This window comes from Lysinibacillus composti (assembly GCF_016908465.1).
Classification (GTDB): Bacteria; Bacillota; Bacilli; order Bacillales_A; family Planococcaceae; genus Ureibacillus; species Ureibacillus composti_A.
In genome coordinates, this window is the sequence record NZ_JAFBDY010000009.1 from 57,672 (window position 1) to 115,342 (window position 57,671).

The following is a 57,671-nucleotide window of genomic DNA, read 5'->3' on the forward strand; positions in this document are numbered from 1 at the left end:
GCTGATGCGGTAGTAGACATTTCGGCATTAGTTGAAAAACAAATGATTAACATTGAAACGACTGCTCGACAGTCACAGGAAGTTGCAGCCATTGCGCAAGAAACATCAGCGGGAGCTCAAGAAGTTCGAGGTTCTACTGAAGAACAAGCCTTTGCAATTGAACAGGTTGAAAAATTATCTCGGGATTTAAAGCGCCAATCAGAAGAGTTATATAAAATGATCCAACAGTTTGACCGTTCAAACTAACCTGACCCTCGAATGCTAAATTAGCCTTCGAGGTTTTTTAATATGCTATATTATAAGAGAACGTGGTACCCACTTAATTCAGTATTCTGAATATAATGAATGACAGTAATAGAAATCACTAAATTCCGAACTATTATGGTTTTATCGTTAATTTTTAGGTATTTTTCGATTGAAACATGAACAATGCGATGTGATTTATTTCAAATATTCGTCTCTTTTGTGATTAAAATTATATTTTTCTTTGCAAAATACGTGTTTTTCTTGTGTGATAAGTGGTAAACTGTTGTTAACAACATGAAGTAGGAGGGAAAATAGTGAAAATTGCTATTTCTTCAGATCACGGTGGGAATAATTTAAGAAAAGAAATCATGGCGCTACTAGATGAGCTAAATATAAGCTATGAAGATTTTGGTCCTACATCTTCAGATTCCGTGGATTACCCTGATTATGCAAAACCAGTTGCAGAAGGTGTTGCAAGTGGAAATTTTGATCGTGGTATTTTAATTTGTGGTACAGGCATTGGCATGTCGATCGCAGCTAATAAAGTAAAAGGAATTCGTTGTGCATTAGTTCATGACGTTTTTAGTGCAAAAGCAACGCGTTGCCATAATGATTCAAATATTTTAGCAATGGGTGAACGTGTAATTGGTCCGGGGCTTGCAAGAGAAATTGTACAAGCTTGGTTAAATACAGACTTTGAAGGCGGCCGTCATACACGCCGTGTTGAAAAGATTTCTGAACTTGAAGGGTAAGTGTCTATATGAATTCTTTACAAGATATACAAAACCAATTGTCTCAGCTACTTAGCGAATTCGAGGAACAAGTTCAATTTTTCCCAAAACAACTTTTGGTTATTGGTTGCTCAACATCAGAAATTGCGGGATCTAAAATAGGGACTGCAGGAGCAATTGAAATTGCAGAAGTGCTTTACAAAGAGTTAAAAGAGTTTGCCAAAAAACATGAGCTTTATTTGGCATTTCAAGGCTGTGAACATATAAATCGTGCATTAACACTTGAATACGAGGCGGCATTACACTACTCTTTGGAACCAGTAACGGTAGTACCTGTGAAACATGCAGGTGGTTCAATGTCAGCATATGCATTTACACAAATGGAAACCCCAGTTGTTGTAGAGCATATCCGTGCACATGCAGGAATTGATTTTGGTCAAACACTTATTGGGATGCATTTAAAAGAAGTAGCAATCCCTGTACGTACATCAGTTCGTCAAATCGGTGATGCAATTGTAACGATTGCTAAAACACGACCGAAGCTAATTGGTGGAGAAAGAGCTGTTTATATAAGATAGTGGAGTAAACAGCCACTTCTTTAATAGTAGTTTTCAGAAAAGTTTGATATAAAACCGCAATATGGGTTTTTGTCATAGATAAATACTTAAAGATTTAGGGGGATATTTTACAATGGCTTATGAAAAACTAGCAGCACAAGATCAAGCAGTACTAGCGGGGATTTTAGAGGAGAAAAAACGTCAACAAGCTAATATCGAATTAATTGCATCAGAAAATATAGTATCTCAAGCAGTAATGGAAGCACAAGGTTCTGTTTTAACAAACAAGTATGCAGAAGGATATCCAGGTAAACGCTACTATGGCGGATGTGAGCATGTAGACGTAGTAGAAGATATCGCTCGTGATCGTGCGAAAGAGATTTTTGGTGCAGAATATGCGAACGTTCAACCGCACTCTGGTGCACAAGCTAACATGGCTGTATACTACACAATTCTTGAACCAGGTGATACTGTTTTAGGTATGAACCTTTCTCATGGTGGTCACTTAACTCACGGTTCACCAGTTAACTTCTCTGGTGTTCAATATAACTTCGTTGAATATGGCGTTACAAAAGATACAAATGTAATCGATTATGAAGATGTACGTGCAAAAGCTTTAGAACATAAACCGAAGTTAATTGTGGCTGGTGCTTCTGCATACCCACGTGAAATTGACTTCAAAAAATTCCGTGAAATCGCTGACGAAATCGGTGCATATTTCATGGTGGATATGGCACACATTGCTGGTCTTGTTGCTGCTGGTGAACATCCATCTCCAGTTCCATATGCTGACTTTGTAACTTCAACTACACATAAAACATTACGTGGTCCACGTGGTGGTTTAATTTTAGCTTCAAAAGAATGGGAAGCAAAATTAAATAAATCTGTATTCCCTGGAATTCAAGGTGGCCCATTAATGCACGTGATCGCTGCTAAAGCTGTAGCATTCGGCGAAGCATTACAACCTGAATTTAAAGAGTATGCTAAACAAATTAAAGCAAACGCTAAAGTACTAGCTGAAACATTAAGCAATGAAGGATTAGAAATCGTATCTGGTGGTACAGATAACCACTTATTATTAGTTAACGTAAAATCAGTTGGTTTAACTGGTAAAGTGGCAGAACATGTACTTGATGCAGTTGGAATTACAACAAACAAAAACACAATTCCTTACGATGAAGAAAAACCATTCGTAACTTCTGGTATCCGTCTTGGGACAGCTGCTGTAACGAGCCGTGGATTCAAAGAAGAAGACTTAAAAGAAGTTGGTTTAATTATTGCAAAACTTCTTAAAAACCCAGAAGACGAAGCAACAAAACAAGAAGCTTCAAACCGAGTAAAAGCTTTAACTGACAAATATCCAATTTACGAAGATTTAGTGACAAACTACTAAACCAATAGTTTAAGCAATTGTCGAGTAAAAAGTAATTTGATATAATCGAATTCAACATTAGCTCTGTCAATTAAATAAAGAGGTTGTCAATTCAACCTAAATTATGTTTTCTAGGGTTCCGTAACATTCGTTAGTCTGGACCGAGAGAAAACTCATGGAATGCATTACGCAAATGCGTAATTGCTAACCGTGCCACGGAAGGATAAAAGCCTGGGAGATACATTAATGTGTCTCTTAGGCTTTTTTTATGTTGAGAAATTATTTAGGAGGATAAAATAATTGAACACATATTGGATACAAGTCGTAATTGGTGCAGTGTTCGAAGTGTTTTGGGCCATAGGTTTAAAGCATGCCTATGACTTCTGGACATGGACTGGGACGTTCATCGCTATAATATTAAGCTTTTATTTTATGTTAAAGGCTAGTAGTAAACTACCTGTAGGGTCGGTTTATGCTGTCTTTGTAGGGTTAGGGACAGCAGGAACAGTAATAGTAGATTTCCTCTTTTTCGGAGAACCATTTAGTCTAGTAAAAGTTTTATTACTACTACTATTACTAGTAGGTGTAGTTGGTTTGAAATTATTGAGTGGGGAAAGTGAAGCCGAAAAGGTAGAGGAAGGTGAAACAAACTAATGGCATGGGGATATTTAATTATTGCTGGTTTATTTGAAATGTTTTCAGTAATCATGATTAACAAAATGTACGTAGATCGTAATTGGAAGCCTGCAGTCATGATGGTTTTAGGCTTTTGCATGAGTTTCTTCTTACTTTCCTTAGCGATGCAAAGCTTGTCAGTGGGAACTGCATATGCAATTTGGACAGGGATTGGTGCATCAGGAGGAGCAATCTTTGGCATGCTATTTTATAACGAGTCCAAAGACTGGAGAAGAATTGCCTGTATTGCCTTGATCATTAGCGCAACAATAGGATTAAAATTAGTTTCCTAAACCCTTTTTTGGACCACTCTTGATTAGTTTATTTAAGATCGCTAGGGTTTTTTGCCCCTCGGTACTCGTCACAGAAAAGAATTTTACTCCTGTGGTTTCTTAAAGTTAATAGTTTGTCTTAAAGTGGCTTTTCACGAATCCACATCACATTGTTAAAACTATTCGTAATTTTGTTTTATGTTGTCGAAATTTCTGCTATACTATTTTGGATACATTGGGCTTTACTGACGATTCTTTAATATGGATTGTCATTTTTCAAGGCAAAAGATTTAGTAACGGTTAGGAGAGAACCATTTTGAGTAAAGTTTATGTTTTTGACCACCCATTAATCCAACATAAGTTGACGTATATTCGTGATAAAAACACTGGTACAAAAGAATTTCGTGAGCTTGTAGATGAAGTAGCTACATTGATGGCGTTTGAAATTACACGAGACATGCCTCTTGTAGAAATTGATACTGAAACACCAATCCAAACAGCAAAAACAAAAGTGTTAGCTGGTAAAAAGTTAGCCATCGTTCCAATCTTACGTGCAGGTTTGGGAATGGTAGAAGGTGTATTAAAACTAATTCCTGCCGCAAAAGTAGGACATGTTGGTTTATATCGTGATCCTGAAACGTTAAAACCGATTGAATATTATGTGAAACTTCCTGCAGATGTGGAAGAACGCGATTTTATCTTAGTTGACCCAATGCTAGCTACTGGTGGATCAGCTGTAGAAGCTATCAACTCATTGAAAAAACGTGGTGCAAAACACATTAAATTTATGTGCTTAATTGCAGCTCCAGAAGGTGTTGAAGCAATTCAAGAGGCACATCCAGATGTAGATATCTATATCGCTGCACTTGATGAGAAATTAAACGACCACGGTTATATTATTCCAGGGCTAGGCGATGCAGGAGATCGTTTGTTCGGAACAAAATAATTATGTGTTAACTATATTGTTAGCCTCAATATAACTTTATATATTGAAGAATATTGAGGTTAACAAAACATTTAATAATGCCACTCTATTAAGGGGCAGCGATAATTATTTTTTATTATAGATAAGGAGTGAGATTTCCATTGAGTAAAAAGTGGAAAGTAATGACGATTTTCGGTACAAGACCTGAAGCAATTAAAATGGCTCCTCTTGTTCTTGAACTAAATAAGCATACAGATAAAATCGAGTCGATTGTTACTGTAACTGCACAACATCGTCAAATGCTTGACCAAGTTTTAGAAACTTTTGAAATTACCCCAAATTATGATTTAAATATAATGAAGGATCGTCAAACATTAATTGACGTTACAACTAATGCGCTTCAGGGACTAGATCGTGTTATGAAGGAAGCTAAACCGGATATCGTGCTTGTTCACGGAGATACTTCAACAACTTTTGTGGGAAGCTTAGCTGCTTTTTATAATCAAATAGCGATTGGCCATGTAGAAGCGGGACTAAGAACAGGTAATAAATATTCTCCGTATCCAGAAGAAATGAACCGTCAGCTTACAGGTGTAATGGCTGATTTACATTTTGCTCCAACAGAACAATCAAAACAAAATCTCCTAATAGAAAATAAAAAAGAAAATTCTATTTTTGTGACAGGAAATACTGCAATCGATGCATTAAAAACGACAGTTCAGGAACAATATAATCATCCGGTTTTAGAAAAAATAGGTGATGATCGGATGATTTTACTAACAGCTCATCGACGTGAAAATTTAGGTGAACCGATGCGTCATATGTTCCGAGCAATTAAACGATTGTTACAAGAACATGATGATGTACAAGTTGTATATCCTGTACACTTAAATCCGGCAGTTCGTGAAGTTGCAAACGAAATTCTAGGAAATGACCAAAGAATCCATTTAATTGAACCTCTGGAAGTATTTGATTTCCATAATTTTGCTGCCCGTTCTTATATGATTCTGACTGATTCTGGTGGCGTACAGGAAGAAGCTCCATCATTAGGGAAACCAGTTCTTGTGCTTCGAGATACAACAGAACGACCAGAAGGTATAGCTGCGGGAACTTTAAAACTCGCTGGAACGGAAGAAGAAACGATCTATCAATTAGCAAAAGAATTGTTAGAAGACGAACAAGCATACTTAAAAATGTCTCAAGCATCGAATCCATATGGAGATGGTCATGCATCAAGAAGAATCGTAGACGCGCTGATTAGTTTCTTTGAAAAAAGTAAATAATACTCATATATTTTCTTAGAAAAGCAATTTATGTCTATGAGGAAGAAAAAATAGTAAAAAACTAAGATTTCAATGTAAGAAAACCCACTTCACATATTTGTCAATATTTTGACAAGATTAGTGTAGTTGTGAAGTTTTTCACCTGAACCAATTGACATCAAAATGACCCTATTGTATGCTTACAAAGGGTAATAATGATAAGGGTTTCACATAGTATTATGTGCTCGAAACACTTGTTATATCAAGTTTCTACTAGATTGACAGTTCATACTTTTTGAGTGTCAATTTGCAACGTTTTTCAGACGTCTGATTACAAGAGCATGACAACGGTCGAATTTTGTATAAGAGAAAATTCTTACATATGCGAGGATTTTTTACTACTTCTTAGACTAAATGCTACTATATGAAAACCGTTTGTAGTGCATTCACTACACTTGATATTTCACTACATGGCAAAAGTATCTTTACTCGAAAAAACATCCAGGAGATTAAGACCAATGCTAGATTTGCATCAAATTTTTTCTATGCAGAAGAAAGCGTTATTTTTTTTGTTCGCTCTCTGTGCATTAGGATGGGGATTTACGCCCTATCAATCAATCTTTTTAGGGATTGGGTTGGGTGCTTTCTTTGGAACTTACAACTTTTGGATACTCGTTCGACGTATGGACAAGTTTGATTCTTCCATTAGTGAAGGGAAAAGAGTAGTATCCCTCGGTTCAGCTTTGCGTTTTGGATCAGGTGTTGCGGCAGTAGCTATTGCCATTACGTTGCCACAATATTTCCATTTAGTTAGCACAGTTATTGGGCTAATGATACCGTACGTCTTCCTCGTAATCGGGGCGATCGTATATTCAGTAAAAAACAAATAAGGTGCACTGGAAAGTGAGGTGAATGCAAGAATGAATCATGGAGCTCCAGAGCTTACGATTGGTTTCTTAACGTTTAACTTATCTACAGTCCTAATGCTTATCGTTTCAGCAGTTATTGTGTTTTTAATCGCATTTATTGCAACACGTAACTTAAAGTTAAAGCCAACTGGCATGCAAAACTTTATGGAATGGGTTATGGATTTCGTTAAAGGAATCATTAACAGTAATATGGACTGGAAAACAGGCGGTCGATTCCACGTATTAGGTCTTACACTTATTATGTTTATCGCTGTCTCAAACTTATTAGGTTTACCACTTGGGGGACTTACCATCAACCACGAGTTGTGGTGGAAATCACCAACAGCTGACCCTACTGTTACATTAACATTAGCGTCAATGGTAACCGTGCTTTCAACATACTATGGAATTAAATTACATGGTACAGGACACTATATTAAAGGGTTCTTCCAACCAATGTCGTTTATGTTCCCATTAAAGATTATTGAAGAGTTTGCAAACACATTAACATTAGGTTTGCGTCTTTACGGTAACATTTACGCGGGTGAGATTTTACTAGGCCTATTAGCTGGCTTAGCTGGCTCAAGTGTTTTAGGATTCTTTGGTGCAATCATTCCGATGATGGCATGGCAAGGATTCTCGATTTTCATTGGCTTTATCCAAGCCTTCATTTTCACTATGTTAACAATGGTTTACTTATCTCACAAAGTGAGTACAGACCATTAATAATAAAGCGTTTAGTGTATGACATTATTCAGCTTAAAAAACAAAAAAACAAACAATTCCAAGGAGGATTTTTTCAATGGGTTTATTAGCAGCAGCAATCGCAATCGGTTTAGGTGCACTTGGTGCAGGTATTGGTAACGGTCTTATTGTATCACGTACAGTAGAGGGGATCGCTCGTCAACCAGAAGCAAAAGGCGTTCTTCAAACTACAATGTTCATCGGGGTAGCGTTAGTAGAGGCCCTACCTATCATCGCTGTAGTAGTAGCATTTATCGTAATGAACCGATAATTGACTGGTTTAGTGTAAAAGTGGCGAAGAGTATTCCACAAAGAAGAAACTTCGCCATTCCTTTTGTATGAAATAGAAGTTTTTCTATATAAATGTTTTATTAAAAATGAATGTAATGAAATTCTTATTATAGATAAGATTTGATACTTAAGCTCTTGAAGGGAGTGAAACAATCGTGGGTTTAGATTATCTAGTACTAGGTGCTGAAGGTCTATCATTTAACGGTGGAGACGTTCTTGCGACTCTTGTGATATTCCTTATTTTAATGGCCGTATTAAAGAAAGTTGCTTGGGGTCCATTAATGGGCATTATGCAACAACGTGAAGAATTAGTAGCTAGCGAAATCGATGCGGCTGAAAAAGCTCGCAAAGAGTCAGCTAAAACTTTAGAAGAACAAAAAACTCTTTTAAAAGAAGCACGTACAGAAGCACAAGCAATTATTGAAGGTGCTAAAAAACAAGGCGAAGTTCAACGTGAGGAAATCATCACTGCTGCTCGTGCAGAAGCAACTCGTCTAAAAGATTCAGCTGTTCGAGAAATCGAAACTGAAAAAGAAAAAGCAATCGCTGCAGTACGTGAAGAAGTGGTTTCACTATCAGTTCTTGCTGCATCTAAAGTCCTTGAGAAAGAAATTTCTGAAGCAGACAATAGTGCATTAATTAAAGAAACGATTGCGAAGGCAGGCGAAGCGAAATGAGTCAATCGACTGTAGCTAAACGTTATGCAGGAGCATTGTTTCAATTAGCTTTAGAACAAAAAACTGTTGCTGAAGTGAACGCAGATCTTCAGGAGTTAGTGAAAGTATTTGAAACTACTCCAGAAATCCTATCATTATTAGCAACTCCTAAATTCTCAATTCAACGTAAAAAAGAAATCGTTGCTGAAATTTTCTCAAATGCAAATCCAGCGGTTGTTAACGTACTTCAATTACTTATTGATAAAAAGCGCGTAAACGAAGCTTTAAATTTAGCAAGCGAATTCGAAAAATTAGCAGCAGAAGCACAAGGCTTTTCTGCAGCAACTGTTTTCTCTACTCGTGAACTTACTGAACAAGAAAAAGAAGAAATTTCTACTTCATTCGGTAAACTAGTTGGGAAAGAAAAACTTAACATTACAAATGTAATCGAACCATCATTACTTGGTGGCGTTCGTGTTCAAATCGGTAACTACATTTTTGATAACACTATAGCAAACAAGCTAGAGAATCTTAAACGTACGTTAGTTGGTTAATCAAAAATAGAAATGTGAGAGGTGACATTCATGGGCATCAAAGCTGAAGAAATCAGCGTGCTGATCAAAAAGCAGATTGAAAACTACCAATCTGAATTAAACGTAAGCGAAGTTGGTACAGTAATCACAGTAGGTGACGGTATCGCTCGTGCTCATGGCCTCGACAACGTCATGTCTGGAGAATTATTAGAGTTCTCTAACGGTGTTATGGGTATGGCACAAAACCTAGAAGAAGGAAACGTTGGTATCATCATTTTAGGTTCATACTTAGGCATTAAAGAAGGCGATGAAGTACGTCGAACTGGCCGTATTATGCAAGTACCAGTTGGTGAAGAACTAATTGGTCGCGTTGTTAACCCACTTGGTCAACCAGTGGATGGACAAGGCCCAATCAATACTACAAAAACTCGTCCAATCGAAAGCCCAGCTTTCGGTGTAATGGCTCGTAAATCAGTACATGAACCATTACAAACTGGGATCAAAGCGATTGACGCTCTTGTACCAATCGGTCGTGGTCAACGTGAGTTAATCATTGGTGACCGTCAAGTTGGTAAAACTTCTGTAGCAATCGACACAATCCTTAACCAAGCAGACCAAGATATGATTTGTATCTACGTTGCAATTGGTCAAAAAGAATCTACAGTACGTGGAGTTGTAGAAACTCTTCGTAAGCATGGTGCTTTAGATTACTCAATCGTAGTAACTGCATCTGCTTCTCAACCAGCTCCATTATTATACTTAGCTCCTTACGCTGGTGTATCAATGGCTGAAGAGTTCATGTTACAAGGTAAACACGTATTAATCGTATATGATGATTTATCAAAACAAGCTGCTGCTTACCGTGAACTTTCATTATTATTACGTCGTCCTCCAGGTCGTGAAGCTTACCCTGGTGACGTATTCTACTTACACAGTCGTTTATTAGAGCGTGCTGCGAAGTTAAATGAAACTTACAAAAACGGTTCGATCACAGCACTTCCATTCGTTGAGACTCAAGCTGGGGATATCTCTGCATACATCCCAACTAACGTAATCTCAATCACTGATGGACAAATCTTCTTACAATCTGACCTATTCCACTCAGGTGTACGTCCAGCGATTAACGCCGGTTTATCAGTATCTCGTGTAGGTGGTTCAGCTCAAATTAAAGCAATGAAAAAAGTTGCGGGTACACTACGTCTTGACTTAGCTGCATTCCGTGAACTTGAATCATTTGCTCAATTCGGTTCAGATTTAGATAAAGCAACTCTTGCAAAACTTGAACGTGGTAAACGTACGGTTGAAGTTTTAAAACAAGACCTTAACAAACCAATTAAAGTTGAAAAGCAAGTTACTATTCTTTACGCACTTACTCGTGGTTTCTTAGATGATATCCCAGTACAAGATATCACTCGTTTTGAAGCTGAATTATATAGTTTCTTAGATGTTAACCACACAAACATTTTAGATCATATCCGTACTACTAAAGAACTTCCTTCTGATGATGATATGGCAACTGCAATTAACGCTTTCAAAAAGACTTTTGCTAAATCAGAATAAGTTTGAACTCGTTCGAATGTGATTAAAAATGAAAAGGTGGTGAAATACCAGTGGCAAATTTACGCGATATAAAAAATCGTATTAATTCTACGAAGAAAACGAAAGCAATGACGAAAGCAATGCAAATGGTTTCTGCTTCAAAGAAAAACCGAGCAGAAGCAAACGCTAAATCGTACGTTCCTTATATGGAAAAAGTACAAGACGTTGTAGCTGCAATCGCTTCAGGCGCATCTGATGCTACACATCCTATGTTAGTATCTCGTCCTGTTAAGAAAACAGCTTATATTGTAATCGGTTCTGACCGTGGTCTTGCTGGAGCTTATAACTCAAGTATTTTACGTGAATTAAGTCGTACTTTAAGCGAACGTCACAGTTCAAAAGACGAATATGTGATCTTAGCTATTGGACGTGTTCCTCGTGATTACTTCGTTAAACGTGGACATAACGTTATTGCTGACATTATTGGTTTACCTGACCAACCTAGTTTTGCAGACGTTAAACAAATCGCTCGAAAAGCTGTTGGTATGTTCGCTGATGGTACATATGATGAACTTTATATGTACTATAACCACTTTGTCAGTGTTATTTCACAAGAAGTTACTGAGAAAAAGGTATTACCAATTACAGATTTAGCACCAGCTAGTGAAGGGCTTTCGGCTTCTTATGAATTCGAGCCATCAGCTGAAGCAATTCTAGAAGTATTGCTACCACAATATGCAGAAAGCTTAATCTACGGTGCTCTATTAGATGGTAAAGCTAGTGAACATGCTGCTCGTATGACAGCGATGAAAGCTGCAACTGATAACGCTTCTGATCTTATCAGCAACTTATCACTTGTTTATAACCGTGCGCGTCAAGCGGCGATTACACAAGAAATTACTGAAATCGTTGGTGGAGCTGCAGCCTTAGAATAGGCTTAGCCACTTGCGTCGTATAAAAAAGAAAAGTGAAGCTCGTTCGCTTAGCCTCGACAAGCGTTGGAGAAACCTGACAAGTATGCTTGCATACGTAAGAAGGTTTTGAAACGACTCGAGAGGCTAACGTGCGGAGCTAGACAAAAGAAAAGCGAAGCACGTTATGCAGTTTTAGTTTATGAGTTTACCTTGTTGGGTGCACACACAAGGATCATCTTTGACTAAAGCTGCTAACCGCTCTTGCTTAAAAGAAGAAAGTGTGCGCATACATATACATATGCGTGAAACTAGGCACCAAACTCGATAGGAGGGTACACAGAAATGAACACAGGACATGTTATTCAAGTAATGGGTCCAGTTGTTGACGTAAAATTCAGCAACGGTCAATTACCAGCAATCTATAACGCTTTAACTGTTAAGATTGAACGTCCAAATGCAGAAGCAGAAACTTTAACTTTAGAAGTTGCTCTTCACTTAGGTGACGATTCTGTCCGCACAATTGCCATGTCATCTACTGACGGCTTACAACGTGGTGCAGAAGTTACAGACTTAGGAAATCCAATCTCTGTACCAGTTGGTGACGTAACATTAGGACGCGTATTCAACGTACTAGGAGACGTTATTGACTTAGGAGAAGAAATCCCAGCGGCAGCTCGTCGTGATGCAATTCACCGTCAAGCTCCAAAATTTGAAGAATTAACTACAGAGGTTCAAATCCTTGAAACAGGTATCAAAGTAGTTGACTTATTAGCTCCTTATATCAAAGGTGGTAAAGTAGGTCTATTCGGTGGTGCCGGTGTAGGTAAAACTGTATTAATTCAAGAATTAATTAACAACATCGCTCAAGGTCATGGTGGTATTTCGGTATTCGCGGGTGTAGGTGAACGTACTCGTGAAGGTAATGACTTATACTACGAAATGAGTGACTCTGGCGTTATCGCTAAAACTTCAATGGTATTCGGACAAATGAACGAGCCACCTGGAGCACGTATGCGCGTTGCTTTAACTGGTCTTACAATGGCTGAATACTTCCGTGATGAACAAGGTCAAGACGTACTTTTATTCATCGATAACATTTTCCGTTTCACTCAAGCAGGTTCTGAGGTATCAGCGTTATTAGGTCGTATGCCATCTGCCGTTGGTTACCAACCAACTCTTGCAACTGAAATGGGTAACTTACAAGAACGTATTACTTCTACAAACAAAGGTTCTGTTACATCTATCCAAGCGATTTATGTACCAGCCGATGACTATACTGACCCAGCTCCAGCAACAACTTTCGCTCACTTAGACGCAACTACTAACTTAGAGCGTAAATTATCTGAGATGGGTATCTACCCTGCGGTGGATCCACTTGCTTCAACTTCTCGTGCTTTATCACCTGAAATTGTTGGTGAAGAACACTATAACGTTGCTCGTCAAGTTCAAATGACTTTACAACGTTATAATGAATTACAAGATATCATCGCGATCCTAGGTATGGATGAGTTATCTGATGAAGATAAGCAAACTGTAGAACGTGCTCGTCGTATTCAATTCTTCTTATCTCAAAACTTCCACGTAGCGGAACAATTCACTGGCCAAAAAGGTTCATTTGTTCACGTTAAAGATACAGTACGTAGCTTTAAGGAAATTCTTGAAGGTAAATACGACCACTTACCAGAAGATGCTTTCCGTTTAGTAGGTAGCATTGAAGATGTAATTGAAAAAGCGAAAAGCATGGGCGTAGAGGTATAACACTAGGGACGAGGAGGAAAAAATATGAAGACAGTAACAGTCAATATTGTCACTCCCGACGGCCCAGTATACGATTCTGAAGTCGCAATGGTAATCGCTAAAACCGTTTCTGGTGAAATTGGGGTTCTCCCTGGCCATATTCCAATGGTTGCTCCTTTATCAATTGGAGCAGTTAAACTTAAAAAAGAAGACGGCTCACAAGAAGTTGTGGCTGTAAGCGGTGGTTTCATTGAAGTACGTCCAGATAAAATTTCAATTTTAGCTCCTTCTGCTGAAGAAGCTGCTTCAATTGATATTGCTCGTGCAAAAGAAGCATTAGCTCGTGCTGAACAACGTCTTCAAAAGAAACAAGATGACATCGATTTCAAACGTGCTGAACTAGCTTTAAAACGTGCGATTAATCGTATCAGCGTTCATGAGGGTAATTTTTAATTCAATTAATTAAAGCGGACAGTTTAGCTGTCCGCTTTTTTAACATGTATAAATACAATTCATTTCGTCTAGGTGTTGAATAGTATATGGAGGAATAAACATTTTGTAACGAGTATGTATTTTCTGTAACTTCATTTCACATCTTCGATACAAAAGATTGCAGTTAACAATTAAGGAATTAATGAAACCATTTTAAGTTTTGGAGGATTCATAATGGAAGTTTATCAAACATTCGGTATGCAAGCTATTCTTGGTATGGCATCTCATTTATTTTTTATTGCGATAACATTTTACGCGTTACAGGCAATTCGGGTTGAACAAATTTTTAAAAAAGGGAATACCTTTAGAATTCAATTAATTTATATTTTGCTTAGTATAGCTATTGGTGCAAGTGTATCAAACTTTTTCTTAGATTTTACGGTTTGGTCAGGACAATTGCCTTATTTATTTTCATAGTGTCAATTTTTCATGTCATAAAATACACTAGGTTGACATACAATTTTTAGGTTTGATCCCGAGATGATTTAATGGGGAATTATTTCCTAAGTAACATGATAGTTTGAATGATGAATTAAAAATTAAACGATTACATATGTACATTGCGAGACATGTTGTAAAAACAAAATTATTACCTATATTATGTTTCTAATATATTTGATTATATGCCTTGTCAGGACAAATGACGTCTTCATTTGTCGTTACAGCACATTTAATCTTAATTCCCTGGGAAATATTGTTGAAGTTTGTTGAAGTAGCTTTGTGCATATGCATATTAAAATAATATATATTTTAGTTACTTTTAGTAATTCACCATTATTGTTAGTTTTGCGTAATATAAGTATAGATTAATATGAAAAATTAAAGTAAAATAGTGATTTGGATGCTTGTTTAAGTATGCAAGAAACTGTACTATTAGCTTAGTTTGTGTGATTTTTAGAATTACTTTCATCCACTATATGTTTTTTGGACTATGACTTGAAATGCAGTGTCTAGAAGACTATTATTTATAAGTTGGGTAATTGATACAGGATATTTCTTTTTGTGAGGTTAACATATTTCTCATCTGAGTATATGTTATAAAATGCTAACCTTGTAGATAAGATTGTACACTTACTCTTCTAGAATTTGTTGAATGATGAAAGTAAAGCTCTCGGATCGTTATGCAATTTTGAATAGGTGAAAGGTAGTTTGTTGAGGATTGTTGCAATATGGTGCTCATCAAAGAATTACTATGCAAAAAAGAAAATGACCTTCTTTTACTGCTAGCAATTGATTAACAGCTAACCGACATTTATCGCCAAACTATTTTACTGTTATGACGTGATTTGCAACAATGCGAACATTGTGCGTTAATACGTAAAATATAAAATTCATATTCATAATATCGAGGGGTAATGAAATAGTCGAAATGACTTATATGTTTGGGACAATGGAATTCGGAGGGACGAATGGTGGATAAAATTATTGTTACGGGGGGCCAAAAACTACACGGAAGTGTAAAAGTTGAAGGGGCCAAAAATGCCGTACTACCAATTCTAGCAGCATCTTTGTTAGCTTCAAAAAAACAAAATATTATTAAAGACGTTCCGAATCTAGCAGATGTTCATACAATTAATGAAGTATTAAAAAGCTTAAATGCAGAAGTATCTTATAACGTTGAAAACAATGAAATTTATATAAACGCAGAAAAACAACTATCGAGTGAAGCGCAATTTGAATTCGTAAGTAAGATGCGAGCTTCAATCCTAGTCATGGGTTCTCTATTAGCTAGAAATGGCTACGCTCGAGTAGCACTACCTGGTGGGTGTGCAATTGGTTCACGTCCAATTGAACTCCATCTAAAAGGTTTTGAAGCAATGGGGGCTAAAATCTCCTTTGGCCATGGCTATGTAGAAGCTAAAGTTGTCGATCGTTTAAAAGGCGCAGAAATTTATTTAGATTTCCCTAGTGTTGGAGCAACAGAAAATATTATGACAGCTGCTGCACTAGCAAAGGGTACAACAATTATTGAGAACGCTGCAAAAGAACCGGAAATTGTGGATCTAGCAAACTTTATTAATAGTATGGGTGGTCGTGTGATCGGAGGAGGTACGGATAAGATTCGTATCGAAGGCGTTGATGAACTACATGGTACAACACATCATATTATTCCAGACCGTATAGAAGCAGGTACATTTATGGTTGCTGCTGCTATTACACGTGGTGATGTATTTATTGAAAACGCGGTTGCTGAACATATGTCAGCATTAATTGCAAAATTACGCGAAATGGGCGTTGAAATCATTGAAGAAGGAGAAGGGTTACGTGTTCGTGCTACAAACCCGTTAAAGGCTGTAGATGTGAAGACAATGCCTCATCCTGGCTTCCCAACTGACATGCAAGCTCAAATGATGGCACTAGTATTAACTGCTCAGGGTACGAGTATTATTACTGAAACAGTGTTTGAAAACCGCTTTATGCATGTGGAAGAGTTCCGCCGTATGAATGCTAAATTAAAAATTGAAGGGCGTTCTGTGTTTATTGAAGGACCTGAAAAGTTACAAGGGGCAGAGGTTTCTGCGACTGATTTACGTGCAGCTGCAGCATTAATCCTAACTGGTCTTGTTTCTGAAGGAATCACACGTGTAACGAACCTTTATCATTTAGACCGTGGCTATGTAAATTTCCATAAAAAATTAGCTGCTCTAGGAGCTAATATTGAACGTATCTCTACTGAAGACGTTAAAGTAGAGACTGAAACAGAAGAAAGTTCAGGAATTATGGAAACAACGGTTCAAGTTTAAAATCTATTTATCTCTTGCTATTTTAATAATATGTAATAGATGAATAAATTATTCCTACAAAAGTTAATATTTTACGGCAAAATTCTTTAAAAAGGGTTTTGTCGTTTTTTATTGTACGAAAACGTAAAAATATTTACACCGGTATTTATTATGTTAGAGATATTTCACTACATACAATCATATCGTATATGTATGAAAAAACTAAAACCTTGGGTAAAGATCATCGCAGTCCTCTGTTTAGTTTGTGCACTATTTTTCTTACCATTTTTGTTCAAGACCTCACCTAGTGTGACTTCTGAGGCAAGTGAACAAAAAGAATATGTAACAGATGCTAAATGCGAAGTCTCAATTAAAGTTGCAGGTAGCGAAATCCCACTAGAATTGGAGGAGTATGTTATTGGAGTAGTTGCCGCTGAAATGCCAGCAAACTTTCAACTTGAGGCTTTAAAAGCACAAGCCATTGCAGCAAGAACATACGTATTAAAAACTACGAACTATGGTGAAAAGGAAATTGAACCAACAGTTGCTAGACAAGTATTTTACGATGCAGAAACCCGAAAGGAAAATTGGGACAAGTCTTTCGAGGAATATGAATCGAAAGTTCGTGAAGCAGTAGAAAGTACAGCTGGAGAAATTATTACTTATAATAACGAACTAATTACGGCCATGTTCCATTCAATGAGTACAGGCATGACGGAAAGTTCTAAAAACTATAGTGGAAATGATATTCCTTATTTGCAGCCAGTAGCAAGTGCTGATTATCAACATGCACCGAATTATGAAAGCAGCAAAAAATTTACCATCGCCGAGTGGAATAAACTCCTAAACGTGAATTGGACAATAAAAAATATTAACCAACTTAAAATTGAACGAAATAATACTGGACGAGTTGAAACCGTTTCAATGGGGAAACAGCAATGGACAGGCAGGGACCTTAGAACATTATTAGATTTGCGTTCTACTGACTTCCGAATAGAAGTTAAAGGTGACCAAATCGTTGTTACCACAGAAGGCTACGGTCATGGTGTAGGGATGAGCCAATATGGAGCAGATGCAATGGCTGAAAACGGGGCAACTGCACATAAAATCTTACAGCATTATTATAAAGACACAAAGATCGAAAAAATAAATTGCAAAAATTAGGTATTTTTTCAAAAAAGATGATTAGAATTGTAAAATTTTGTTCACACTGCCAATAGAGGTGATGAACATGAGAGAAGAAAAACAATTCAATACTTCTCCTAAGAACAACAATTGGCAGAAAAAGCCGTGGTTTTGGCCAACAATTTATGGTGGAATTGCTGTAGTGCTAATCGGTCTAATTTTTACGTATAACGCACTTATTGGTGATGAGACAGAAGAGCAAGCGGTACAAGAGGAAGTAGCATCTGAAGATAATACTATTATTGAAACAAATGCTCGCACAGAAACATTGAAATATCCTTTCAATGAAGACCAACTAGATCAAGTCAGTGTTTTACAAGATTTCTATGATGTAACAGCTGATGAAGCAACACGCGAAAATGCACTTCTTGTATTTAATCAAACTTTTTCAACTTCATCAGGTGTTTCACTATCAGTAAACAGTGAGCCATTCGAAGTATTAGCTGCTATGAGTGGTGAAGTGACAGATGTAAAACTAGATGCATTCACTGGTAACGAGATCGTCGTTACACATGCAAATGGAATGGAAACACGTTATAGCTCTGTGACAGATATTCTTGTTAAAAAGGGCGATAAAGTAGAACAAGGCCAACCATTAGCAACAACTACAGAAAATGAATGGAATCCTACTGCAGGAATTCATCTCCACTTTGAAGTATTACAAGATGGAGAACATGTAAACCCAAGAAACTTCCTAGCATTCTAATTCTTGGACAAGTTAAAGCGCTCGTATCCCCAAAATTTGAAGAGTATTTTCAAATTTCGAGGGGAAACGGGCGCTTTAGTACTTTTTCTTCCATAATTAAGTTCTGAACGTACAAAAATAAACATATTGTGAATAAACGTTAAATAGGTAGCTGCAAACCACAACGTAATATCTGCAATAGAAACTCGTCGAAAATTTCGCTCCTTAGAAGCAAAAGGGCACTTTCTTATATCCGATAGAAAGGAAGAGAACGTGCACGAGCACATTCGGCATCGCTGCGTTCGGCTTGGAGAGCTGCTCCTCGAAACTGGTGAAACGGTTCGCGTCCTTGCGAAAATGACAGGTTATTCTAAAAGTACAGTGCATAAAGACTTAACCGAACGACTTTTCTTGGTTAATGAAACTCTGGCAAATGAAGTAAAAGAAATCCTAGCCTATCACAAATCGATTCGTCATTTGCGTGGAGGCGAGGCGACACGTAAGAAGTGGCAGTCCCGCCAAAAACATTGAAAGAGCATTTAGTTTGGCTTTCTTGAAAGTCAACTAAATGCTTTTTCAACGTTCATTTATATGTTTATCAGGTACATGTCACGAAACTGAAACAAACTTTTAATATAATTGTTAAAACCTTTATTCTCATATAATTTACAGTGTAATAAAAAACATCAATATGTTAAAATAGCAAGGATATGAATAGAAATTTGAACGTGAAAAATGTTGGAATTTGTCGGAAGGAGAATATTGATGTTTTCTAAAGATATTGGCATTGATTTAGGAACGGCTAATGTGCTGATTTATGTAAAAGGAAAAGGAATTGTACTAAACGAACCGTCTGTAGTGGCGATCGATAAAAAAACAAATAAAGTTCTTGCAGTGGGTGAAGAAGCAAGACAAATGGTGGGACGTACACCAGGCAATATCGTAGCCATTCGTCCATTAAAAGATGGAGTTATTGCGGACTTTGATGTTACAGAAGCAATGTTAAAGTATTTTGTTAATAAACTAGATTTAAAAGGATTTTTAACTAAACCACGCATTTTAATTTGTTGTCCAACTAATATTACGAGTGTTGAACAAAAAGCAATTCGTGAAGCAGCTGAAAAATCAGGTGGTAAAAAAGTTTATTTAGAAGAAGAACCTAAAGTAGCAGCTATAGGTGCTGGAATGGACATTTTCCAACCAAGCGGTAACATGGTTGTTGATATCGGTGGAGGTACAACTGACGTAGCCGTTCTTTCAATGGGAGATATCGTAACGAGCGAATCTATTAAAGTAGCTGGAGACGTGTTTGACAATGATATTTTGCAATACATTAAGAGGCAATACAAACTGTTAATTGGGGAACGTACAGCAGAATCAATTAAAATGACAATTGGGACTGTCTTTCCAGGTAGTCGCGATGAATCTATGGAAATCCGCGGTAGAGACTTAGTAACAGGTCTCCCTCGTACAATTACAATTAACTCGTCCGAGATTGAACGAGCACTACATGAATCTGTATCATTAATTGTGCAATCTGCGAAAAATGTTTTAGAAAAAACACCACCTGAGTTATCAGCAGATATTATCGATCGTGGTGTCATTATCACTGGTGGCGGTGGTCTTTTACACGGTATGGACCAACTGTTAATGCAAGAACTAAAAGTGCCAGTTTTCGTCGCAGAAAATCCAATCGATTGTGTAGCAATTGGGACAGGCATTATGTTAGATAATATTGATCGTGCGGCAAGTCCTAAATTCTAATATTAATAGAAGAAATTCAAACGAACCGGGTCACGACACTGTTTAATAGAGGTGAATGAATTGTTTAAAGGGTTATATACTGTTACATCTGGGATGATTGCACAACAAAGAAAAACAGAATTATTAACAAATAATATGGCGAATGCCAATACACCAGGCTTTAAAGCGGACCAATCCACAATTCGCTCTTTTCCAGATATGTTATTGTCTGCTCGAGGTACGGCAAACATTCCAACTGAAAAAGGATTGAACCTATTAAATATACAAGAAATTGGTGCGTTAAATACTGGCGTATATTTACAAGAAACCCTAGCAAACTACTCTCAAGGTTCTATTTATGAGACTAGCTTCAATACCGATTTTGCACTGATCAATGGTACAATGCCAGTCGATGAAGAATCTAGTGCCACAGGTTCGATTTTCTTCAGATTACAGCATCCCGATGGTGGAGAAGCATACACACGTAATGGGAACTTCACTTTGGATGGGCAAGGCTATTTAGTAAATAGCGAAGGATATTATGTTTTATCTAATGAAGGTGAACGGATTCAATTACCAAATGATAATTTCCAACTTACGCAAGATGGGTCAATCTTTGTTGATGACGCACAATACACAACATTAGGCGTTGCATTTTCAGCAAATCCGGATTTATTAGTGAAACAAGATAATGGTCTTTTCCGTACTAATAATGAAACGAATCTACCTTCAGCCTATAACCAAGAAGGTGTTACTTTCTCAATGCAGCAAAAACACTTAGAAGGCTCAAATGTGGATTCTGCACAAGCGATGACTGATTTATTAACTGCCTATCGTGCATTTGAAGCAAACCAGAAAGTACTCCAAGCATACGATAAAAGCATGGATAAAGCTGTTAATGAAATAGGGAAAGTATAATAGAAGAGAGTATTCAGTAGGCATTTGAAGTTGGTCGTAAGTCAAGGGTAAACTAAAACATACTGGAGGAAATCGAAATGCTTCGTACGATGATTACAGCAACGAATACATTAAGTCAGTTGCAAAGCCAAATCGATACCATTAGTAACAATATCGCAAATAGCAATATTACTGGTTATAAAGCGAAAGAAGCGCAATTTTCTGAGCTTCTTTACCAACAATTTAATAACGACCAGCTTGATCCTGCTGCACGCCAATCACCTGTTGGAATTCGTTACGGTGCAGGTGCAAAAATTGGTCAGATTCAAACGAATCATGCAATGGGAACATTACAAAGAACTGATCGAGACTTAGACCTTGCTTTGACGAAAGAAAAGCAATATTTCAATATTTTGATGCCAGAAGGTGACGAAGGTCAGCGTTTAGTTTATTCAAGACAAGGGGATTTTTATGTTACTCCTGTTGCGGATGGACAGGTCATGTTAGTAAATAGCGATGGTTATGCAGTTGCTGATTCTAATGGAGAAGCAATTTTCTTTCTTGACAATGTGTCAAATTTCGGATTGACAGAAGATGGTACGTTGAATGTCAATTATCCAGATGGTGAAGTATTAACTGTTGAACTTGGCATTACTGAACTTCAAAAGCCACAACTGATGGAACATGTAAAAGGTACATATATTGCATTACCATCCAATATGGATGAATTAGGGTTTACTGCAAATGAAGTCTTAACTGATTTGCAAGGAATTGGGCGAGCAGAAATTGGGATTACGAACGGTTCTCTTGAAATGTCAAACGTCAATCTTTCAAAAGAGATGACGGATTTAATTAAAACGCAACGTTCTTATCAATTTAATACCCGTGCAATTAGTATTGCCGATCAAATGTTAGGACTTATTAATGGTATTCGTTAATATGCATTCATTCATGAAAAACGATTAATTGAGGCAAGTACATAAAACTTGACTAAAAGGGAGATGGCCAATGACAGACGAATTAAAAAGTAATTCAAAAGAGACCAATGTTTCCCCTGAAGTAAAGAAAAGAAAAAGATCAAATAAACCTGAAATAAGCCCTGAACAAAGAAGACGATGGATTCAAATTCGTCTAATCCCAATTTGGGCAAGAATTTTACTTGTATTATTATTACTTTTCCTTGCCACAATTACTGGTTTAATGATTGGCTACGGCTTTATTGGCGATGGTGAACCGATGGACGCATTAAAATGGGGAGCATGGCAGCACATACTAGATTTAGTTAATGGTAAAGTTTAACTCAATCAAATGGCTACAAGGTTACTCGTCAAAAAATGATTTTGTTAACTTAAAGCGGAGGTGACTACTCGCTCCGTTTTTTCACTATGTGTTAAAATAGTAACGTACCTTCAGATGCTCTTTAATGAATATCTAGGACAAGCTATTTCTTTAAATATGTTATAATGTCGGGGACTTGGACAAGTTATACATAATAATAATAATAATAATTTTAGGGGGTATTTGGATGTTAACAGCTGAACAAATTCAAGAAATTTTACCACATCGTTATCCGTTTTTATTAGTAGATCGTATTCTAGAACTTGAAGAAGGAAAACGCGCGGTAGGTCTGAAAAATGTATCTATTAATGAAGACTTCTTTAATGGGCACTTCCCAGGATATCCTGTTATGCCTGGTGTATTAATTATTGAAGCATTAGCGCAGGTTGGTGGCGTAGCTCTTTTAAATTCTGAACAATTTAAAGGTAGACTAGCTTTTTTAACTGGAATTGATAATGCTCGTTTTAAACGTCAAGTTATCCCAGGTGATCAATTACGTTTAGAAGTAGAATTCGTTCGTCTACGTGGTTCTATGGGGAAAGGTCATGCCGTTGCTACTGTTGATGGTGAATTAGTATGTGAAGCAGACATTTTATTTGCAATTGGACCAGTACAACCAAAATAAATCTTTAGTTAATGGAAAGAAGCGTACTTGTACCTTCTTCTTTTTATGAAATTTGTGTTTTACTCCTACCAATTGTTGTGAATACTAACTTGTATAAATTAAATGATCATACGTAACTCGAGTAATACACAAAGAATTGTGATACATTTTATTATGAATTTTAATAAATAATAATATCCATACTGTATTTTCTTTCTAATTTCCCTAGTAGAATATGTTGAATTTACGAAATGTATCATTCGGTAGGTTTTTTGGCTTTTAATTGTAGGAGGTTTAATAATAGATGTATAAAGACTTATCTTCAGGTGTTAAGATTAGCATTACACGTTCCATCACAACATCATTTGAAGCATATTTAGCTAATATTGGATGGGATGAAGACCAATTCTCAATGGAAGATTTTGTAGCTAACTGGCAAGCATATTTTAAAGAAAACGCTGCTTGGTATGATAAGGTGCCAGAGGAAGTATTGTTAAGCAAAGAGTTCCATGAAGAGATTGCGAAAAAAATTGACGAAGTGATTGCTAAAGTTTTGAGTGAAGAACCAACAGAAAAGCAAATTGAGTCAATCGAAAAAATGCAAAAAGAGCTTGGAACTGATTATTCTTATGGTTGTAAAGCAGAAGCTGCATATATTGAAAACCTGTTAAAGGAAAAGTTAAATTCTAAATAGTTCTGTTTATAAAAGTGTTTGTCATTAATGAATAACCTCTAGATTGAGCATCTTGATTGATCAAACTCGGTACCCTTTGGATAATATTTCAAACACGAAAATTTAGGATAGTTCCCTCCATTCCCGGGCACTCTATGTACAGTCACATCTAATAAAAAAATGTGATGAAGAGAAAAGGAAGGAGGGAATTTTTTATGTGGAAAAAGTCTGCTTTTGCATTTATCCTAGGAAGTGCGTTCTTAGTGGGGTGTAATGCGGATAATAATGCCGTAGATGACACTGCGAATGAAATTGAACGTGGAGTCAATGACGTTCAAGAGGATGTTAATAATGGTGTAAATGATGTTGAAAATGGTGTAGACGATACACTTGATAACAACGGCACAAATAATGGTATGAATGGTACTGATAACGGCACAAACGGTACTAATGGTACTGACAATGGTGGGACAACTGGTACTGAAGGAACGGATACTAACGGAATCCCAAATAGCAATCGTGCTGGTCAAAATGGTGTTTCTGGAAATGTCGATAATGGCGACGAGCGTATCCTAAATGACAACCAGGAAGACATTATTGAAGATCAAAAAGACATGAATGACCGTGATACAAAAGACGAATAATTAAATTAAGCACTAACAGGACAATAGCTTCCAGTATTCGACGATCATCGAGTACTGGAAGCTTTATGTATTCTAATCCTTTAAAAGAGGGCGATCGCGCATTCCTTTTTCAAACCGTTCAAACAATTCCTTACCTGAAAGATTTTCTTCAAGTAATAATTTTAATAACTGTTCTGCATATTTCGTTCTTCTTCTTGTGATTGTTCCTTTGAGTAATACAGAAATTCGATCTCCAATAACATGAATATTACCTACAACGACGCGAAAAGGTGCGGGTTCATTATCTGGAAAGGAAATCACCACTTGTACATCAAAGACTTCATTGGATGCTTGTAACTGCTCGAAAATCACCTTATATTTTTCAGAGATAAATAATTCAAGAATCCAGGACTTATGGCTATTTTCCTGATTAATTACGATTCCATCTTCTAAAGGAATTTTTTCCCTTCCCTTTTCTGCCAATAACTCAAACGAAAGCATTTTGAAAGTTTTCAATCCCATCTCCCCTTTAATATGAGTTGTTAATTTTAGTATAACATAGAAAAATGCGAAATTTATGATTTGCCCCTATAATTTAAAGTCCCTTAAACTAAGTGCTATCAAGGCTTAACCACATTTCCCCCCAATTCTTAAATACCTTCAAAAATGAATTTTAACTTCCGCTAATGAAGCATATCTGACTTTTCGGGTTTTGCTCAAATCAAACCGTTTCAATTATGATATGGGCAGAAGGAAAGGAGGTGAATCTTATGAATCAGGTAGGACTTGTAGGAAGGTTAACACGGGATCCAATGTTACGGGAGTTCCCAAATAATCGATTTCAAACATCTTTCGTATTAGCCATTAACCGGAACTATCGAAATAATCAGGGGAGTGTTGAAGCAGATTTTGTTCTATGTGTCGCTTGGGGGAAACTTGCCGAAAGAATAGTTCGATATTGTGGAAAAGGCTCTCTTGTGGGTGTAAATGGTCGATTACATACCCGTTCCTATATAAATAAAGAACAAAACAGGATATATACAACAGAAGTATACCTAGATGACGTACGGTTCTATACATTGAAACGGCCTGAAAGACAATATGGAACCACTACGCCAGAAAAAGTAAATGTTGAAGGAAATTATGTTTCTCAAGAACATCAAGAAATTGATCAACAAAAAGTACCGGATCAATTTGTTCTCCCAGAAACAGAAGATGCATTACCGATTTTTTAATAAATAAAAAGATGTGGAATTGTTGAAGTGATGAAGGCATGCAAGGGTTATAAGAATAGGGAAATTGGGGAATTTCCCTAAAAAGGATCTGGACGGACGGTTTTAAGAAGATGCTATATGAAAGGGGGAGGATAAGTAAAATCTACTGCTGACCGCACAGTAGTACCCATTTCTCCTATACTCTACACGTAACTGCCATCTATACTGGTTTGTAGAGACCGACAACTTAATAATGTAAAAGAGACTATTAGATAAGGTAAGAACATGGATAAGCACTTTGAAGAGGGAACAACGTACGAATAAAAAAAGTGAGCGACTCAAACTAATGAGCGCTCACTTTCCGCTTTTATTGTTATCGAACCGATGCTGTATCAAGCATTAATAAATCAAGTAATTCATCTTCTTGAAGTTCGGTTAACCAATTGCTTGATTGAATTAATTCTTGTGAAAGGGCCGATTTGACTTCTAACATTTTATCTATTTTCTCTTCAATTGTACCAAGTGTTATAAACTTATGAACTTGAACAAATTGAGTTTGACCAATCCGGTATGCGCGGTCAGTTGCTTGATTTTCAACGGCAGGATTCCACCATCGATCGGCATGTAATACATGGTTAGCAGCTGTTAAATTTAATCCTGTACCCCCAGCTTTTAAAGATAGTAAGAATATCGGAAATTCATGATTTTGGAAGGCCTCTACTAAATGATCTCGTTGATGTTTCGCCATACTTCCTGTTAAAAATGGTACATCTAAATTATATAACTCTGAGAAACAATGCTGTAATAAATGCCCCATCCCAATATACTGGGTAAAGATCAAACACTGTTCGCCATTGTCGACAATTTCTGCTGCAAGTTCAACAATTCGCTTTATTTTCACTGAACGATTCATCATCGTTTTCGCTTCATCAAATGGCTCCTTTAAATAAAGAGCAGGATGATTACATAACTGTTTTAGTTTGCTAAGCATTTGAAGAATACGTCCCTTTTTCTCAAATGGCGTCATGTTTTCCATTTGAGCAAGTGTATCCTCAATATACCCTTCATACAAAGCAGCTTGCTCCCTTGTTAATGGGCAGAATTCTTTTGATTCTTGTTTATCCGGTAAATTTAACATAAGATCTGGATCATTCTTCGTACGACGTAATAGGAATGGCGAAATTTTCGCACGTAAGATCTGTTTATGGCGGTCTGATTCATCGCGTTCAATTGGTAAGATATATTGCTCTTGGAACTTCCCAAAGCTTCCTAAATACCCTTTGTGGATGAAATCAAAAATAGCCCATAGTTCCGAAAGTCGATTTTCAATCGGAGTTCCGGTTAACGCAATATGATGAGTCCCAATTAACTTCCTAATAGAGCGTGATTGTAGGGTCTGCATATTTTTTATGTTTTGTGCTTCATCAAGTGCAATTGCTGACCAATGAACATTCTGTAAAAATTCAATATCTTGAGAAATCGTACCATATGTTGTCAGGATTAAGTTTGGCTTTTCATTTTCAAGATATGTTGTAAAAGTCTCATCCTTCATTCGGGAGGAGCTATAGTGGGTATGAACTTTTAGAGTTGGTGCAAAACGGGCTAATTCCTTTTGCCAGTTACCTAAAACTGATGTTGGACAAATAATGATAGTTGGATTGCTTTCGCCCATTGTTTCATATGTGTGAAGAAGGTAGCTGATTAGTTGGACTGTTTTCCCTAATCCCATATCATCAGCAAGTACAGCTCCAAAACGTTGGTCCCTCATAAACACAAGCCAATCAAAACCTTCTTGTTGGTAGGGACGAAGCTCAGCTTGTAATCCTTTTGGTAATTCAACAGAAGGTAAGCCTTTTTTATGTTGTAGTTGTTCTAAATACGATTTCAATGACTTCTGTAATTCGAATGCGAAGAATGGATCGTCAAGTTCCTCTTCATCAGCTGAAAGGGGCGCTGCAAGTTCTTCTGGAATTTCACGGAATAATAAATCGCGAACTGTCCAATTTTCTTTCTCCGCTTTTTCCATAAGCTCACGAATTTCCATCATCCAATTTGCATCGATACGGAACCATTCATTACCAATACGAACGAATTCTCGTTTTTCATCAACAATCTTGCGGAACTCTTCTGGAGATAGTTCTTCACCGTTCATTGAAAGCTGCCATTTGAATGCTAAAATATCGTCTAAACCAGCCATTGATTTTTGTGACTGATTCGAAGCACTTACTTTAACGCGCAATTTGGATTGTTTTAATTCTTTTAACCATGCTGGAAGAATAACGTCAAAGCCAAGTGCCCCAAGCTTTGCAAAATCATCTCGTAATAGTTTGCGGACTTCCACATCTTCAAGGCTGACATGAAGGAAGCTTTCCGTTGAAATGCTATGTTCACTTAAATCCATTAGTTCAAGCATTTGATTTTGTAGGCTTGCAATATCCTCCGCAATCGGTACCCATTTTTCAGGTACAGCTTGTGGAATTGGATAGTGACGCTTACGAATTGCGGGTGTCCAAAGTTTGGCTGTTTTATTGGTTGCTAACACCGTTTCAAGCAGCCATTCCTCTGAATTTTCTTCTGGCTCCGATAAGCGAAGTGCAACTTTTACATTGCCAATGGAATGCTCTTTTTGTAACGGCCATCCACCTTCTTTGAAGAAAGGTAGCAAAGTGGGAAGGTCATTTTCAGTTAACCCTGCAAACGCCAGCTTTTGTTGCACGGCTGTCGTTAAAACAGAGGTCAAATAGTCTAGGTCAATTTCAATATCCTTAAAAGCTGATGTAACGAATTCATCGTTGGCAAATTCATTAGGTATTTTGAAAGATAAATGAAACTTACCTTCCTCAGTTGTCTCGGTTTGTGCGTATTCCCAGAGAACACTACTATTCCAAAGGATTTGAAGTGCATGTGTACTTGCTATTATCTTTTTTGATTGGTCATCTGCTCCTACATGCTGAACAAAAGGATGCTTGATTGTTGGAGAGAAGAGTTCCACTAGTTCAGCAGCAGTTAACCTAATTTCCTGTTCATCCATATTAGCGCCGATTCCGAAAAAGTTTGATTCATATCGATAGAACAGTAATCGAGCCCAATTTGCCGTTAATTGTGGGTGCCCATTATCTGATAGAGACATTAAAGAAAAGAAACCAGGTTGACGTTCTTCTATTTTTAACCGTAAAGATTTTGCAAAGGGTGTTGAAAGTTCTGTTGTCATGCCAGTAAATTTCCTTTCTCTAATTCTTCTTGCAATGCGCGTAATCGTTTGTATTGCTCACGAATTGTAAAAATATAATCTTCCCAAAAGTTCATCCTACCGCTTTTTTTCGCTGCAGACTTCATCATCTTCCAAATACGTACTGCTTGTTTATAGTTTAATCGCGATTTTTGATCCACTTCTTGAAGCGCGTAGTAATGGTAAAGTGGAAGCGTTACTTGGGGTGCTTCATCTAAGACATCCTTTAAGCCACAAGATTCTAAATATGAAATGGAAGAAGGATATAGCTGATGAAGGGCTGCCCACTCATCAAAACGCTTCGTTTTAAGTAGGTAATTTGAATACGGCTGAATCCCATATGTTCCAAATGCTGAATAGAGCATTAATTCTTCTTGTTCAGTTAAGACAATATTGTCGTAAATTAAACTTGCTCTTCGTACATACATTTGCCGATGTGTTGGTTTTAAATGTTCATGAATAAATTCCTGTAGGTAGGGAAGCACGGATTTTAATATAATTTCGCCAGCTTCCTGATTGTTCTGTGAAAATGACAATTTAGCAAGACCAAAGTAAACATCTAGCGTTGGAATATTTACCTTTTGCAGGGTTTCCCGTAACGACTCATGATCTTTTACCATTATGTAAAATAAATTCATGACGAGGTGTAATGGGACATCTTCACTTAAATTAGGGTTTTCATCAGGGTTATCCATCAAGCTAGTCAGAATAGTTAGTTCTTTTTCTGCACGTTTCTTCTCAATAAAGACTGTATCCCAAAACGATAAATACAGATTCATTCTTCTGCTAAACTGACCATGCCGTTCTAACAATAGTTCACGAACCATGTTTTGTAACAAATCGAAAAATGGATCTGTTGCAAACAATCGAGAACCCCCTGAGAGCTCATGCATATTATCTTGAATTTTATTTAAGGTTTTATCGAAATAGTATTCAAAATAATGGCTTGTCAAAGGTGTGTTTGTCCTGTTCAAGTGTTCCCATATTTTATTGAAAACACCAATTTCCATAAACAAATTATAGATTGGCTGCCATTCACGTTCATAAGGCATATGCTTTTTTAATTTGGTAAATGCATTTTCAGCTAAGTTGGTAAGCAAAAAGCTGTCAGCAGGAACGGGTCTTCCTGGCTGCAATAAGTGCGACATCACTTCATTTACCATCGCAAGCCAATTCTCGGGAGTTCGCTCGGATGCTAATAGATGCAGTTGTACACTTTTTTTCTGGCGCCAATTCGTTACCCACTCTTGGACAGAATCATAGTATTGGTATAACGATAACAACACGCTTACTTTATGGCGGCACCAGTCGTTTTGCGGGCAACTACAAGTAATTCGTTCGTAATCAAAATTAACCGTGACTTCTGTCAATCGCACATCTTGAACAATGGTATGTAACGTTTGATATGCTGGGATGAAACGCTCAAACTGGACGGATTTATTTCGAACCGCAAACAATGCGCGGCGAATCAACTCCTCATCCTCCTGAACGGAAGGATGCAATTCGCGTTCCACTTGTTCTAACTGTGTATTGATAAACGATTGATGATCACGTGCAATCGTTGCAACAGATAAACTCACTTAACATCGCTCCTTAGAAAGACACATCTCGAGCATGAAATGAACAAAGTCTAAAAACGCCACTTCCTATGGCAACAACTTTGTGATCAACTTCTTGTTGGCCCAAGATCATGTCCCTTCTTATACGGATTTTCTTGAATTGTTCGATTCCAATCCGCTAAAAAAGTCTTTCCCTTCATTATACCGTTAAATCAAGTGTATTGTTAGCATTTCGATTGAAAGTGTGGAGGGGGAGTGTTATTTGAGAGGATGTTGAGTAGTTGCGAGAGGATTGTACGGTGTTGGAGGGTGAGTTGGATTTGATGAAGATTAGGTTGAACGGACGAAAGAAATGCTGAACGGACGAAAAGCGCGGCTAAGCGGACGAAAGAAACGCTGAACGGACGAAACGCGAGGTTAAGCGGATGAAAGAAACGCTGAACGGACGAAAAGCGCGGCTAAGCGGACGAAAGAAACGCTGAACGGACGAAAAGTGAGGCTAAACGGACAAAAGAAAACATGAACGGACGAAACATGTGGCTAAGTGGACGAATCATCAACCCTATCCATAAGTAACAAATTTATTCCATTTTCCCAGTTAAAAAAGAAAAATATAATCAAAATGGCACGGTTTGAAACTGTAAATGTTTGGAGACCATATCAGTAACGAGGTAATCACAGGTCAAGCCACGGTTGAATGAAGAACAATGATCCATCGAGTCATAAATTTTGAATGAGTAATAATACGACCTACTATTTTATCTGAACGCAACTATATCCAGGAGCGAAAAGTTTTCTGAATTGTGTTCACAAAATAGACATTTTTCAGCGAAGGGTTACATAAGTATAAATAAACATAAATGTTCGTATTATCTACTCATCGAGGAATTTGATTCGATGAGAAATATTGAATAAAAGCAACCTGGTTTAATTATAAAAATGGTAGAGTGCCTACAGATACTTCGAGCTAAAACTATGTTATAATCAGAAATATCAGAATAATCGGATAACTAGGAGGGGTCAATATGATTCAAGTGCAATTTATGAAACCATTTTATACGAAAGTTGCGGGAGAGAATTTACGGTTAGTCTTTGCATATCAATACTTCTCGATTATGAAGGATAATGAATTGTATCATTTTGTTCCAGTCGAAGGGAAAGAGATTATTGTGAACTTGAATACGATGCAAATTGAAAACCTTTCTGAAATATTTGTTTTCCAGCGTGGGAACCGTTATATTCGTATGCCATTGTATCAATTATTGTTAATTTCAAATGTGCACGAACATTTGTCACCAATTCTACAAAAGGCTTCATCTCAAAAAGATACGGTGAACCTTGTACCAAACGAATCAGATCAAGAAATTGATAGTGTGATTCGAGTGTTGGAAGAACAAAATATTGACCGATTAATTGATGAGGCTTTAGCTAATCGTGACGAAGAATTGTTTAATGATTTAGTGGAGCGAAAAACTGCACTTCAACAGTAGTAGCTTTGTGAGCGGACATCGGAGGAATAACGACAGCATGAATACGATTGAAACATAAAAAGCACCTCGATACATATTTCATCGAAGGTGCTTATGTTCTATATTAAAGGGTTGGGATTAGATTAATGGAAGAAATCGCATGACGTGAACTGTTTTAACAAGGGTCGTAATGGTTTTGTACGTAGATTTCTGACTAAGAGATAAAGTAGTGAATAACCAACACAACAATCCCAGATCCGATTATACCAAAGAGCCAATCTCCCAAAGTTAACTTACGTTTAGCTTCTTTCATCCATACCCCTCCTCTTTTACTAACCCCGGACCTAGCAATTTAGAACTACTAAATATAATAAATTTAGTTAACCTTTAATCTATTCAAAAAGCCTCACTAGTAGTAGAACAGATGTTTAGTTTTAGTTTGAAATTATTAATAAGTCCTTATCAGTATGGAAAAAATTGTGTGTTCCGTAAAACTAAACGTTTAATGAAGACTCTTCACTTTGATATATGCCGGGAAGTGGGTTTTGTTCATTTTGAGGTCAAATTTTACAATTGGAGAGATATACCAAAATGAAAATAATGTAAATGAAAATTAATATTTGAAGGGGCTTCTTAATCTCAAATTAAAAGCTTAATAAGACTAATATACTGGGGTACTTTCTTTCTGCTATCGTTAAATCAAAAATAGTAGGAGGAATCTGGTGATTGATTTTAAAACCTTGCGAACCCTATCCAATGACTCCCGCATTAACTGCACTGACTAAAAGACTTCATCCTTCCCACGAAATGTGTCCAAAATTACTAGTTGAACTTAAAAGGCAGGAAGCGGGTGAACATGGCGAACAACATGTCCTTTCCTTTTTAGCGGCTTGCCAACTACCAGAGCAAACTTATCTACTACACAACGTAGCAATGAAATCAAAAGTCGAGATGCGAATTGGTATACTGTTATTGTCACCTTGGTGGTGTTTGATACTAGAAGTTAAGAACATTACGGGGCGACTCTATTTCAATGACAATCCACGTCAGTTGATTCGAAAAGGTGATGATGGGAAAGATGAAATTCTGGGCAGCCCGGAAAATCAGGTGGATCAATATACGTTTGGATTGAAGTCATTGTTAGAAAGTCAGGGGGCAAAATTACCGGTTACGGGGCAATTCTTTTCTGTTTAATGCGATTATTTAGTAACCACCCATGAAGGTCCCACTGTTGATTGGACGAGAGGTGATTAGATTTATTTGGTCATTGCCAAGGAGTGGTGGCGCAAACGTTGATTCGAGAAAGTTAGGGGAATTATTAATGAAATCCCTTTATACCCGTGATCCATTCCCACTTTGCAACTACTACAAGATCTCACCAAGAATGATTTCTACAGGCGTTGAATGGCCAAGTTGTGGAACCATTCCGATGCTGCGGGCGTTAAGAACTTGGAAATGTCTGAGGTGTGGGAAGACTAGTATGGATGCACATTTTCGGGCATTAAAGGATTATTACATGTTAATAAGAGAAGAGATAAACAATAAGGAATGTATACAATTCTTAAAATTACGGAATCGACAAGAAGCTACTAGGATACTAAGTAAAAATAGCATCGGAAGTAATGGAGTTAAAAGAGACAGTGTCTATATTTTAAAAGGCAGGTAAGTTTTTAATGGAGGAGTTAAAGGAAAAGAGCATTATGGTCTTAAATTTAAGTGAGCAAAACAAGTGTGTAACCGATCAAGGGGATAATTAAGTGAGCAAAACATGAATCTAAACGGTCAAAAGGTAATCATTTACCTTTCAACATGCAAAATTATCTCACCCTCGTGACAATTATGACAAAATTCGACTGCCGTAATTTCACTGTAAAACAAATTTTATTCACACGGCGAGCGGAAAGTTGTATACTAAAATGCAGGATTTGTCTGTTTGTGTAATACATACGGAATTTTTAACAAATAATATAAGCACAATCACTAATAGGACATGTAGAATCCCTAAAGCAGAATCTATAAATTCAACTTTCTTGGGCATTCTGAAAAGAAATAGATCGAGTAATTGGTCGGTAGCATCGTACATACTCGCTCTCGAAATTGAAAGGAAGTAACGATTATTATGACAAAGAAAATTTGTGTTGTTGGTTTAGGGTATATTGGTTTACCAACAGCCGTTACATTTGCAAATCACGGAATCAAGGTTCACGGTGTTGATGTGAGTCAAGCAGCTGTGGAATCAATTCAAAATAAGAAGTTACACATTGAAGAACCAGGTCTTCAAGAACGTTTAGATAAAGCGGTAGATAGCGGCTTTTTAACTGCTGCAACTACTCCTGAAGAAGCTGATGCATTTATTATTGCTGTTCCGTCACCAATTAACCCTGATAAAACAGCGAATTTAGAATATGTACGCCAAGCAACGGCTTCAATCGTTCCTTATGTGAAAAAAGGAAACCTAGTTATTTTAGAATCAACTGTACCACCAAAAACTGTAGAACGTATTATGTTGCCTGAGCTTGTAAAAACAGGTCTTGAAATTGGTACAGAAATTTATGTTTCACATTCTCCTGAGCGAGTAATTCCAGGTAAAATCTTTGAAGAGTTAATTAACAATGACCGTATTGTTGGTGGAGTTAACAAGGAATCAGCTGAATTAACAAAAGAACTTTATGAGACTTTTGTTCAAGGGACAATCCATATTACAGATGCAACAACTGCTGAACTTGTAAAAGTAATGGAAAATACGTACCGTGACGTAAACATTGCGTTTGCAAATGAGCTTGCGAAATTAGCTGAGAAATTAGACGTAAACATTTGGGAAGCCATTAAATTTGCGAACTTCCACCCACGAGTAAATGTTCACTTCCCAGGGCCAGGTGTTGGTGGTCACTGTATCGCAGTTGACCCATGGTTCTTAGTTGAATTAGGTGGAGATACGGCAGCTATTATTAACATGTCTCGCCATACAAATGACAGCATGCCACACTTTACAGCACAAAAAACACAAGCGATTTTGAATCAAAACAAAATTGCTGGTGCAAAAGTTGCTGTATTAGGTCTTGCATTTAAAGGAAACGTAGACGATATGCGCGAAAGTCCTTCAACAGAAGTGATTGAGCAATTACAAGAACTTGGATTAGAAGTAATTTCATTTGATCCGCACATTAAAGAAAATAAACACGCTACTCAAACGCAAAGCTTTGAAGAAGCGACAAAAGATGCAGACATTCTTTTAGTGCTAACAGATCACAATGAATTTAAAACATATGCACCAACAACAATTCAAAATATGAGAAACAAAATTGTGTTTGACACAAAAAATTGCCTTAGTCGCGAAACTTGGCAAAATGCAGACTTCCAGTACCACTTACTTGGAGATGCGAAAAACATATAAGTGCTATAAGTGGCAGTGTGCATAAATGGGCACACTGCCATATTTTTTGATAACATAACCTAAAACATAAAAATGGATGGTTGATTAACAGATGAAGGAAAAAGTACTTGGTATTCAAGTTAATACGGAAAATTATGATGAACTAATTCCAAAAGTATTTGAACGAATTGAAACAAAAGAAAAGTCATTAATTGTAGCAATTAATCCTGAGAAGATTATTAAAGCAAAGGAAGATCCAGCTTTAAAGAAGTTACTAAATGAAGCAGAGTTCCAAATTCCAGATGGGATTGGGGTCATATTAGCTTCAAAGATTCAAAAAGGACAAATTACTTCTCGTGTAACTGGTGTAGATATGATGTTGCGTCTTTGTCAGGAAGCTGCACAACGTAAAAAGCCAATCTTCTTATATGGGGGGAAACCGGGAGTAGCCGAAAAAGCAGCGGATAAACTACGTGAACTTTATCCTGGAATTATTGTTGCAGGTACGCAAGATGGATATGAGAAGGATCAAAATAAAGTCATTGATAAAATTAATGAGGCAAAACCAGATCTTCTATTTGTCGCAATGGGTAGTCCGAAACAAGAGAACTGGATTAATGAAAATCGTGACCAACTACACCCAACAATTTATCAAGGAGTAGGTGGATCTTTTGATGTTTTAGCCGGTACAGTGAAGCGTGCACCAGAAGCCTTCCAAAAGGCTGGATTGGAATGGTTCTATAGACTTATGAAAGAACCAAAACGGTTAAAGCGTCAGTTGGCATTACCTTTATTTTTATTAGAAGTAGCCCGTAGTTCTAAGGGGAAATAACAAAAGTTTTATGTTGATGAAAATCTAACCAGTACAACCAAAATAAAAATAATTATGTAATCTTTGTAATAATCCATTGTTCTTTCGTAATAATGGTGATAAACTGTAATTGTTAGTAAGATTTTCTCTATGAAATATAATTTTTCCCTGCAAGGAAAAAACGGTTGGTAGCCCAAAAAAGAAGGCCTAAGCACAATGCTTAGGTCTTTTTTTATGGAAATTTAATTTAATGAATTATGCATATATCGGGAGAACTAACAATACACTTATCGAGGGACTAAGTTACTAAACTATTTTAATGGTTGGTAATATTGATATAAATAGTAGTAAAAGTAAACTAAATAAAATCTATTAATATTTTATCCATATAAATGTAGTACTACCAATATAGTTGAAGTACAACCAAAGGTTACCAAAATAGAATTAGCTAAAATTCGACGCTTTGTAATAGGAATTTAATAGTTTTAATTATTGTTATCATAATGTAATAGAGTCTCGAACCCTTATATAACAGTGTATGTATGGTATCCAGACATCGAAAATTGATATATCAAAATAATTAATTGGTAGAATTTAAAAGATTTTGTTGGTTTTGACTAGATTTTATGTCATAATAAAGTAGATTTTAAGTTATCCATTCCTATAAATCCGTTAATCAACAAACTTAGACAATTATGTCAAAGGTGACAAAAAATGATTGACATAACATTTATATACTACTAAACTTTTATGTGTAATAGTTTTTCTACACATGTTCGTGAAGGATAACTAAAATATTATTAATCGATCTTAGAGGAGGAAATCTTTCTATGGCTAACCAACCAAAGAAATACAAAAAATTCGTAGCAACTGCTGCTACAGCTACTTTAGTAGCATCTGCAATCGTGCCTGTAGCTTCTGCTGCAACACCATCTGATATCGCTGGTAACGACCACGAAGCTGCGATCAAAGCTTTATTAGAACTAGGATATGTAAGTGGTAAAGCTGACGGTTCATTTGCTCCAAACGAAACAGTAACTCGTGGACAAGTAGCTTTAATGCTTGGTAAATGGGCTAAAGCTTTAGGTCTTGAAGCTCCTGCTGACTACGCAACAAAAGAATATTTCAATGACTATCCAACTTTTGCAACTGAAGAAAACAAAGAAATGTTCGCTTTAGTTAAAGCAAACGGAATTTTCCAAGGTTATACTGATGGTTCATTAAAACCACAAGATAAAATCAGCCGTCAACAAATGGCAGTAGTACTTGACAGTGCTTACAAAGCAATTACTGGTAAATCTTTAAAAGAACTTGCTGGTGACACTTCAAACGTTACTGTAGCAGACATTGAAAAAGTAAATGCTGACTACCGTGATGAAGTTAAAGCACTTAAAGCATTAAAAATCACAGCTGTTGATAACTTCAATCCAACAGGAAATGTAACTCGTGGACAATTTGCTTCATTCTTGAACGCAACTATTAATGCTAAAGCTCCAACTTCTGAAGCTGGTGTAATTAAATCATTAACTGCAACTTCGACAAATCAATTAACAGTTGTGTTTGACGGTGCGGTTAATCCTGAAACTGCAAAATTCTCAGTAGCTCGTGGTACAACTGGTTTTAACGTAACTGAAATCGATTGGAACGAAGACAAAACTGAAGCAGTATTAACAGTAGATACTAAGTTTACTGATGCAACTTACACATTAACAGTTAGTGGTGTTGCTTCTGAAGACTTAAAAGCATCTGTAACTACAACAAGAGAAACTGTGACAGCAATCGAATTCAACTCTGAATACCTAGCATTCACAGGTAAAGAAGATGCTAATAAAAATAAAGAAGCTAAAATTGGCTTCACTATTACAAACCAATATGGTGAAGATATTACAGAAGATACAAATCATCAAAACTTTAAAGATGTAAAAATTAAAGGAATTGATGAGACTGACATCTATGTTGACGATTTAAAAGGTGGACGTGAAGGCGTAGTAACTGTTTGGGTTGATGCTGACGAAGATGACGACGCAACTGGTACAATTGAACTTAGTTATGAAGATGGGGATCTTGAGATTGATGCAGAACAAGATGTAACTCTTTCTGATGAGAGTGAACCAGGTTCAGTAGAAATCTTAAAGGTTTATAATGAAAATGAAGAAGAGTTCACAACTGAAAATGTTAAAGATAAACATGATTTCTACATCTTATTTAACGTTACAGACCAATATGGTGTGAAATTAGATGCTGAAGATTACGAAGAAGATTCTGAATTAGATGGAAACTTACAACCAACTTCACCTGATGCAATTCAAATTGGATTCATCCGTGATAATTTACGTATTGATGTTTCTAACGATGACATCTTTGAAATCGACGATGAAGATCAAATTACTGTAAAAGAAATTGATGGAAAACATTATTTTGCTGTTCCATTAACTTTCGATTTAGATGATGTAATTGGTGGAGAAAACACTGTAACATTCCGTTCAAAAGCTACTGGTGAAGAAAATTCAGCTAAGTTTAATTTAGTAAGTAGTTCTGAAGTACAAAAAGTTGAACTTGGAACTCCAGATGAAGTAGTTGCCGCTGATGAAACTGTTAAATTACCAGTATTCGCTTATGATCAAGCTGGCGAATTAATTACAGATGCAGCTGACTTAAACGATAAATTACGTAGCAAAGATGGTAAAGATCCAGAACTGAAAATCACTTGGGATACACCTCGTGTTAAAAATTCTGGTTCTCAAACTTCTGCATTTAACTTCGTTGAAGAAGATGGTCAAGTATACTTAGAATTTGAAACTACTAGTCACGACAAAGATAAAGCAGAAGATTTAGAAATCGAAATCGAAGTAGACGATTCTGGTGAAGAATCATCAGTTGAATTAAGTGTTTATGCAAAAGCTTATGCAGAAAGCATCGTAAACGTTGATGTTGACACTTATGTTTACAAAGACGGCGAACTAGATGTTAAATTTAAAGCAATCAAAGTTGAAGATCAATATGGTCGTGCATTTGATGATGTTGAAAACTATACAATTCAAGCTGTATCAAAAGATCCAAGCAAAATTGCAATTAATGGCAAGGATACATTTGCTGCTGCTGGGGACAAAATTAAACTTGTAGGCAACAATGATGGTAGCGCTACAGTAGAGTTTAAATTAGTAAGTAATTATACAGATAAAGGTACTGCTAAAACTGCTACAGATACTCAATCTGTAACATTCCGTACAGTAGACGAAGATGATTTTAAATCTTACGTTGTGAAAAGTGATGGAAAACTTTACGGTGAAGTCGCAACTAAAGATTTTGCAAACATCGAAGTATACGGTGTAACTAGTAATGGTGTTGAAGTTGAATTACCAAAATCAGCTTATTCAATTTCAGCTGTTTCTGGTGCGAAATACTTAGACTTAGACGTTACTAGTGGTGATGTTGCTACTACACAAACAGCTGTAGACAAGTTAAAAGAGTCTGGTGTTACATCTATTGATACTGAAGTTGCTGTAATCATTAACAAAGATGGACAACGTGTAACTCATGCACTTACAATTGGTGAAGATGATCCAGCAGTTGCTGCTCTTAATGTGAAAGACAAAGAATCTGCATCTGAAAAATCTGTAAAATCATTTGATGTAAATATCGCATCTGGTGCTACTTCTATTTCTACAACAAACCTACTTGATGCTTTAGCAAATAACAATGCTATTGCTGAAGGTAAATGGGATCTTGAAGACCAATATGGTGAAGATGTAACTGTTTCAGGTACAACTGTAACATTCTTCGATGGTTCAACTGACCAATTAAAATTACGTATTTCTGATGTAAACGCTGCTAACGATGAAGATTACAAAGTTACTAGCAACGGTACTTCAAGTGCTTCAATTAACGTTGGTTCAGCTAACGGCGTTCAAGAAGGCGATTCATTCACATTAACAATTTCTGTTGATGGTGTTGAACAATCTTACAAAGTTTACGTTAAATAATATTTTAAAATAATAAGGCAAAAAACTCTATGGAGTAAATCCATAGAGTTTTTTTTATGCGCGTGGTAAAGGGTATTCGTGGCGACGCTGAATCATTGTCATCTTCGTCCCCCATTTATTTAAATAGATCAATCTCTTTTAATTTAAAGAAAACAATTTTATCTTGGAGGAACTTATGATGAAAGGAAAAAGTTATGTAGTAAATATGTTTACAGTTTCATCAACTGTAACAGTAATTGTCTTAACGGTTATTCCAGGTGTGGTAAGTGCAACTCAATTTTCCGATATACAAGGAAATTCGCATGAAAAAGCTATTATCGAATTAGGAGATATGGGGTTGATTTATGGATACCCTGATGGGATGTTTAAACCAAATAAAGGCTTAACGAATTCAGATGTTGTAAAGTTAATTGGTAGATATTTACGTGCAAACGGTTACGAAATTCCTTCTGATTATAAAAAGAAGATGCGTTTTTCTGATCTTTCTTCAGATTCGGAAGAAGGTCTACTACAGTACGCTGCATTAGTAAAAGATAATGGCATTTTTACTGGAGTTAATGGGAATTTGAGCCCAAAAGAAATCATGAACCGTGAAAATATGGCGATTGTTCTTGTAAATGCACTTTCTGGAGTACATCAATTTGATTTCACTACATATGTTGCCAATCAAACATTCCAACATGAAGTACTAGATTTAGATAAAGCGAAAGTAAGTGCACGTTCAGCAATTAATGTTTTAGATTTTTATGATCTATCTAAAGTTGAAGTTTTTGAACCGAAGACAACTTTAACACGAGGTCAATTTGCGACTTTCTTATATAAATCAACTTTCATTAAAACACCTAATTTGACAATTGATCAAGTGGTTGTATTTTCAAACAATCAACTAATTGTTACACTTTCCGATCAATCCACACATTATATCACATTAACGAATCCGCTAAAGGAGAACATACTCGAAACAGTAGATTTTGATATTGACGGCAGACAATATTCAGCGGAGGTTAAATTTACTAATTTGAATTTAGATCAAGATCTTGAAACACCAAACGATGAAGATAATTTCTATTCTTTTAAAATAGAGAGTGATGAACTACTTTTGGGTATTTCACCGGATGGTAAATTTACCGAACTAGATGATGCCGATATAAAAGTGTTTGGTTTAATGGGCGACCTTGAAGTTGAAATCGGTAATGAAGATGGAAATGCATATACTATCTCCACTGAAAGTAAATATTTAAATACGGATGGCAAACGAGTAACTGCTAATCTTGAAGCAATTAAAGCTGATAATATTTTTGAAGATAAATTTGACAAATATGAAGCTGAAATTCTTGTAACAATCAACGAAACAGGAGAAACAATTAGACACACGCTAACACTTACCCGTGAAGAAGCAAAAGTAAGCAATAGTAAATTCGAGCTGATTGATCGTAAGTCATTATCTGAAAAATTATTAGATGATGTGGATGTTGAATTAACAGCTTCAATAATAGCAGACGGTAAATTAGATTCAGAGGAAATCTTCAAAGAACTTCTTGAAGAAGGCTCCCTTGTTATCGTAGATCAATATGGTAATGACCATGTTTCATTTAGTACACCCACGGGAGAAGTTACATTCTTTGATGGTACAGAAAAATATATTGGATTAACTATTACTGATGTAAAATCTAATAATGATAGCGGTGTAATTACTTCAAATGGTACCAGAGGTACAACTATTAATTTAGGTATGGATGATGGTCTAACTACAGGTGATTCATTTAATCTTGCAATATCAATTGATGGGAAATCTCAAACGCTCCATGTTTACCTTAAGTAAATAATTTTTTAACGAGCTCTATGGTATGTTCATAGAGTTTTTGCTTGTTTGCAAAAGAGTTAATGAGATGTGAAATATCGTCATTTTGTTTGTCTAAACATAACTAGGGTAAGTTAAGGAAATCAGTCGAAATATGGTGTATAATGTGAGAGGTGCTAAATTAGTAAAATAAAAGGATTGATACATATGCAATTACGAGAATTTACTAGGAGATACATATTTTTGGGGATTGTTGCTTTTATAGTGTTAGGTGTAATCGTTGCAAATGTGATGGCGAGCAAACAAGACAAGCAGTTTTCTATGGAGGATACACTTTATAAGCAAGCTACAGAATTACATAGTCAAGGGAACAATACCGAGGCAGCTACCTATATTAAGGAATTATTAAAGCTGCAATCCGAATCAGAAGCGGTTAATTATTTAGGTGCGGTTATTGCGGCTAGTAATAACGAAATGCAACAAGCTGCAACACTACTTCAAAAAACATTAGATATAAATCCATACAAAGTAGAGGATCCAATGTTTATGCTTCAATTTGGAGAAACACTTTATCATATAGAAAGATATGATGATGCGAAAATCGTTTTGACTCGTTGTCAGGAAGCTGGTTGGGCCCCTGAAAGTTTCCCTACCTATCAAGAAAGGGTAGCTGAGTTACTTAGTTTAATAGAAAATATGTAATAAGGAAGGTATACATAAGATGACTTCGTTTTATGGAGAATCTCGTCAAGTAAATAAAATAAGTGATGAAAAAGAAAATCAAATTTCACGTGACAATGTCGACAAATGGATTTTTAGGTTGTTTTTAGTATTAATTGGGTTTATGCCATTAATTGTTTTAGCTCATGCAACAGAGTTTGTGAGTCCAATTGTCTCTACAATGAGTAACCTCACTTCTGGAGTTAAAGGGGACCTGTTTACATATTATAAATCCTTAATTATTTTAGTCGTAACTATTATTGCAGCACTACTTTTACTAAGCAAAGTTTTGTTTATGAATGGCAAAGTGAAAAAGACAAAATTGAATTATTTTCTAGGCGGTTTTGTAATTGTACTAATCATTTCTACAATAGTATCGCCTAATATTTCAATTGCTCTGAACGGTCTGTATAATCGATCGGAAGGAGCGATTATGTGGATATGTTATACTGCATTGATATTTATTGCAATGAATATTAACTATCCAAAAAATGCGGTAAATTACGTTATGTATTCCCTTTATCCATTTATATTCATTAACCTATTCATCATAATAATGAATTTCTATGGGAAAGATCTATTGCAATTTGAATGGGTTCAAAAATTAGTTTCTCTTTTCCTTACAGGTGGTTCCCAAATTTCTGAAGGGTCCGTATTAATTGGTACATTAAACCAATGGAACTATATGAGCGGTATGTTCTCTATTATGACAGTAATGTTTTTATCATACGCGGTTGTTGATAAAAACCCCATTAGAAGAACTATTAATTTAATCGTTGCATTAGCTGCAATGGCAGTTATGTTAATGTCTATATCTGCTAGTGGATTTGTAACGGTAGTATTTATTACTGTAATTTTGATTTGGTTAGTAATTAAATCAGAAAACAAGTTGAAATCTCTTGCAGTATTAGTAGTTTTTGCAATAATCTCAGGTGCACTCATTCATGTTTTATCACTGAAAAATGCTGAAGTGTGGGACGAATCACTGGGCTTCTTTATTTCTGAAAATCCGTATGAGACGGAACAACCTTTAGGTGCTTCAGTAACTACAGAAGGTTTATTGGACCTGCTTTCTAATAAAGCTTATGCATCAGACAATTCATTTGAATTACCGGTTTTACCTACGCCACAATGGGGACCTGGTACAGGGCGTATTTATATTTGGCAAGAAACTTTAGAATTAGTAGCTGATCGTCCATTGTTTGGATATGGGATTGATACACTTGTATATCACTTCCCACATACACAATTAGAGGCACAAGCAAATATGAACGAAGTAACGATTGTTGATAAACCCCATAACTTATATGTGGGTATCCTATATGGAACCGGAATAATTGGATTCGCATTGTTTGCGGCGCTTCTTCTTATTACTTTAGTAGCAACAATTAAAAGTATTATCACATTTAATTGTTCATCAAGTTTGATTGTGGTACTTAGTGTCGCTTGGATTGCTTTTTTAGTTCAAGCATTATTCAACGATACAGCACCGGGGACTGCTGGATTACTGTTTACGATTGCAGGAATAACTCTTGGCTTATTTTATAATGAAAAAGAGGCCAATGAAGCAAATGTCTAATGCAATGTTTTAAAATTATCTACTCTCATTGAAATTTTGAATGTCATGAAAAGCATTAGGAGTTATACGGGATAATGTAATTTTAAAGATCACATTGCTCAGATTCCTGATGCTTTTTTGTTTAATATTAAATCTACTTAAATTAGAAGGTGGCTTATGTCTACTAAAGTTCAAGGATTGAAAAAAACAACGAAATTAGCAATTGATTTGTCAAAGAATGATTTGAAAAATAGATATGTAGGTTCTTTTTTAGGGATTACGTGGGGATTTGTTCAACCACTTATTACGATTTTGATATTCTGGTTTGTGTTCCAAGTTGGGTTTAAGTCGATGCCAGTAAATGATTTTCCATTTATCCTCTGGTTAATGACTGCGATGATTCCTTGGTTCTTCTTTTCAGATAGTTTAAATGGAGCTACAGTATCTATCACAGAGAATAGTTATTTAGTGAAAAAGGTGAATTTTCCTGTTTGGATTTTACCGATTGTGAAAATACTTTCTTCTTTCTATATACATATTTTCTTTATCATTTTTTTATTCTTTATGTTTTATGTATATGATTATGATTTCACGCTTTATAATTTACAGTTTCTTTACTACTTAATCGCAACGATATTTTTGCTAGTAGGCCTTTCTTATTTAACAGCGAGTCTTATCATTTTTCTAAAAGATATAGGGCAGTTGGTTGCAATGATTTTACAGTTCTGTTTTTGGCTAACGCCTATCTTTTGGTCATTAGATATACTTCCTGAAAAATATCTATTCTATATTAAATTAAACCCAGTCTATTACATTACAGAAGGGTATCGTGCTGCATTTATTCATCATCAGTGGTTCTGGGAAAAACCAAATTTAACATTGTATTTTTGGGTTTTTACAATTCTAATGATGGTAATTGGTATTACAGTATTTAGAAAGTTGAAATCACATTTTGCAGACGTATTATAGGAGTTAATAATATGAATGAATTAGCTATAATCGCAAGAAATATTACGAAAAAATATAAATTATATGATAAGCCAATTGACCGTTTAAAAGATTCATTTACTTTTACGAAAAAAAGTAAGTTTTCGAAAGAATTTTATGCATTAAATGATATTAATTTTGAGATTAAAAAAGGTGAATCTGTTGGGATTATTGGGAAGAATGGGTCCGGTAAATCTACACTACTTAAAATCATTACTGGTGTTCTTCAACCAACGTCAGGATCCATGGAAGTGAATGGGCATATCTCTGCTATTTTGGAGCTAGGTGCAGGGTTTAATCCAGAATATACAGGTATGCAAAATATTTACTTGAGTGGAACAATTATGGGTTACAGTAGAGAAGAAATGGAACAAAAGATACCTGAAATCATTGAATTTGCTGATATAGGAGATTTCATTCACCAACCTGTAAAAAACTATTCAAGTGGGATGTATGTAAGATTAGCTTTTGCGGTAGCAATAAGCGTCGATCCAGAAATATTAATTGTTGACGAAGCATTAAGCGTTGGCGATATTAGATTCCAACAAAAATGTCTAAGAAAAATAGAAGAATTAAAAAAAGATAAGACAATCCTTTTTGTTTCACATGACTTATTACAGTTGAATAAGTTTTGTGATCGACTTATTTGGATCAACGAGGGTAATTTAATTTCTGATGGTGAACCTGATGAGGTTTCAAAACAGTATCAGGCATTTATGGCTGGAAGTTCATTGGATAACTATTCAGAGGATGAAGTCGAAGAAGCTGATGAAGACGAACAATCAAATGACATTGATTCAATTGATAGCAGTGTTCAAATTTTTGGAGATAATAAGGCAATTATTAAAGGGATTAGCATGTTTAATGCACAGCGTAAGAAAATCTATCAAGCCAAGATGGGGGATAAAGTAACCATCTCCATTAAAGTAAAATACTTTGAAAAAGTTAATCAACCAATTATCGGATTTAGTATAAAAGATCGAATTGGTAATATTGTAACGCAAACCAATACATTTGTATTGGAACAAAGTATCAAAAACCCTAACGTTGATAAAAGTTATATATATAATTTTGGATTTACGATTCCTCCATTAAAGCGAGGAACTTATACCATTTCGCCAGCAGTCGCTTCTGGAACACAATTAGAACATACACAGCATTGTTGGATTCATGATGCACTTATTATTAAAATAGATGATATGCAAGAACATGACTTAGAAGGTTATATGGTATTGAATAATGTATCGTTTGAAACAATAAAAGGTTAAGGAGTCGAACAATGGAATTTACAGGAGAAAGATTCATTCCAAATGTTATAGAAGATAACGAAATCAAAATTGAACACCTCCAACGGTATCAATCAATTCAAGAACTAGTAAGCGGAAAAATTGTATTAGATGCTGCATGTGGGGAAGGGTATGGTTCCAATTATCTAGCTACTAATGCAGAAAAAGTAGTTGGAATTGACATTGATGAAGAATCAATTGTACATGCGCAAAATAAATATTTAAAGCGGAATCTTGAATTTATGGCAGCAAGTATTGAAAAGTTGCCATTTGAGGATCACTCTTTTGATGTAGTAGTATCGTTTGAAACAATTGAGCATGTGAATGAGAATCTTCAACAACAATTCTTAACAGAAATTAAACGGGTTCTAAAAGAAGACGGTATTTTAATAATGTCTACTCCAAATAAGAAAATTTATACGGATTTTAGAAACTATCATAACCCGTTTCATGTCAAAGAATTTTATAAAGATGAATTTTATTGCTTTTTAAGTTCTGCGTTTAACTTTGTAGATTTTTCTTATCAAACAAGGGAAAACGTTTATTTATTGGGAAAAGAGAATGGAAAAACTTTTGCGAATCTAAATCACGACAGTAACCTAGATGTAAATAGTAAATACATTGTAGCCATTTGCTCTGATGTTTCAAATAATGAATTCCAATTAAATTCAGTCGTTGTAGAATCCGGGGATTATAATTTAAAAATTTCAAGAATACTACAACTCCAAGACGAAGTTGAAGAACGAAATAAGCATATTCACTACTTAGATAGCGAAATTGAAGAGAAAAATAATTATATAGTGACTTTACAAGATGAGAATACTAAATTAAAAAACCAACTAAATCAAGTAGAAATAATTAAGCAACAAGTTGAGTTATTTAAGGCGAAACTAAACGAAATAAATGATCAACTTGCTGGATCTCAACAAGAAAAGCAAGATTTAATAGAGAAAGTTCAAAAGCTAGAAACAAAAGAAAATCAGCTTCACCATGAAAACGAGCAGTTAAAAGAAAAAGAACGAACTTTAAATAATATTTATGATTCCGATGGATGGAAGTTATTATTAAAATATTATGGTGTGCGAGATAAAATCGTACCATCTGACGGAAAAGTAAGATTGTTGGCAAAGCTTTTCAAAAAAATTGTAATAGATGGTAACTTTAGATTGTTGAATAAAGAGAATGTAAAGAAGTTTATCTATTATGCAAAGAACCAAAACCTATCAATGTTAGAAAATCGTGTGGATAACTATATTGAAAGAAATACGAGTGATACTTCCGAGTTTAAACTTTCTTTAATAGATATTGAACAAAGCTATGAAAAGATAACTTTTGAAAAATTTGCTACACCAGATGTATCGATTATTATTCCTGTTTATAACCAATGGCATTATACGTATTCATGTTTAAAATCTATATTAGCAAATACTCAAAATGTATCTTATGAAATTATTATTGCAGACGACATGTCATCAGATGAAACCGTCAATATCTCTGAATACGTTGAAAATATTAAAGTAGTTAGAGATGGGGAAAACAGAGGATTCCTTCTAAACTGTAATAATGCAGCACAATATGCTGATGGCCAATATGTCTTATTCCTAAACAATGATACACAAGTCCAAGAGGGCTGGTTAGATTCTCTAGTACAACTTATAGAAAGTGATCATCAAATTGGAATGGTTGGCTCGAAATTAGTGTATCCAGATGGAAGAATGCAAGAAGCAGGAGGCATCATTTGGAATGATGCGAGCGGTTGGAATTTTGGAAGACTCGATGATCCAAATAAGCCTGAGTACAATTATGTAAAAGAAGTAGATTATATTTCAGGTGCTGCAATTATGATCAAGAAAGATCTTTGGGAGACAATAGGTGGCTTCGATGAGCGATATGTACCTGCATATTTTGAAGATTCTGATTTAGCATTTGAAGTTAGAAAACATGGCTTTAAAGTAATGCTACAGCCAAAATCAGTTGTAGTGCACTTTGAAGGCATTTCGCATGGTACAAATGTAAGTGAAGGCGTTAAACGTTTCCAAGAGTTAAATAAATCAAAATTCATTGAAAAATGGTCGAATGAGTTAAAAACGAACCATTACAGAAATGGTGAACATGTTTTCAAGGCTAGAGATCGAAGTAAATTTAAGAAGACTATTTTAGTAATTGATCATTATGTGCCGCACTTTGATAAAGACGCAGGAAGCAGAACGACATATCAGTATTTAAAACTATTCGTCCAAATGGGACTGAATGTTAAGTTCATAGGAGATAATTATTATAAACATGAACCTTATACTACTGAACTTGAAAAGTTAGGGATAGAAGTTTTCTATCAGCCTTATAATAATAAAAATATTGAGCAATGGTTTAAACAAAACGGAAAATACATTGATTATGTTTATATGAACAGACCTCATATCTCTATTAAATATGTTGATATAGTCAAGAAATATACAAAAGCCAAAGTTGTTTACTATGGACATGATCTACATTTCTTACGTGAGTATCGAGAATATGAGTTAACAGGCAACGAGGCATTAAAAAAATCATCTGAAGACTGGAGAAAAACAGAATTCAGTTTATATGAAAAGTCTGATGTTGTTTATTATCCATCTGATGTAGAGGTAACTGAAATTAAGAAATACTACCCTACTATCAATGCTATAGCAATTCCTGCCTATATTTTTGAAGAGAAAGAGTTTATTGAAAGTAATCAAGCAGATAAAGAAGGGTTATTATTTGTTGGTGGATTCGGTCATAAACCAAATATAGATGCAGTTTTGTGGTTTGTTTCTTCGGTTTTCCCGAAAATAGTAGAAGAAAAACCAGATATGAAATTTTATATAGTTGGTTCAAATCCTCCGAATGAGATTTCAAGCTTAGCTTCAAAAAATATTATCGTTACAGGCTTTGTTACCGATGAAGAGTTAGATTTACTTTACAAGAAATCTAAGCTAGTTGTAGTACCTTTAAGATACGGTGCAGGTGTGAAAGGAAAAGTAATTGAAGCAATGTATAACCAAGTACCGATTGTAACTACATCTGTTGGTGCTGAAGGGATTATTGATAGTGAAAATATTTTAATGATTGCAGATACGGAAAGTGAATTTGCGAATCAAGTTATTAATTTATACGATAACGATGAAAAATTAAATGAACTTTCCCAAGCGTCATTAGATTATGTGAACAATCATTTCACAGCAAAAGCGGTAAAAGAAATAATATCAACAGATATAAGCAATTAAGGAGTTTTTAACATATGACAATATTTCGATCAAAAGCACCTTTAAGATTAGGTTTAGCGGGTGGCGGAACGGACGTATCGCCATATAGTGATATTTACGGTGGGTATGTATTAAACGCTACTATTGATATGTATGCTTATTGTTCCATTGAAGTAACGGATGATAATAAAATTTCATTTTATGCTGCAGATAGAGAAGAGTATTTCGAATGTAGCTCTACGGAATTTATTAATTTAGATGGGACATTGGACCTTCATAAAGGTGTTTACAATAGAATCGTAAAAGAATTTGTAAAAGAACCTTTATCATTTAAATTAACGACTTATTCTGACGCACCGGCTGGTTCGGGACTTGGATCATCCTCTACAATGGTTGTTGCTATTTTAAAAGCGTTCACTGAGTGGTTAAACTTGCCACTTGGTGAATATGACATCGCTCATTTAGCCTTTGAAATTGAGAGAAAAGATATTGGCTTAAACGGTGGGAAACAAGACCAATACGCGGCGACATTCGGTGGGTTCAATTTCATGGAGTTTTATGATAATGATCGTGTAATTGTGAATCCATTACGTGTTAAGAATTGGATTGTAAATGAATTGGAAAGTTCCATCTTGTTATATTTTACGGGTGTTTCTAGAGAATCGGCTAAGATTATTGACGAACAAGCTAATAACGCAAAAAAGAAAAATCAAAATTCAATTGAAGCAATGCATCAATTAAAAAAAGATGCAGTAAATATGAAGGAAGCTTTACTTAAAGGGGAAATTGTTAGATTTGGAGAATTGTTAGGTCATTCATGGGAAGAGAAAAAGAAAATGGCCTCTTCTATCTCCAATGATATGATTAACGATATTTATGAAAAAGCAATCAATGCTGGTGCAATTGGCGGTAAAGTTTCTGGTGCTGGTGGTGGTGGGTTTATGATATTTATCGTGGACCCTATTAAGAAACTAGATGTAATAAGAGCATTAGAAAAAGAAAGTGGAAGTATCAAAACCGTACATTTTGTTAGCAAGGGAACACAAGGATGGAGGATCTAAAAATGGAGCGTTTAATTAATGAATTTATGGCGGAACAAATTAAAAAGTCTATCGAAGTAAAACAAGGCATTCTTGAAAATAAAGAATTGATGTTGCTAATTGAAGAAGTATCAGTAAAAGCGGTGGAGCTTTATAAACAAGGAAATAAAATTATGCTTGCTGGAAATGGCGGAAGTGCAGCAGATGCCCAACATATTGCTGGAGAGCTAGTTAGTAGATTTTACTTTGATCGACCAGGGTTACCAGCTTTAGCATTAACAACAGATACTTCAATCATAACGGCGATTGGAAATGACTACGGGTACGAAAAATTATTCGCTCGTCAAATTCAAGCAAATGGCAATGCAGGAGACATGTTTATTGGTATTTCTACTTCAGGTAATTCTGCAAATGTCATTAAAGCATTAGAAGAATGTAAAACGCAAAATATTATTACAGTTGGTTTAACAGGTGAAGACGGTGGGAAAATGGAAGGGCTATGTGATTTCTGTATTAAAGTGCCTTCTAATGAAACACCAAGAATTCAAGAGTCTCATATTTTAATAGGCCATATTATTTGTTCCATTGTGGAAGAAGCAATTTTTGGTCAAGGCTTTAACTCTCCATTATCAACGGTAGCAGAGGTATTATAATATGGAAGCAATCATTTTAGCGGGGGGCTTTGGAACAAGATTACGCTCAGTAGTGAGTGATGTTCCAAAGCCAATGGCACCAGTTGCAGATAAACCATTTTTAAATTATCTTTTTGAATACTTATCGAAATTTCAGATTACTTCTGTTGTTTTATGTACAGGATACAAACATGAAATTATTGAACAATACTTTTCAAATACGTTTAAAGAAATTTCTATTAAATATTCAGTAGAGGATGAACCACTAGGTACAGGTGGAGCTATTAAAAAGGCGTTTGATTTAATAGAATCTGATAGTGCAATCATCCTGAACGGTGACACATTATTTAATGTAGATTTATCACAATTAATCGCTGCTCATGAAAAGAATAATGCTGAGATTTCAATTGCTTTAAAGCATTTAACGAATTATGACCGATATGGTTCCGTGTTGCTAGAGAATAATCAAGTGGTTGGGTTTGAAGAAAAACAATTTAAAAATGAAGGCTATATCAATGGTGGAGTCTACATAATAAATAAAGCAGTTTTTGAAAAGTTTGATCTTCCGAAAACATTTTCATTTGAAAAAGAAGTGTTAGAAACAAAGCACAGTAAGTTAAATGTTCATGGCTATCAGTCATCAGCATATTTTATCGATATAGGAATTCCAGGGGATTATGAAAAGGCCCAAAAGGAAGTAAAGGAGCTTTTTCAATGAATAGAGCATTATTCTTAGATCGGGATGGAGTTATTAACATAGAAAAAAATTATGTTCACAAAATAGAAGAATTCGAGTTTATCGATGGAATATTTGAATTAACAAAATCCTTTCAAGAAAAGGGATACCTGATTATTGTGATTACAAATCAAGCGGGAATTGGTAGAGGATACTATTCAGAAGAGGATTTCCATATTCTCAATGATTGGATGATGGAACAATTTAAGCAAAGAGGAATTAACATTACAGAAGTATATTACTGCCCATATCATCCAACACATGGCATTGGAGAGTACAAAAAAGATTCTTATGATAGAAAACCAAATCCAGGAATGATTTTAAAGGCAAGAGATAAGTACAATATTAACCTAGGTGAATCATTTTTAATCGGTGATAAAGAAAGTGATATTCAAGCGGGGAAGAATGCTGGAATAGAGAATACAGTCTTATTCACTGAAAGTAATATGTATTCATTACTAAATTTAGTTCAACGATAGAAAGGCACTATATATGAAACAACTTTTTAGCAAAAGTACAAGTAATGAGCAAATGTATTTTTCAGATTTAATAAATGGAAAAGAGAATAACTTTGATTTCATAAGATTTCTTGCTGCTACATTAGTCATATTCTCACATGCATTCCCCTTAACCGGTAATGTAGATTTGCTCTTAATTCTTTCAAATGGACAAACGTCATTAGGTGATTTATCGGTTTTTATATTTTTTGTTATTAGTGGTTATTTTATTACACAAAGTTTCCACTATAGTAAATCTATTTTTCATTACATAAAAGCTCGTTTATTAAGAATATTCCCAGGTTTGATAGTAGCAATTTGTATTACGACATTTGTGATTGGTCCTTTAGCAACGAGTCTTACCCTTAGTGAGTACTTTGCAGATAAAGGGACTTACAAATATTTAGAATCTATTTTCTTATATCCAATGCATTGGTATTTACCAGGGGTATTTGAGAATAATGTTTATTCATCTTCTGTTAATGGCTCACTTTGGTCAATACCGTTTGAATTTATGTTTTATATTCTAGTTGCGCTTTTGGGAATCTTTTCTTTATTAAATAAAAAAACGACTCTTTTGTTATTTAATCTACTAATTATTATTGTTTTCTTCGATTATTGGCCTCTTTCGATGACACATTTTTGGGGACTTGAATTAAAAACAATTTTTGAGTTATTACTATATTTTGTTGCGGGAATGTTAGTTTTTTATTATAAGGAAAAAATTCCATATAGTAATTTCTTTGCAATGATTTCAATAGTTGTCCTCTATTTAACTGTTTATACAGGCGGTCTTAAAGAGATATTTGTATTCTTTGGTACATACTTAATTTTTTATCTCGGATATAACTTAAACGTTAAAACGTGGAAATTCTATCGTTATGGAGATTTCTCCTATGGTTTATACATTTATGCATTTCCAGTGCAACAATATATCTGTTTCCTTTACGGAGGAGACATGAATCCTTATGTGAACTTTTTATTAGCATTCGTCATTGCTTTAATTTTATCAATCCTTTCTTGGAATTTGGTTGAAAAAAGAGCGTTGAATTTGAAGAAGAAGGAATTTATTGTTGTACCTATTTCGTGGAAAGATACGGTGTTAAATTTAACAGAATTCGTGAGTAACCTTGTGAAAAAAGTAATTCGTCCATTTATAAAGCATTCTTGGAAGACATTCACGGTTCTATTTATGATCTTTTTAGTTGTATTTACTAAATTTAATCAATATCCATCAGAAATAGAGTTTCCATATACCAATAATAATATTTTCGGAGGCAATTGGTTGGTGCAATCGAATAATGAAGATTATCGATGGGTTGCAAAAGAAGCAAGTGTACAAATGGAACAACCGCCTAACCAAAATAAGTTAGTCATTAGTGGGTATATTCCGGATAATTTTAAAGAAGTCAAAAATGTGAAAGTAATTGTTAATGACATGCTATTAAGTGATGTATCGATTCAACCAGGATCATTGGATTTACAGGTAGAATTAGAATCAAATAATAGTGAGCTAGATAAGAAACTCGTCGTACAAATTGTTTTTAACGATGTACACAAACCGCTTGAGAGTGATGCAGATCAACGTGAAATGAGTGCGCTTATTTCAAAGATTTCAATAGATTAGTAAATAAATGTTTTGCGAGTATATTTAATGGATTTTATATTAGTTGCAAAGGAGTATAGGAGCAATTAGGAGGATTTAAATTGTTAGTAAAGTTAAAAAAGAATTATACCCCCATCATAGGGGTATTTTCTTTTCTATTATTATTTTTATTGGTAAATTTTGAGTATTTTATGAATCCAGATACAAAGAGTATTTCTAAATATTTTTATATTTATCTGTTTGTTACTGTAATGGTGATGTTACTAGGGTTAAAACAATACATAGATTCAAAAGATAAAGTCAATCATCTAAAATGGAATATTATAGATAACATATTAATATTACTTGTTCCTATTTTTAGTTATGTAATGTTCGAATCTACTACAGGAAGTTTAGGAACTGTTAAGGAGATTCATTTAATAGTCATTAATATCTTATGTTTTTACACCATCTATCTTTTGGTATTTATTATTTTAAATAATACCAAATTAACAATCATTTTGGTCAGTACGGTATTGTTTATCCTATCCTTAGTAGAATTTTACATTTCAGCGTTTAGAGGTAGACCTCTAATGCTAGGGGATTTTGAGTTAATTAATACTTCTTTATCCATTGTTTCTACATATAATTTCTTTTTGAATAAAGGCATTCTAACAGGCTTAGCGTTATATTGTGTTATGCTTGTTATTGGATGTATGAAAACGATTAAAGTTGAGAGTAAAGTTAAAAGGTTAGTATATAGTATAATTATTCTTTGTTTAGTTAGTGTTAATTTATATGGTCTATTTTCTGGATATATTGTAAAGAAGTATAATCTTACTGTAAATCAGTGGTCCCCACTTTCTTCTTATCAGGAAAATGGATTTATATTAAGCACAATTGTTTCTTATAAAATGACAAGTGTTGAAAAACCGGCAAATTATTCAAAAGATCATGCCAATGAAATTCTATTAGGTGTCGATGAAGAGAATTCCATAGGAACTACTTATGAGAAACCGGAAAATTTAATTGTCATTATGAATGAATCATTAGCAGATTTTAGCGTAATAAATGAGTTTGAAACAAATGAAAATGTTACCCCAATCATGGATAATCTAAAGAAGAATGTTTGGAAAGGGAATTTATATGTTTCGGCATTTGGGGGTAGTACAGCCAATACAGAATATGAATTTCTAACGGGTAATACAACTGCCTTTATACCAAACTCTATTATTGCTTATCAAAATTATATTCGTTCAGATAGCCCTTCCATAGTGAAAACAATTAAACAAGATAATTTTGAGACGTTAGCTTATCACCCATATTATCCTGAGAATTATAATAGAGATGGTGTTTATCCGCTGTTAGGTTTTAATGAATTTTTATCGTTAGAGGATTATAAAGGGAATATGTTAAGATGGTGGCCAAATGATTCAGACATGTTTAAGGAACTTGCACAAATACATAAAGAAAAACAAAATAATGAAAAGTTATTTATGTTTAATGTAACAATGCAGAATCATGGTCCATATGATGATCAAACGTTTACTAGTCATATACAACTAGCAGAATCTCCTGATAAGTATCCACAAACAGAACAATACCTATCTTTAGTCAATTTAACGGATAAAGCATTTGGTGAATTGACTTCTTATTTTGAAAGTGTGGAAGAAAAAACGTTAATTGTCATGTTTGGTGATCATTATCCGAACGTAGAAACAGAGTTTTTAGAAAGCTTATATGGAAAGCCAATGTCAGCATTAACAAATGAAGAAACAATGAAAATGTATCAAACGCCGTTTATCATATGGGCAAATTATGATATTGGCTATAAATATATAGACAAAATTAGTACAAACTTTTTAGGAACATTTTTAATGAAAAACTTCGGCTTTGAAACGACTGTCTATCAAGATTATTTGTATGATTTGTATTCCAAAACACCTGTCATTTCTACAATCGGTGTATATGATGCAGAAGGAGTATTTTACCCATGGGACAGTCTTTCTGTTCATGAAGAGTTAATAAATGGATATCGCATTGTACAGTATAACAATATCTTTGATAATGGCGATCAATTAGAAGGCGTTTATGATTAACATTAATTTAAAGTAGGTGTTACATTTGAAAGGTATAATTTTAGCAGGAGGGAGCGGAACGCGTCTATATCCGTTGACGCGCTCTGTTTCCAAGCAGTTACTTCCAATTTACGATAAACCAATGATTTACTATCCTCTTTCAGTTCTGATGTTAGCGGGTATTAAAGAAATCTTAATTATTTCAACGCCAGAGGATACGCCCCGCTTTGAACAACTTCTAGGGGATGGACAAGATTTAGGGATACAATTATCTTATGCCGTTCAACCATCACCAGATGGACTAGCTCAAGCATTCATTATTGGGGAAGAGTTTATTGGTCAAGACTCAGTGGCACTTATTTTAGGTGACAATATCTTTTATGGACATGGCTTTACGGCAATGTTAGAAAGAGCGGCCTCAAGAGAGAGTGGAGCAACGGTTTTTGGCTACAATGTAAAAGATCCGGAACGTTTCGGCGTTGTGGAATTTAATGATGAAGGAAAAGCCATTTCCATTGAAGAAAAACCGGCCGTTCCAAAATCAAGCTATGCAGTGACAGGGTTATATTTTTATGACAATAACGTTGTTGAAATTGCGAAGTCGATTCAACCTTCTGCACGCGGTGAGTTAGAAATTACGGATGTCAATAAAGCCTATTTAGAAGCAGGAGCATTAAATGTTGAATTACTAGGTCGTGGATTTGCATGGTTAGATACAGGAACACATGAATCGCTTCTAGAAGCGTCTACTTTTATTGAAACAATTGAGCGACGCCAAAGTTTAAAAGTCGCTTGTTTAGAAGAAATTGCTTATCGTAAAGGGTATATTTCGAAAGAACAATTACTTGAACTTGCAGAACCGTTAAAGAAAAATAGTTATGGTCAATATTTAATCGCATTAGTAAATCGAAAATTATAAGGGGATCGGTAATGTGGGATTTATTAAAACAACATTAAAAGATGCATTTCTTTTTGAACCAAATGTGTTTGGGGATCATCGAGGTTTCTTTATGGAAACCTATAACGATAAACTGTTTAAAGAAAATGGTTTTCACTTAAATTTTATTCAAGATAATCATGCCATGTCAGGGGAAGCTGGCACTTTAAGAGGACTACATTTCCAGCTTGAACCTTACGCACAAACAAAGCTAGTGCGAGTGACGAAAGGTGCCGTTTATGATGTGATTGTAGACATTCGTGAAGGTTCCCCAACTTACGGGCAGTGGGAAGGCTTTATTTTATCAGAGGACAATAAAAGACAATTACTCGTGCCAAGAGGATTTGCGCATGGTTATTGTACTTTAGTGAAAAATACAGAGTTTCTCTATAAAGTAGACAATTATTATTCGCCTGAACATGACCGCGGCATAGCGTGGAATGATCCGAACTTAAATATTAATTGGCCAACGAATAATCCAATTCTTTCAGAAAAGGATAAACATCATCCATTATTAAAAGATGCGGGTACACTATTTATTTATAACAGTGAGGAATGATGAACGATGAAGATTTTAGTAACCGGTGGCGCAGGCTTTATTGGAAGCAATTTTGTGAATTATATAGT

53 protein-coding genes and 1 riboswitch (2 of these 54 cut by a window edge) are annotated in these 57,671 nt (G+C 35.4%); of the genes, 50 read left to right on the forward strand and 3 right to left on the reverse strand.

Annotated features, from left to right (window positions below; translation table 11 throughout):
- The 29 genes from JOD29_RS11280 to JOD29_RS11420 form a co-directional block, all read left to right on the forward strand.
- On the forward strand, nt 1-246 hold the 3' portion of the coding sequence (locus JOD29_RS11280; protein WP_124763397.1) for a methyl-accepting chemotaxis protein. Its footprint begins 1,053 nt before the window's first position; only the last 246 of its 1,299 coding nucleotides appear in the window; its start codon lies off the left edge, out of view; the stop codon is at nt 244-246.
- A 314-nt stretch (nt 247-560) separates the two neighbouring features.
- A complete protein-coding gene (rpiB, locus tag JOD29_RS11285) occupies nt 561-998 on the forward strand; it encodes a ribose 5-phosphate isomerase B (protein ID WP_124763395.1) in 438 nt (145 codons plus the stop codon).
- Nucleotides 999-1,006: 8 nt separating this feature from the next.
- Nucleotides 1,007-1,555 carry a TIGR01440 family protein gene (locus JOD29_RS11290; protein WP_124763393.1) on the forward strand — a complete coding sequence of 183 codons (549 nt, stop codon included), beginning with the start codon at nt 1,007-1,009 and terminating at the stop codon, nt 1,553-1,555.
- A gap of 112 nt (nt 1,556-1,667) precedes the next feature.
- On the forward strand, nt 1,668-2,927 hold the full coding sequence (locus JOD29_RS11295) for a serine hydroxymethyltransferase (RefSeq protein WP_124763391.1): 1,260 nt from the start codon (nt 1,668-1,670) through the stop codon (nt 2,925-2,927).
- Nucleotides 2,928-3,026: 99 nt separating this feature from the next.
- Nucleotides 3,027-3,146: riboswitch (guanidine-I (ykkC/yxkD leader) on the forward strand.
- 60 nt (nt 3,147-3,206) lie between these two features.
- Nucleotides 3,207-3,560: a DMT family transporter gene (locus JOD29_RS11300; protein ID WP_124763389.1), complete on the forward strand. Its 354-nt coding sequence runs from the start codon at nt 3,207-3,209 to the stop codon at nt 3,558-3,560.
- Nucleotides 3,560-3,874, forward strand: coding sequence for a DMT family transporter (locus JOD29_RS11305; protein ID WP_124763387.1), 315 nt, complete (start codon nt 3,560-3,562; stop codon nt 3,872-3,874). The genes JOD29_RS11300 and JOD29_RS11305 overlap by 1 nt, the downstream gene beginning before the upstream one ends.
- Before the next feature lie 295 nt (nt 3,875-4,169).
- Entirely contained in the window at nt 4,170-4,799 is a 630-nt protein-coding gene (gene upp, locus JOD29_RS11310) for a uracil phosphoribosyltransferase (RefSeq protein ID WP_124763385.1), read from the forward strand.
- Between the two features lie 140 nt (nt 4,800-4,939).
- On the forward strand, nt 4,940-6,061 hold the full coding sequence (gene wecB / locus JOD29_RS11315) for a non-hydrolyzing UDP-N-acetylglucosamine 2-epimerase (RefSeq protein ID WP_124763383.1): 1,122 nt from the start codon (nt 4,940-4,942) through the stop codon (nt 6,059-6,061).
- 497 nt (nt 6,062-6,558) lie between these two features.
- The gene (locus tag JOD29_RS11320) at nt 6,559-6,930 is read left to right on the forward strand and encodes an ATP synthase subunit I (protein ID WP_124763381.1); all 372 of its coding nucleotides are present in this window, start codon (nt 6,559-6,561) and stop codon (nt 6,928-6,930) included.
- A gap of 30 nt (nt 6,931-6,960) precedes the next feature.
- Entirely contained in the window at nt 6,961-7,674 is a 714-nt protein-coding gene (gene atpB, locus JOD29_RS11325) for a F0F1 ATP synthase subunit A (RefSeq protein WP_124763379.1), read from the forward strand.
- Between the two features lie 76 nt (nt 7,675-7,750).
- Complete coding sequence (gene atpE / locus JOD29_RS11330; RefSeq protein ID WP_124763377.1) at nt 7,751-7,963, forward strand: F0F1 ATP synthase subunit C; 213 nt, start codon at nt 7,751-7,753, stop codon at nt 7,961-7,963.
- Nucleotides 7,964-8,138: 175 nt separating this feature from the next.
- Nucleotides 8,139-8,660: a F0F1 ATP synthase subunit B gene (gene atpF / locus JOD29_RS11335; RefSeq protein ID WP_124763375.1), complete on the forward strand. Its 522-nt coding sequence runs from the start codon at nt 8,139-8,141 to the stop codon at nt 8,658-8,660.
- Nucleotides 8,657-9,193 carry a F0F1 ATP synthase subunit delta gene (locus JOD29_RS11340; RefSeq protein WP_124763373.1) on the forward strand — a complete coding sequence of 179 codons (537 nt, stop codon included), beginning with the start codon at nt 8,657-8,659 and terminating at the stop codon, nt 9,191-9,193. The genes atpF and JOD29_RS11340 overlap by 4 nt, the downstream gene beginning before the upstream one ends.
- 30 nt (nt 9,194-9,223) lie before the next feature.
- Complete coding sequence (gene atpA, locus JOD29_RS11345) at nt 9,224-10,732, forward strand: F0F1 ATP synthase subunit alpha (protein ID WP_124763371.1); 1,509 nt, start codon at nt 9,224-9,226, stop codon at nt 10,730-10,732.
- A 50-nt stretch (nt 10,733-10,782) separates the two neighbouring features.
- Nucleotides 10,783-11,646, forward strand: coding sequence for an ATP synthase F1 subunit gamma (gene atpG, locus JOD29_RS11350; RefSeq protein WP_124763369.1), 864 nt, complete (start codon nt 10,783-10,785; stop codon nt 11,644-11,646).
- A gap of 321 nt (nt 11,647-11,967) precedes the next feature.
- Nucleotides 11,968-13,383 (forward strand): F0F1 ATP synthase subunit beta, encoded by a 1,416-nt coding sequence (gene atpD / locus JOD29_RS11355; protein WP_124763367.1) that lies wholly within the window; start codon nt 11,968-11,970, stop codon nt 13,381-13,383.
- 24 nt (nt 13,384-13,407) lie between these two features.
- Complete coding sequence (locus JOD29_RS11360; RefSeq protein WP_124763365.1) at nt 13,408-13,815, forward strand: F0F1 ATP synthase subunit epsilon; 408 nt, start codon at nt 13,408-13,410, stop codon at nt 13,813-13,815.
- Nucleotides 13,816-14,028: 213 nt separating this feature from the next.
- On the forward strand, nt 14,029-14,271 hold the full coding sequence (locus JOD29_RS11365) for a DUF1146 family protein (protein ID WP_124763363.1): 243 nt from the start codon (nt 14,029-14,031) through the stop codon (nt 14,269-14,271).
- Nucleotides 14,272-15,266: 995 nt separating this feature from the next.
- Nucleotides 15,267-16,598 carry a UDP-N-acetylglucosamine 1-carboxyvinyltransferase gene (gene murA / locus JOD29_RS11370; RefSeq protein ID WP_124763361.1) on the forward strand — a complete coding sequence of 444 codons (1,332 nt, stop codon included), beginning with the start codon at nt 15,267-15,269 and terminating at the stop codon, nt 16,596-16,598.
- A 192-nt stretch (nt 16,599-16,790) separates the two neighbouring features.
- The gene (gene spoIID / locus JOD29_RS11375; RefSeq protein ID WP_124763359.1) at nt 16,791-17,741 is read left to right on the forward strand and encodes a stage II sporulation protein D; all 951 of its coding nucleotides are present in this window, start codon (nt 16,791-16,793) and stop codon (nt 17,739-17,741) included.
- Nucleotides 17,742-17,808: 67 nt separating this feature from the next.
- Nucleotides 17,809-18,468: a M23 family metallopeptidase gene (locus JOD29_RS11380; protein WP_124763357.1), complete on the forward strand. Its 660-nt coding sequence runs from the start codon at nt 17,809-17,811 to the stop codon at nt 18,466-18,468.
- A gap of 252 nt (nt 18,469-18,720) precedes the next feature.
- Complete coding sequence (locus JOD29_RS11385; protein WP_124763355.1) at nt 18,721-18,978, forward strand: sporulation transcriptional regulator SpoIIID; 258 nt, start codon at nt 18,721-18,723, stop codon at nt 18,976-18,978.
- A 234-nt stretch (nt 18,979-19,212) separates the two neighbouring features.
- Nucleotides 19,213-20,211, forward strand: coding sequence for a rod shape-determining protein (mreB, locus tag JOD29_RS11390; RefSeq protein WP_124763353.1), 999 nt, complete (start codon nt 19,213-19,215; stop codon nt 20,209-20,211).
- Nucleotides 20,212-20,271: 60 nt separating this feature from the next.
- On the forward strand, nt 20,272-21,108 hold the full coding sequence (locus tag JOD29_RS11395) for a flagellar hook-basal body protein (RefSeq protein ID WP_124763351.1): 837 nt from the start codon (nt 20,272-20,274) through the stop codon (nt 21,106-21,108).
- 77 nt (nt 21,109-21,185) lie between these two features.
- Entirely contained in the window at nt 21,186-22,025 is an 840-nt protein-coding gene (locus JOD29_RS11400) for a flagellar hook-basal body protein (RefSeq protein WP_124763349.1), read from the forward strand.
- 70 nt (nt 22,026-22,095) lie between these two features.
- Nucleotides 22,096-22,386, forward strand: coding sequence for a DNA-directed RNA polymerase subunit beta (locus JOD29_RS11405; protein ID WP_124763347.1), 291 nt, complete (start codon nt 22,096-22,098; stop codon nt 22,384-22,386).
- 226 nt (nt 22,387-22,612) lie between these two features.
- A complete protein-coding gene (gene fabZ / locus JOD29_RS11410) occupies nt 22,613-23,050 on the forward strand; it encodes a 3-hydroxyacyl-ACP dehydratase FabZ (RefSeq protein ID WP_124763345.1) in 438 nt (145 codons plus the stop codon).
- A 283-nt stretch (nt 23,051-23,333) separates the two neighbouring features.
- Nucleotides 23,334-23,723, forward strand: coding sequence for a hypothetical protein (locus JOD29_RS11415; protein ID WP_124763343.1), 390 nt, complete (start codon nt 23,334-23,336; stop codon nt 23,721-23,723).
- A 194-nt stretch (nt 23,724-23,917) separates the two neighbouring features.
- Nucleotides 23,918-24,346, forward strand: coding sequence for a hypothetical protein (locus JOD29_RS11420; protein WP_124763341.1), 429 nt, complete (start codon nt 23,918-23,920; stop codon nt 24,344-24,346).
- 72 nt (nt 24,347-24,418) lie between these two features.
- On the opposite strand, the gene JOD29_RS11425 is transcribed toward JOD29_RS11420, so the two are convergent.
- Nucleotides 24,419-24,841 carry a YwpF family protein gene (locus JOD29_RS11425; protein WP_124763339.1) on the reverse strand — a complete coding sequence of 141 codons (423 nt, stop codon included), beginning with the start codon at nt 24,839-24,841 and terminating at the stop codon, nt 24,419-24,421.
- A gap of 254 nt (nt 24,842-25,095) precedes the next feature.
- Between JOD29_RS11425 and JOD29_RS11430 the strand changes: the two genes are divergently transcribed.
- Nucleotides 25,096-25,560: a single-stranded DNA-binding protein gene (locus JOD29_RS11430; protein ID WP_124763337.1), complete on the forward strand. Its 465-nt coding sequence runs from the start codon at nt 25,096-25,098 to the stop codon at nt 25,558-25,560.
- 352 nt (nt 25,561-25,912) lie between these two features.
- Here JOD29_RS11430 and JOD29_RS11435 read toward each other — a convergent pair whose 3' ends face one another.
- Nucleotides 25,913-28,750, reverse strand: a complete 2,838-nt coding sequence (locus JOD29_RS11435; protein ID WP_124763335.1) for a DEAD/DEAH box helicase — start codon at nt 28,748-28,750, stop codon at nt 25,913-25,915.
- The gene (locus JOD29_RS11440; protein WP_124763333.1) at nt 28,747-30,348 is read right to left on the reverse strand and encodes an SWIM zinc finger family protein; all 1,602 of its coding nucleotides are present in this window, start codon (nt 30,346-30,348) and stop codon (nt 28,747-28,749) included. The genes JOD29_RS11435 and JOD29_RS11440 overlap by 4 nt, the downstream gene beginning before the upstream one ends.
- A gap of 1,004 nt (nt 30,349-31,352) precedes the next feature.
- Between JOD29_RS11440 and JOD29_RS11445 the strand changes: the two genes are divergently transcribed.
- The 20 genes from JOD29_RS11445 to rfbB all read left to right on the forward strand — a co-directional run.
- A complete protein-coding gene (locus tag JOD29_RS11445) occupies nt 31,353-31,817 on the forward strand; it encodes an IDEAL domain-containing protein (RefSeq protein WP_124763331.1) in 465 nt (154 codons plus the stop codon).
- Nucleotides 31,818-32,552: 735 nt separating this feature from the next.
- A complete protein-coding gene (locus tag JOD29_RS11450) occupies nt 32,553-32,990 on the forward strand; it encodes a nuclease-related domain-containing protein (RefSeq protein WP_205101668.1) in 438 nt (145 codons plus the stop codon).
- Nucleotides 32,991-33,915: 925 nt separating this feature from the next.
- Nucleotides 33,916-35,190 (forward strand): nucleotide sugar dehydrogenase, encoded by a 1,275-nt coding sequence (locus JOD29_RS11455; RefSeq protein WP_124763327.1) that lies wholly within the window; start codon nt 33,916-33,918, stop codon nt 35,188-35,190.
- Between the two features lie 91 nt (nt 35,191-35,281).
- Nucleotides 35,282-36,001, forward strand: a complete 720-nt coding sequence (locus JOD29_RS11460; protein WP_124763325.1) for a WecB/TagA/CpsF family glycosyltransferase — start codon at nt 35,282-35,284, stop codon at nt 35,999-36,001.
- Between the two features lie 809 nt (nt 36,002-36,810).
- A complete protein-coding gene (locus JOD29_RS11465; RefSeq protein WP_124763323.1) occupies nt 36,811-39,963 on the forward strand; it encodes an S-layer homology domain-containing protein in 3,153 nt (1,050 codons plus the stop codon).
- A gap of 175 nt (nt 39,964-40,138) precedes the next feature.
- Entirely contained in the window at nt 40,139-41,785 is a 1,647-nt protein-coding gene (locus tag JOD29_RS11470; RefSeq protein ID WP_124763321.1) for an S-layer homology domain-containing protein, read from the forward strand.
- Nucleotides 41,786-42,007: 222 nt separating this feature from the next.
- Complete coding sequence (locus JOD29_RS11475) at nt 42,008-42,466, forward strand: tetratricopeptide repeat protein (protein WP_124763319.1); 459 nt, start codon at nt 42,008-42,010, stop codon at nt 42,464-42,466.
- Nucleotides 42,467-42,485: 19 nt separating this feature from the next.
- On the forward strand, nt 42,486-44,063 hold the full coding sequence (locus JOD29_RS11480; RefSeq protein WP_124763317.1) for an O-antigen ligase family protein: 1,578 nt from the start codon (nt 42,486-42,488) through the stop codon (nt 44,061-44,063).
- 156 nt (nt 44,064-44,219) lie between these two features.
- Entirely contained in the window at nt 44,220-45,011 is a 792-nt protein-coding gene (locus JOD29_RS11485) for an ABC transporter permease (protein WP_124763315.1), read from the forward strand.
- A gap of 11 nt (nt 45,012-45,022) precedes the next feature.
- The gene (locus JOD29_RS11490; protein WP_124763313.1) at nt 45,023-46,297 is read left to right on the forward strand and encodes an ABC transporter ATP-binding protein; all 1,275 of its coding nucleotides are present in this window, start codon (nt 45,023-45,025) and stop codon (nt 46,295-46,297) included.
- Nucleotides 46,298-46,308: 11 nt separating this feature from the next.
- The gene (locus JOD29_RS11495; RefSeq protein WP_124763311.1) at nt 46,309-49,560 is read left to right on the forward strand and encodes a glycosyltransferase; all 3,252 of its coding nucleotides are present in this window, start codon (nt 46,309-46,311) and stop codon (nt 49,558-49,560) included.
- A 14-nt stretch (nt 49,561-49,574) separates the two neighbouring features.
- Nucleotides 49,575-50,600 (forward strand): GHMP family kinase ATP-binding protein, encoded by a 1,026-nt coding sequence (locus tag JOD29_RS11500; protein ID WP_124763309.1) that lies wholly within the window; start codon nt 49,575-49,577, stop codon nt 50,598-50,600.
- A 2-nt stretch (nt 50,601-50,602) separates the two neighbouring features.
- Complete coding sequence (locus JOD29_RS11505) at nt 50,603-51,232, forward strand: D-sedoheptulose-7-phosphate isomerase (protein WP_124763307.1); 630 nt, start codon at nt 50,603-50,605, stop codon at nt 51,230-51,232.
- A gap of 1 nt (nt 51,233) precedes the next feature.
- Nucleotides 51,234-51,929, forward strand: a complete 696-nt coding sequence (locus tag JOD29_RS11510; protein WP_124763305.1) for a nucleotidyltransferase family protein — start codon at nt 51,234-51,236, stop codon at nt 51,927-51,929.
- The gene (locus JOD29_RS11515) at nt 51,926-52,426 is read left to right on the forward strand and encodes a D-glycero-alpha-D-manno-heptose-1,7-bisphosphate 7-phosphatase (RefSeq protein WP_124763303.1); all 501 of its coding nucleotides are present in this window, start codon (nt 51,926-51,928) and stop codon (nt 52,424-52,426) included. The genes JOD29_RS11510 and JOD29_RS11515 overlap by 4 nt, the downstream gene beginning before the upstream one ends.
- A gap of 13 nt (nt 52,427-52,439) precedes the next feature.
- On the forward strand, nt 52,440-54,071 hold the full coding sequence (locus JOD29_RS11520) for an acyltransferase family protein (RefSeq protein ID WP_124763301.1): 1,632 nt from the start codon (nt 52,440-52,442) through the stop codon (nt 54,069-54,071).
- Nucleotides 54,072-54,151: 80 nt separating this feature from the next.
- Nucleotides 54,152-56,128: an LTA synthase family protein gene (locus tag JOD29_RS11525; protein WP_124763299.1), complete on the forward strand. Its 1,977-nt coding sequence runs from the start codon at nt 54,152-54,154 to the stop codon at nt 56,126-56,128.
- A 25-nt stretch (nt 56,129-56,153) separates the two neighbouring features.
- On the forward strand, nt 56,154-57,026 hold the full coding sequence (rfbA, locus tag JOD29_RS11530) for a glucose-1-phosphate thymidylyltransferase RfbA (RefSeq protein WP_124763297.1): 873 nt from the start codon (nt 56,154-56,156) through the stop codon (nt 57,024-57,026).
- Nucleotides 57,027-57,039: 13 nt separating this feature from the next.
- Complete coding sequence (rfbC, locus tag JOD29_RS11535; RefSeq protein ID WP_124763295.1) at nt 57,040-57,603, forward strand: dTDP-4-dehydrorhamnose 3,5-epimerase; 564 nt, start codon at nt 57,040-57,042, stop codon at nt 57,601-57,603.
- Between the two features lie 6 nt (nt 57,604-57,609).
- Nucleotides 57,610-57,671: the start of a dTDP-glucose 4,6-dehydratase gene (rfbB, locus tag JOD29_RS11540; protein ID WP_124763293.1), read on the forward strand. 961 nt of this gene lie beyond the right edge of the window; only the first 62 of its 1,023 coding nucleotides appear in the window; its start codon is at nt 57,610-57,612; its stop codon lies off the right edge, out of view.

Coding starts and splice junctions, on each gene's coding strand:
- JOD29_RS11430 (WP_124763337.1), top strand. CDS start 25,096: ATGAATCAGGTAGGACTTGTAGGAAGGTTAACACGGGATCCAATGTTA.
- JOD29_RS11480 (WP_124763317.1), top strand. CDS start 42,486: ATGACTTCGTTTTATGGAGAATCTCGTCAAGTAAATAAAATAAGTGAT.
- JOD29_RS11485 (WP_124763315.1), top strand. CDS start 44,220: ATGTCTACTAAAGTTCAAGGATTGAAAAAAACAACGAAATTAGCAATT.
- mreB (WP_124763353.1), top strand. CDS start 19,213: ATGTTTTCTAAAGATATTGGCATTGATTTAGGAACGGCTAATGTGCTG.
- spoIID (WP_124763359.1), top strand. CDS start 16,791: ATGAAAAAACTAAAACCTTGGGTAAAGATCATCGCAGTCCTCTGTTTA.
- JOD29_RS11500 (WP_124763309.1), top strand. CDS start 49,575: ATGACAATATTTCGATCAAAAGCACCTTTAAGATTAGGTTTAGCGGGT.
- atpE (WP_124763377.1), top strand. CDS start 7,751: ATGGGTTTATTAGCAGCAGCAATCGCAATCGGTTTAGGTGCACTTGGT.
- JOD29_RS11400 (WP_124763349.1), top strand. CDS start 21,186: ATGCTTCGTACGATGATTACAGCAACGAATACATTAAGTCAGTTGCAA.
- JOD29_RS11495 (WP_124763311.1), top strand. CDS start 46,309: ATGGAATTTACAGGAGAAAGATTCATTCCAAATGTTATAGAAGATAAC.
- fabZ (WP_124763345.1), top strand. CDS start 22,613: ATGTTAACAGCTGAACAAATTCAAGAAATTTTACCACATCGTTATCCG.
- JOD29_RS11420 (WP_124763341.1), top strand. CDS start 23,918: ATGTGGAAAAAGTCTGCTTTTGCATTTATCCTAGGAAGTGCGTTCTTA.
- JOD29_RS11295 (WP_124763391.1), top strand. CDS start 1,668: ATGGCTTATGAAAAACTAGCAGCACAAGATCAAGCAGTACTAGCGGGG.
- JOD29_RS11515 (WP_124763303.1), top strand. CDS start 51,926: ATGAATAGAGCATTATTCTTAGATCGGGATGGAGTTATTAACATAGAA.
- JOD29_RS11320 (WP_124763381.1), top strand. CDS start 6,559: ATGCTAGATTTGCATCAAATTTTTTCTATGCAGAAGAAAGCGTTATTT.
- JOD29_RS11360 (WP_124763365.1), top strand. CDS start 13,408: ATGAAGACAGTAACAGTCAATATTGTCACTCCCGACGGCCCAGTATAC.
- JOD29_RS11415 (WP_124763343.1), top strand. CDS start 23,334: ATGTATAAAGACTTATCTTCAGGTGTTAAGATTAGCATTACACGTTCC.
- JOD29_RS11380 (WP_124763357.1), top strand. CDS start 17,809: ATGAGAGAAGAAAAACAATTCAATACTTCTCCTAAGAACAACAATTGG.
- JOD29_RS11340 (WP_124763373.1), top strand. CDS start 8,657: ATGAGTCAATCGACTGTAGCTAAACGTTATGCAGGAGCATTGTTTCAA.
- JOD29_RS11450 (WP_205101668.1), top strand. CDS start 32,553: ATGACTCCCGCATTAACTGCACTGACTAAAAGACTTCATCCTTCCCAC.
- JOD29_RS11460 (WP_124763325.1), top strand. CDS start 35,282: ATGAAGGAAAAAGTACTTGGTATTCAAGTTAATACGGAAAATTATGAT.
- JOD29_RS11305 (WP_124763387.1), top strand. CDS start 3,560: ATGGCATGGGGATATTTAATTATTGCTGGTTTATTTGAAATGTTTTCA.
- JOD29_RS11455 (WP_124763327.1), top strand. CDS start 33,916: ATGACAAAGAAAATTTGTGTTGTTGGTTTAGGGTATATTGGTTTACCA.
- JOD29_RS11510 (WP_124763305.1), top strand. CDS start 51,234: ATGGAAGCAATCATTTTAGCGGGGGGCTTTGGAACAAGATTACGCTCA.
- JOD29_RS11505 (WP_124763307.1), top strand. CDS start 50,603: ATGGAGCGTTTAATTAATGAATTTATGGCGGAACAAATTAAAAAGTCT.
- JOD29_RS11470 (WP_124763321.1), top strand. CDS start 40,139: ATGATGAAAGGAAAAAGTTATGTAGTAAATATGTTTACAGTTTCATCA.
- JOD29_RS11465 (WP_124763323.1), top strand. CDS start 36,811: ATGGCTAACCAACCAAAGAAATACAAAAAATTCGTAGCAACTGCTGCT.
- JOD29_RS11405 (WP_124763347.1), top strand. CDS start 22,096: ATGACAGACGAATTAAAAAGTAATTCAAAAGAGACCAATGTTTCCCCT.
- JOD29_RS11435 (WP_124763335.1), bottom strand. CDS start 28,750: ATGACAACAGAACTTTCAACACCCTTTGCAAAATCTTTACGGTTAAAA.
- JOD29_RS11520 (WP_124763301.1), top strand. CDS start 52,440: ATGAAACAACTTTTTAGCAAAAGTACAAGTAATGAGCAAATGTATTTT.
- atpB (WP_124763379.1), top strand. CDS start 6,961: ATGAATCATGGAGCTCCAGAGCTTACGATTGGTTTCTTAACGTTTAAC.
- JOD29_RS11290 (WP_124763393.1), top strand. CDS start 1,007: ATGAATTCTTTACAAGATATACAAAACCAATTGTCTCAGCTACTTAGC.
- JOD29_RS11365 (WP_124763363.1), top strand. CDS start 14,029: ATGGAAGTTTATCAAACATTCGGTATGCAAGCTATTCTTGGTATGGCA.
- JOD29_RS11490 (WP_124763313.1), top strand. CDS start 45,023: ATGAATGAATTAGCTATAATCGCAAGAAATATTACGAAAAAATATAAA.
- atpD (WP_124763367.1), top strand. CDS start 11,968: ATGAACACAGGACATGTTATTCAAGTAATGGGTCCAGTTGTTGACGTA.
- JOD29_RS11445 (WP_124763331.1), top strand. CDS start 31,353: ATGATTCAAGTGCAATTTATGAAACCATTTTATACGAAAGTTGCGGGA.
- atpA (WP_124763371.1), top strand. CDS start 9,224: ATGGGCATCAAAGCTGAAGAAATCAGCGTGCTGATCAAAAAGCAGATT.